The sequence below is a fragment of the Mycoplasma zalophi genome, from assembly GCF_018914005.1.
Classification (GTDB): Bacteria; Bacillota_I; Bacilli_A; order Mycoplasmatales; family Metamycoplasmataceae; genus Metamycoplasma; species Metamycoplasma zalophi_A.
The window spans coordinates 1-57,671 of record NZ_JAHMHI010000002.1; the positions used below are offsets into that span (position 1 = coordinate 1).

46 protein-coding genes and 10 tRNA genes are annotated in these 57,671 nt (G+C 26.1%); 45 read left to right on the top strand and 11 right to left on the bottom strand.

Going from position 1 to position 57,671, the window contains the following annotated elements; all coding sequences use genetic code 4:
- Both KQ877_RS02800 and KQ877_RS02805 read right to left on the bottom strand, forming a co-directional pair.
- Positions 1-618, bottom strand: a 618-nt coding sequence (locus tag KQ877_RS02800) for a hypothetical protein (protein WP_281492654.1), incomplete at its 3' end; no start/stop codon positions are given.
- A gap of 58 nt (positions 619-676) precedes the next feature.
- Positions 677-1,888 carry a phosphoglycerate kinase gene (locus KQ877_RS02805; RefSeq protein WP_216535999.1) on the bottom strand — a complete coding sequence of 404 codons (1,212 nt, stop codon included), beginning with the start codon at positions 1,886-1,888 and terminating at the stop codon, positions 677-679.
- A 117-nt stretch (positions 1,889-2,005) separates the two neighbouring features.
- Between KQ877_RS02805 and KQ877_RS02810 the strand changes: the two genes are divergently transcribed.
- The 10 genes from KQ877_RS02810 to KQ877_RS02855 all read left to right on the top strand — a co-directional run bounded on the left by KQ877_RS02810 (position 2,006) and on the right by KQ877_RS02855 (position 23,718).
- Complete coding sequence (locus KQ877_RS02810) at positions 2,006-2,401, top strand: hypothetical protein (RefSeq protein WP_216489242.1); 396 nt, start codon at positions 2,006-2,008, stop codon at positions 2,399-2,401.
- A 6-nt stretch (positions 2,402-2,407) separates the two neighbouring features.
- Positions 2,408-2,986: a diadenylate cyclase gene (locus tag KQ877_RS02815; protein WP_216489240.1), complete on the top strand. Its 579-nt coding sequence runs from the start codon at positions 2,408-2,410 to the stop codon at positions 2,984-2,986.
- 16 nt (positions 2,987-3,002) lie between these two features.
- Positions 3,003-4,433, top strand: coding sequence for a magnesium transporter (gene mgtE, locus KQ877_RS02820; RefSeq protein ID WP_216489238.1), 1,431 nt, complete (start codon positions 3,003-3,005; stop codon positions 4,431-4,433).
- Between the two features lie 357 nt (positions 4,434-4,790).
- A complete protein-coding gene (locus tag KQ877_RS02825) occupies positions 4,791-7,895 on the top strand; it encodes a hypothetical protein (RefSeq protein ID WP_216536000.1) in 3,105 nt (1,034 codons plus the stop codon).
- A gap of 18 nt (positions 7,896-7,913) precedes the next feature.
- Positions 7,914-15,860 (top strand): PDxFFG protein, encoded by a 7,947-nt coding sequence (locus tag KQ877_RS02830; protein ID WP_216536001.1) that lies wholly within the window; start codon positions 7,914-7,916, stop codon positions 15,858-15,860.
- 10 nt (positions 15,861-15,870) lie between these two features.
- Positions 15,871-18,810 (top strand): ABC transporter substrate-binding protein, encoded by a 2,940-nt coding sequence (locus tag KQ877_RS02835; RefSeq protein WP_216536002.1) that lies wholly within the window; start codon positions 15,871-15,873, stop codon positions 18,808-18,810.
- 7 nt (positions 18,811-18,817) lie between these two features.
- A complete protein-coding gene (locus KQ877_RS02840) occupies positions 18,818-19,897 on the top strand; it encodes an ABC transporter permease (RefSeq protein ID WP_216489233.1) in 1,080 nt (359 codons plus the stop codon).
- A complete protein-coding gene (locus tag KQ877_RS02845; RefSeq protein WP_216536003.1) occupies positions 19,897-20,877 on the top strand; it encodes an ABC transporter permease in 981 nt (326 codons plus the stop codon). Before KQ877_RS02840 ends, KQ877_RS02845 begins: the two co-directional genes overlap by 1 nt.
- An 80-nt stretch (positions 20,878-20,957) precedes the next feature.
- Positions 20,958-22,403, top strand: a complete 1,446-nt coding sequence (locus tag KQ877_RS02850; RefSeq protein ID WP_246529894.1) for an ABC transporter ATP-binding protein — start codon at positions 20,958-20,960, stop codon at positions 22,401-22,403.
- A complete protein-coding gene (locus tag KQ877_RS02855; RefSeq protein WP_216489229.1) occupies positions 22,390-23,718 on the top strand; it encodes an ABC transporter ATP-binding protein in 1,329 nt (442 codons plus the stop codon). Before KQ877_RS02850 ends, KQ877_RS02855 begins: the two co-directional genes overlap by 14 nt.
- A 40-nt stretch (positions 23,719-23,758) precedes the next feature.
- Here KQ877_RS02855 and KQ877_RS02860 read toward each other — a convergent pair whose 3' ends face one another.
- Positions 23,759-24,628, bottom strand: a complete 870-nt coding sequence (locus tag KQ877_RS02860; RefSeq protein ID WP_216536004.1) for a Cof-type HAD-IIB family hydrolase — start codon at positions 24,626-24,628, stop codon at positions 23,759-23,761.
- The gene (locus KQ877_RS02865; RefSeq protein WP_216536005.1) at positions 24,628-25,821 is read right to left on the bottom strand and encodes a phosphopentomutase; all 1,194 of its coding nucleotides are present in this window, start codon (positions 25,819-25,821) and stop codon (positions 24,628-24,630) included. Before KQ877_RS02865 ends, KQ877_RS02860 begins: the two co-directional genes overlap by 1 nt.
- A 116-nt stretch (positions 25,822-25,937) precedes the next feature.
- Between KQ877_RS02865 and pyk the strand changes: the two genes are divergently transcribed.
- Positions 25,938-27,326, top strand: a complete 1,389-nt coding sequence (gene pyk / locus KQ877_RS02870) for a pyruvate kinase (protein WP_216489224.1) — start codon at positions 25,938-25,940, stop codon at positions 27,324-27,326.
- On the opposite strand, the gene KQ877_RS02875 is transcribed toward pyk, so the two are convergent.
- The gene (locus KQ877_RS02875) at positions 27,321-27,683 is read right to left on the bottom strand and encodes a YigZ family protein (RefSeq protein ID WP_216489223.1); all 363 of its coding nucleotides are present in this window, start codon (positions 27,681-27,683) and stop codon (positions 27,321-27,323) included. The genes pyk and KQ877_RS02875 overlap by 6 nt on opposite strands.
- Before the next feature lie 53 nt (positions 27,684-27,736).
- Here KQ877_RS02875 and KQ877_RS02880 point away from each other — a divergent pair, with 53 nt between their 5' ends.
- The 13 genes from KQ877_RS02880 to KQ877_RS02940 all read left to right on the top strand — a co-directional run bounded on the left by KQ877_RS02880 (position 27,737) and on the right by KQ877_RS02940 (position 38,439).
- Positions 27,737-28,642: an RluA family pseudouridine synthase gene (locus KQ877_RS02880; protein WP_216536006.1), complete on the top strand. Its 906-nt coding sequence runs from the start codon at positions 27,737-27,739 to the stop codon at positions 28,640-28,642.
- Between the two features lie 57 nt (positions 28,643-28,699).
- The gene (locus KQ877_RS02885) at positions 28,700-29,635 is read left to right on the top strand and encodes a hypothetical protein (protein WP_216536007.1); all 936 of its coding nucleotides are present in this window, start codon (positions 28,700-28,702) and stop codon (positions 29,633-29,635) included.
- Positions 29,628-30,740: a hypothetical protein gene (locus KQ877_RS02890; RefSeq protein WP_216536008.1), complete on the top strand. Its 1,113-nt coding sequence runs from the start codon at positions 29,628-29,630 to the stop codon at positions 30,738-30,740. Before KQ877_RS02885 ends, KQ877_RS02890 begins: the two co-directional genes overlap by 8 nt.
- Positions 30,741-30,921: 181 nt before the next feature.
- Positions 30,922-31,338, top strand: coding sequence for a 30S ribosomal protein S12 (gene rpsL, locus KQ877_RS02895; protein ID WP_216536009.1), 417 nt, complete (start codon positions 30,922-30,924; stop codon positions 31,336-31,338).
- Positions 31,339-31,383: 45 nt separating this feature from the next.
- Positions 31,384-31,854: a 30S ribosomal protein S7 gene (gene rpsG, locus KQ877_RS02900; protein WP_216489216.1), complete on the top strand. Its 471-nt coding sequence runs from the start codon at positions 31,384-31,386 to the stop codon at positions 31,852-31,854.
- A 79-nt stretch (positions 31,855-31,933) separates the two neighbouring features.
- Positions 31,934-34,027, top strand: coding sequence for an elongation factor G (fusA, locus tag KQ877_RS02905; RefSeq protein WP_216489214.1), 2,094 nt, complete (start codon positions 31,934-31,936; stop codon positions 34,025-34,027).
- Positions 34,028-34,288: 261 nt separating this feature from the next.
- Positions 34,289-35,317: a helix-turn-helix domain-containing protein gene (locus KQ877_RS02910; RefSeq protein WP_216489212.1), complete on the top strand. Its 1,029-nt coding sequence runs from the start codon at positions 34,289-34,291 to the stop codon at positions 35,315-35,317.
- Entirely contained in the window at positions 35,317-36,150 is an 834-nt protein-coding gene (locus tag KQ877_RS02915; protein WP_216489210.1) for an MAGa7180 family putative nuclease, read from the top strand. Before KQ877_RS02910 ends, KQ877_RS02915 begins: the two co-directional genes overlap by 1 nt.
- A complete protein-coding gene (locus KQ877_RS04270; RefSeq protein WP_216536010.1) occupies positions 36,140-37,999 on the top strand; it encodes a DUF2779 domain-containing protein in 1,860 nt (619 codons plus the stop codon). Before KQ877_RS02915 ends, KQ877_RS04270 begins: the two co-directional genes overlap by 11 nt.
- 24 nt (positions 38,000-38,023) lie before the next feature.
- A tRNA-Thr gene (locus tag KQ877_RS02925) sits at positions 38,024-38,099 on the top strand.
- A gap of 108 nt (positions 38,100-38,207) precedes the next feature.
- Positions 38,208-38,282 (top strand) — tRNA-Asn (locus KQ877_RS02930).
- A 1-nt stretch (position 38,283) separates the two neighbouring features.
- Positions 38,284-38,359 (top strand) — tRNA-Glu (locus KQ877_RS02935).
- A gap of 4 nt (positions 38,360-38,363) precedes the next feature.
- Positions 38,364-38,439 (top strand) — tRNA-Val (locus tag KQ877_RS02940).
- An 83-nt stretch (positions 38,440-38,522) separates the two neighbouring features.
- Here the strand turns inward: KQ877_RS02940 and KQ877_RS02945 are convergent.
- Together KQ877_RS02945 and KQ877_RS02950 are read right to left on the bottom strand one after the other, a co-directional pair.
- Positions 38,523-39,308, bottom strand: a complete 786-nt coding sequence (locus tag KQ877_RS02945) for a CDP-alcohol phosphatidyltransferase family protein (RefSeq protein WP_216536011.1) — start codon at positions 39,306-39,308, stop codon at positions 38,523-38,525.
- Between the two features lie 57 nt (positions 39,309-39,365).
- Positions 39,366-39,530, bottom strand: a complete 165-nt coding sequence (locus tag KQ877_RS02950) for a hypothetical protein (protein ID WP_216536012.1) — start codon at positions 39,528-39,530, stop codon at positions 39,366-39,368.
- A 74-nt stretch (positions 39,531-39,604) separates the two neighbouring features.
- On the opposite strand from KQ877_RS02950, the gene KQ877_RS02955 reads away from it, so the two are divergent.
- The 7 genes from KQ877_RS02955 to KQ877_RS02985 all read left to right on the top strand — a co-directional run bounded on the left by KQ877_RS02955 (position 39,605) and on the right by KQ877_RS02985 (position 47,061).
- Complete coding sequence (locus tag KQ877_RS02955) at positions 39,605-40,375, top strand: DUF2779 domain-containing protein (RefSeq protein ID WP_216489202.1); 771 nt, start codon at positions 39,605-39,607, stop codon at positions 40,373-40,375.
- A 29-nt stretch (positions 40,376-40,404) separates the two neighbouring features.
- Complete coding sequence (locus tag KQ877_RS02960) at positions 40,405-41,955, top strand: MATE family efflux transporter (protein ID WP_216489200.1); 1,551 nt, start codon at positions 40,405-40,407, stop codon at positions 41,953-41,955.
- 42 nt (positions 41,956-41,997) lie between these two features.
- Complete coding sequence (gene uvrA / locus KQ877_RS02965) at positions 41,998-44,826, top strand: excinuclease ABC subunit UvrA (RefSeq protein WP_216489197.1); 2,829 nt, start codon at positions 41,998-42,000, stop codon at positions 44,824-44,826.
- Positions 44,827-44,860: 34 nt separating this feature from the next.
- Entirely contained in the window at positions 44,861-45,838 is a 978-nt protein-coding gene (gene lgt, locus KQ877_RS02970; protein ID WP_216536013.1) for a prolipoprotein diacylglyceryl transferase, read from the top strand.
- A gap of 11 nt (positions 45,839-45,849) precedes the next feature.
- Positions 45,850-46,767, top strand: a complete 918-nt coding sequence (locus KQ877_RS02975; RefSeq protein ID WP_216489193.1) for an NAD(P)/FAD-dependent oxidoreductase — start codon at positions 45,850-45,852, stop codon at positions 46,765-46,767.
- 132 nt (positions 46,768-46,899) lie between these two features.
- Positions 46,900-46,983, top strand: a tRNA-Tyr gene (locus KQ877_RS02980).
- Positions 46,984-46,986: 3 nt separating this feature from the next.
- A tRNA-Gln gene (locus KQ877_RS02985) sits at positions 46,987-47,061 on the top strand.
- Between the two features lie 105 nt (positions 47,062-47,166).
- On the opposite strand, the gene KQ877_RS02990 is transcribed toward KQ877_RS02985, so the two are convergent.
- On the bottom strand, positions 47,167-47,505 hold the full coding sequence (locus KQ877_RS02990; protein WP_216489191.1) for a carboxymuconolactone decarboxylase family protein: 339 nt from the start codon (positions 47,503-47,505) through the stop codon (positions 47,167-47,169).
- Positions 47,506-47,639: 134 nt separating this feature from the next.
- Here KQ877_RS02990 and proS point away from each other — a divergent pair, with 134 nt between their 5' ends.
- The 5 genes from proS to KQ877_RS03015 all read left to right on the top strand — a co-directional run bounded on the left by proS (position 47,640) and on the right by KQ877_RS03015 (position 50,524).
- Positions 47,640-49,079 carry a proline--tRNA ligase gene (gene proS, locus KQ877_RS02995; RefSeq protein WP_216489189.1) on the top strand — a complete coding sequence of 480 codons (1,440 nt, stop codon included), beginning with the start codon at positions 47,640-47,642 and terminating at the stop codon, positions 49,077-49,079.
- An 88-nt stretch (positions 49,080-49,167) separates the two neighbouring features.
- Complete coding sequence (locus tag KQ877_RS03000) at positions 49,168-49,467, top strand: thioredoxin family protein (RefSeq protein WP_216536014.1); 300 nt, start codon at positions 49,168-49,170, stop codon at positions 49,465-49,467.
- Positions 49,468-49,470: 3 nt separating this feature from the next.
- Positions 49,471-50,265, top strand: coding sequence for a Cof-type HAD-IIB family hydrolase (locus KQ877_RS03005; protein ID WP_216536015.1), 795 nt, complete (start codon positions 49,471-49,473; stop codon positions 50,263-50,265).
- A 103-nt stretch (positions 50,266-50,368) separates the two neighbouring features.
- A tRNA-Cys gene (locus KQ877_RS03010) sits at positions 50,369-50,443 on the top strand.
- A 4-nt stretch (positions 50,444-50,447) separates the two neighbouring features.
- A tRNA-Arg gene (locus KQ877_RS03015) sits at positions 50,448-50,524 on the top strand.
- 74 nt (positions 50,525-50,598) lie between these two features.
- Here KQ877_RS03015 and KQ877_RS03020 read toward each other — a convergent pair.
- Genes KQ877_RS03020 through KQ877_RS03030 form a run of 3 tightly spaced genes read right to left on the bottom strand, consistent with a single transcriptional unit; the run spans position 50,599 to position 51,902 of the window.
- Positions 50,599-51,000 (bottom strand): DUF4231 domain-containing protein, encoded by a 402-nt coding sequence (locus tag KQ877_RS03020; protein WP_216489183.1) that lies wholly within the window; start codon positions 50,998-51,000, stop codon positions 50,599-50,601.
- Positions 50,990-51,418: a DUF4231 domain-containing protein gene (locus KQ877_RS03025; protein WP_216489181.1), complete on the bottom strand. Its 429-nt coding sequence runs from the start codon at positions 51,416-51,418 to the stop codon at positions 50,990-50,992. Before KQ877_RS03025 ends, KQ877_RS03020 begins: the two co-directional genes overlap by 11 nt.
- A complete protein-coding gene (locus tag KQ877_RS03030) occupies positions 51,405-51,902 on the bottom strand; it encodes a hypothetical protein (protein ID WP_216536016.1) in 498 nt (165 codons plus the stop codon). The genes KQ877_RS03025 and KQ877_RS03030 overlap by 14 nt, the downstream gene beginning before the upstream one ends.
- Positions 51,903-52,024: 122 nt before the next feature.
- Here KQ877_RS03030 and hrcA point away from each other — a divergent pair, with 122 nt between their 5' ends.
- From hrcA to rpsO, 9 genes are all read left to right on the top strand, one after another.
- Positions 52,025-53,020: a heat-inducible transcriptional repressor HrcA gene (gene hrcA / locus KQ877_RS03035; protein WP_216536017.1), complete on the top strand. Its 996-nt coding sequence runs from the start codon at positions 52,025-52,027 to the stop codon at positions 53,018-53,020.
- On the top strand, positions 53,020-53,844 hold the full coding sequence (locus KQ877_RS03040) for a nucleotide exchange factor GrpE (RefSeq protein ID WP_216536018.1): 825 nt from the start codon (positions 53,020-53,022) through the stop codon (positions 53,842-53,844). Before hrcA ends, KQ877_RS03040 begins: the two co-directional genes overlap by 1 nt.
- Before the next feature lie 84 nt (positions 53,845-53,928).
- A tRNA-Thr gene (locus KQ877_RS03045) sits at positions 53,929-54,004 on the top strand.
- A 3-nt stretch (positions 54,005-54,007) separates the two neighbouring features.
- Positions 54,008-54,092, top strand: a tRNA-Leu gene (locus KQ877_RS03050).
- Positions 54,093-54,252: 160 nt separating this feature from the next.
- Positions 54,253-54,720, top strand: coding sequence for a hypothetical protein (locus tag KQ877_RS03055; RefSeq protein WP_216489173.1), 468 nt, complete (start codon positions 54,253-54,255; stop codon positions 54,718-54,720).
- A gap of 72 nt (positions 54,721-54,792) precedes the next feature.
- Positions 54,793-55,650 (top strand): tRNA pseudouridine(55) synthase TruB, encoded by an 858-nt coding sequence (truB, locus tag KQ877_RS03060; protein ID WP_216489171.1) that lies wholly within the window; start codon positions 54,793-54,795, stop codon positions 55,648-55,650.
- A complete protein-coding gene (locus KQ877_RS03065) occupies positions 55,650-56,471 on the top strand; it encodes a YcsE-related riboflavin metabolism phosphatase (RefSeq protein ID WP_216489169.1) in 822 nt (273 codons plus the stop codon). Before truB ends, KQ877_RS03065 begins: the two co-directional genes overlap by 1 nt.
- Before the next feature lie 2 nt (positions 56,472-56,473).
- Positions 56,474-57,310 (top strand): FAD synthase, encoded by an 837-nt coding sequence (locus KQ877_RS03070; RefSeq protein WP_216536019.1) that lies wholly within the window; start codon positions 56,474-56,476, stop codon positions 57,308-57,310.
- A gap of 77 nt (positions 57,311-57,387) precedes the next feature.
- Positions 57,388-57,654 carry a 30S ribosomal protein S15 gene (gene rpsO / locus KQ877_RS03075; RefSeq protein WP_216489165.1) on the top strand — a complete coding sequence of 89 codons (267 nt, stop codon included), beginning with the start codon at positions 57,388-57,390 and terminating at the stop codon, positions 57,652-57,654.
- Positions 57,655-57,671: the final 17 nt, after the last annotated feature.

Sequence of the window (57,671 nt, forward strand, 5' to 3'; positions counted from 1 at the left end):
ATTTATAGTTTTCGACGAAAACACAGGGTACTTATATTTTTCAGATGGAAATTCTTTTAATTTATTAGTGTTTAAAACTTGTCCTCTTGTAATTTTAAATAGATTTTTCACCTTGTCTTGAAACCAAACGAAAGTGTTTTTTAGTAAAAATGCAGTTTTTTCGACATAAAAAAGTTGATTTTTTTGTCAAAATCACAAACGCTTTAACAAAGATACGTTTTCATTTATTACATTTAAAACAGTTGCAATTTTTATTTGTTCTTTTTCGTTATTTGTTAGGTAAATAATAGTTTCTTTTAATTGGCTAAAGTGTCTTTTATATCCTAATAAACCTACGTCTATTTTAGTTAAAGAATGATACAAAAAATCTCTGTCAACTTTTAATGTTTCAATAAGTTTTATGCCATCTGTTGCGATTAAAAAAGGAGAATTAGGTTTATATAGCGAAAAAGTATGATCACCAAACAGAATGAATTTTTTGTAATTTATTATAATATTTGATTCATTTGAATACCCTAAAATTGGATTATCGCCTTGTTGAATAACAGGGTATAAGTAACCAGTTATGTTTAGCGCTTTAAATTTATGTGTAGAGCGGGGAATTATAACATTTTCCACTTTGTCTTGAAACCAAACGAGAGCAAAAAGACACAAAAAAACAGCATTAATAGCCGTTTTATTGTTTGTTTTTAATAATTTCTAAACCTAGTAATGTTTTTCCTTGGATGTATTCTAAACTAGCTCCACCACCAGTACTAATAAATGAAAATTCTTTTTCAAGTCCTAAATTTTTGATTGCAGCTGCGCTATCACCACCACCAACTACTGAAAAAGCATTTTTATTTAATGAAATAATTTTTGCAATTTCTTCTGTTCCATGTGAGTAATTTGAAAATTCAGTCACTCCTAATGGTCCATTTCAGAAAATAGTTTCAGCTTCAAGTAAATATTTTTTAAATAATTCAACTGTTGCTGGACCTATATCCATACCCATGAAATCACTGGGTATGTTTGGATTTTCTTTTGTTGTATATGTTGGGGTAGAATTACTAAAATCTTTTGATATAGCATTATCAATTGGAAGAATGATTTTATCTTTATATTTTAAAAGTAAATTTTGAGCTAATTCAAGATAATCTTTTTCAAATAAACTTTGTCCAATTTTAAGTCCTTTTGATGCATTAAAAGTATATGCCATACCGCCACCTATTAATAGATAGTCAGCTTTTTGTAATAATGCTTCTAGAACTTGAATTTTATCTGAAATTTTAGCACCACCAACAATCGCTACATAAGGTTTTTTTGGATTATTTAATTTAGATAAATTGGTTAATTCATCATCAACTAAAAAACCAATTGCTGATTCTTTTATGTATGTTGAAATACCTACATTCGAAGCATGGGCACGATGAATTGCGCCATATGCATCATTTATAAATACATCACCTAAACCTGCTCAATATTGTGCTAATTCTTGATTATTTTTTGATTCTTTTTTGTCTTCTAAATCTTCAAATCTTGTATTTTCTAATAATAAAATTTCTTTGTTTTTTAAATTATAAACAGCGTCATTTACTTCTTTTCCTCTTGTTTTATTTACAAAGAAAACATTCAAATCAGTTAATAATTTTTTAAGTTCTAAATAAACTGGATATAAAGATTTAGATTGCAAATCCTCTTTTGTTTTTATTCTTGATAAATGAGATAATAAGATTAATTTTGCGTCTTGGTTTATTATGTATTTTATTGTTTTTAAGGCAGCAACAATTCTTGAATTATCAGCTACTTCATATTCATTTTTTTCATTTAGTTTTAATGGTGTATTAAAATCCACTCTTAAAATTACAATTTTATTTTTTAAATTAATATCTGTAATTTTTATTTTCATTATTTACCCTTCTTGCTTTTAATTTGTGTTTTTTTAATTTAATTATTTAAATTATTTTATTTTCATTATAATTTAAAATTATAATAATAAGTACATATAAACAAAAAAGGGGAAATAATGGGATTAAAAACAAGAGATTTACGTCAAAATAAAGATGCTATTGAAACAAGTATTACTCAACTTTTAAAAGATTTTGCTAAATTTAAAAAAGAACCAAGATTTATAAATTATGATGACAATCATCTTTTAAGTATTTATAAAAATATTGTTTGAATGTCAGAAGTTGATCGAAAAACAATGAATAAATTAGAAGAAATTCAAAGAAGACAGAGAAATCAATATTTACAAAACAAAGCAAAAGAATATGAATACAAAAAATGAAGCGATGACCCTAATAGTACAAAAGTTAAAGAAATTCAACCGATATCAAGGTTGATAATTGCGGCTTCAGCAATTTCAGTAGTAATTTTTATTGCTTTACTTATTTTAGTATTTACTAAGTGAGTTGGATAAGATAATATGGAAAATAAATTATTATTGATAATTTTAGGTTTTATTGTTTTATTGTTTGTAATTGTTTTTATTCATTATTCAGTTTTATTTTATAAAAACATAATAAGATCAAGAAAACAAAAATTAAAAGTTTCAAAAAGTACCAAAATAAGATTAATTCACCAATTAAAAGAAAGTTTAAAATACTTATCTAAAAATAAAACTGGTGCGCTAATAACCATTGAAATGACTGATAAATTAGATAATTTAAGAACTGATGGAGTTATTATTGACGCAAATATTTCAAGTTCTTTAATAATAAGTATTTTTAATAAAAATACCCCATTACATGATGGAGCTATTATTATCCGCGACAATAAAATAGTGTATGCTGCAACTTATTATAAAATAACTAAAAAATCTATAGATAATAAATATGGCGCAAGACATCGTGCAGCAATTGGTATAAGTGAAATTTCAGATTCTATTACTTTGGTAGTAAGTGAAGAAAATGGAGCAATAAGCCTTGTTAAAGGTGGTATGATAAGTCCTATTTTTACAGATAGATTACAAGAATCATTGGTAAATATATTTAAAGACTATTAAAAGAAAAGAGGCCACTATGAAAAATGAACTATCATTAACTCAACTTCGTAATGCCCTTCAATATAAAAATATTCATTTAATTCGAACATTTGTCGATGAAACACCTAATGCAACAATAGCTGATACGATTGAACAATTAAATGAATATGAACGAGTGTTTTTCTTTCGAATAATTAAACCCAAAGATAGTGGGGAAATTTTTTCATATTTAGAACATGATATTCAAGAATCAATTATTAAATCATTTACAGATAAAGAACTTGAATATATTTTAGATGATCTATATTTAGATGATATTGTTGATTTAATTGAAGAAATGCCTGCTAATATTTCTCAAAAAATTTTAAGTCATGTTAAAGATCAAGAAGACAGAAATAAGATTAATAAACTTTTAAAATACAACGATGATAGCGTCGGTTCAGTTATGAGTGTTGAGTTTATTAAATTAAACAAAGACATCACTTGTTCAAAAGCAATTGAGATTATTAGAAAAAAAAGAGAAGATGCTGAAGTAGTTCATTATTACATTGTAATTGATGATGATAACAAGTTAGCTGGTGTAACCACTTTAGAAGATATTGTTTTTGTTGATAGTAGAAGAGGTACATATATTTATGAAATAATGGAACCAATTCAAAGTTTAAATGTTTTAGAAACAAAAGAACATGCAACTTTAATTTTTGCTGACCATGATATGTCAGTTCTACCAGTTGTAAATGATAAAAATGAGGTTTTGGGAATTGTTACTTCTGATGATGTTATTGACGTTTTACATGAAGAAGCAACAGAAGATATTTATAAAATGGCCGGAATTGAATCAGAAGAAGGTATTTCATATAATAAACCTAATATAAAATCAATTGTTAAGTCAAGAATCTTTTGATTAATTATTTTGATGTTAGGAAGTACCTTAAGTCAATTAGTTATTCAAATATTTCAGGCTCAAGTTGAAGGGGCGGGTTCTTTTCTTTCAGCCGCTATTAGTAGCGCAATAGTTGTTTCAATGGTTCCAGTTATAAGTGGTACTGCAGGAAACGCGGGAGCGCAAGCAGCAACTACTGTAACACGTGCACTTGCACTTCATGAAATAAAAGGTTCAAAATGAAAAGTAATAAGTAGTGAATTAAGAGCAGGAGCAATAATTGGATTAATATTATTTATCACAAATTTCATTAGATTGATTTTATATTTTACAGCAACTGGTAATTTACTTATAAAAGCAGAACAAATTGGAATTATTCTAATGTGCTTGGTAAGTAGTTTATCAATGTTTTTAGCAGTTGTTTTTGCTAAATTTGTTGGTGCTGTAGTTCCTTTAGCTGCAAATAAATTAAAAAAGGATCCTGCAGTTATGTCAAGTCCTATTTTGGCAACATTAACAGATGCAACTTCTACTATTATCTTTTTTAGTCTTGCTATGTTGATTTTTCACATATTTTTTCACTAGTTTTTAATTGCAATTAAATTTAAAAAAAATTATTTTTTGTTGTATAATATTTTTATGAAAAAAGTACTACTTACAAATTCAATGATTATTATGGACAAGAACGGTATTGCATATTCTATGTGCGCATATCGTTAGTTTCATTATAAGTCTTGTTGTAAGTTTATATATAACGGATTTATAAAGTAATAAAAGTCTGTTATGGTAAAAAAGTATATAGTTATTTAATTAAATATCATAAAAGATTTTTATTATTTATTAATAATTGCTATATACCACCTCTTTTATGATGAATAAATAAAAGTTCTGTATGGTTTATAGCATACAGGGCTTTTTTCTATAGAGAAAATGGAGAGATAAATGAGAAAAAAAATATTAATATCTTCTTTAGTTCTTGCAACTATACCAGCTATAGCGGCAGTTTCATGTGCACCGCAAAACACAGAAACTAATGAAGAAAAAACAATTAAAGAATTAAAGGCTAAACTAGCAAAAATAAAAAAAGAGAACCAAACAGAAAAAGAACAAATTCAAGCACAATTAGATGCTTTAAGACAAAGATTAGAAACAACAAATCAACAAAAAGATGAATCAGATCAAACTAAAACAAGATTAGAGCAAGAAATTGAAGAGCTACAAGAAAAAATTAATGAATTAGAAGCTAAGAGAGTTAAAAGAAATGATAAATCAGCTAAAAAATTCTTTGAACAAATAAGCGACTTTTTAGCAATTGATTTACCAAATGCAATTAAGCAACAAAACCCAAACTCTTACAATAGTAATAGAGATTTATTAGATGGTGTAACACAAAGTATCGAAAAATCAAAAGAAGAATTAAAGGATACACCAGAAGATTTTAGTAATTTATGAACATGAGAAAATGCAATTTTATTCTCTTTAAATAGAGCTGATATTATTACTAAATTTATAGATGATCCTCAAAATCCTGTTACAGTTAATATTCCAAAATTAACAGAAATGGATGATTTATTTGATTGAAGAATTAATGATATAGATAGAATAATGAGTCAAATAAGAACAAGTGACGCAACAGATAAAGAAGTATTACTTGCAGAATTCGAAGGATATAAAAAAGAATACCAAGATGCAAAAACAAATTCTTCACTACTTACACACCAAATAAGTAACTGACAAAAACTTGAAAAACAAGGTGAAGGAATAGCAAGTAAATTTATTGATTTTAGTTCAACAAACTATAGATCATTACTTCCTAAATTCAATATGCCAGATTTTAAAATTTCATTATTCCCTGTATATAGAAAAATTGTTGATGAAGAATTTAAAAAACAAACAAAAGATAAATTAGCTAAATTATTAGCAAATTACAAAACTTTTTTCAGTAAATCTGCAACTGATTTTATTACATCTGTAAGCTATCACAAACTACATGAAAAAGTAAAAGCTGAGTTACTAAAAATTTCTGCTGCTTTAGTGGATGATAATTTATCATACTTTAATGAATTTGAACTTTGAGAAGATGTTGATAGATTTGTTTATGAAGCAAATAATACTTTACTTGAAGGATTCTTTGTGGATAATAAAGAATTAAAACAACAAATGGATGAAGAGGTTTCAAGAGAGTTTGATGTTAATACTATGAATTCTTTTGCAAAAATGTTTAAAAATAAATATGAATCAAAAACTAATGAATATCATAATGATTATAACGAAAGTGATAACACATATTTATATAAAGATTTTTATACAACATATAGTACAACAATGCGAAACATAAAAAATATGCAACATGATACATATATTGAATCTTTTGATCGTTATCAAGAATATTTAACAGTTAAAAAACAAATACAATTATCTGAATCATTAATTAATTTATTTAAAGATCTCGGTGAAAACTTAGATAGTCAAGAGTTAATTGATTTATTAAAATGAAACAACTCAGAAAAAATGGATAAATTGATTGATCAAACTAATAAAAACAAAGACAATGATAAAAAATTATATAACGAGCAAAAAGTTGAAATAGATAAATTAATTGTAGATTACGATGAAACAACTGACCCTCATGAATTTATAAACACATTAGCCGCAACTTCTGGAGAAGTTTTAAATAATTTTACTCAAAACTTTAATGAAGAAGGTGATGAATTAGGTAAATGAGCATATATGTATACTACAACTTCACAAATTTTAGAATTATTAAGAGAACACAATCAAAAAATTAATGATGCTAAAAACAATAGTGAATTATCAGAAGAAGAGCTTAAAGTAAAAATAAAAGAAATTAATGCTAACGCTTTAGAAGTTAAAGCTAAAATGTTTAAAGTTGAATCTAATTCAAGCGACCCATTTGCATACCTTGTATTCAATAATGCATACTTTGATTTCCATTACACAAAAGATGATGAAACATATGTAAACGAATCTAAACCATTAACAGATCTTGAAGATTTATTTAAATATTTTAAAGATTATCAAAAAGGTTCTAAAGATAATCAAGAAATAAAAAATGATATGGATGCACAATTAACTTTAATTAATGGCAGCTTAAAAACACTTGAAGAAATATTTGAATATGGAAATCAATGATCATCAATTGGTGATTATTATACAGATAGTGGAAATGCACTTCGTGAATTAAGAGAAAATTTAAGCGAAATATTAACTGAATATAAAGAAAAAGTTGAAGAATTAAAACAAGAATTGGAATCATCAGACAATGCTGATACAATAGAAAATAAAATTTCAGAATTATCAACAAAAGCTGAAGAGATATTAAGCAAATTTGGTAATAAAAATTTAGGGTTACCAACATTAACAAATGAATATCATTTAACACAACAAGATCGTGATACTCAAATTGAAACTTATGAAAATAGAAAAAGAAAAATAGCCAAAACAGCTAAATTAGTTCCAGGGCAAGAATTATTTGTTCTTTTACGTTACTGAAAAGACAATAAAAAAGCAGATTTTGAAAAAATTCTATTACAAAAAGATGATTATCAAGATAAAGAACTTGCTAAGTTTTTAAATGATGAAAAAGATTCAGTTTCAAATAATTCAAGATTTAATTCTATAATATCAGTTGATTCATCAACGGGTTCTTGAAGTGTTTCAAATGCAGAAACTGATGAAAAAGAACAAGAAGAAATAAACAAAATCTATGAACAATTCAAAGAATTAGAAACTGCATATGCTGAAACTTTAATCGCATGATTAAATAGAACAAATGACTCTAATGTTGATGAATTAAAAACTAATTTAAAACAGAAAAGATCAGATTACTATACATTCTTAAATGGTCTAAAAGATAAGCATGTAATTTTAGAAAATAAATATATAAGATTTTCAGCAGACTTATACAACACAGATAAATCTGAACCAACTGAATATTTTGTAGCAGCTACTTTACTATCATTCTATGCAAAAATAGAATCTACTACAGAAATAATGCAAAATATATATGATAAATATATTAAATAAAAATAATTAAGAGGCAAGATGAAAGACAACCAGAAAAACCCAAAAAATAAAAAATCTTTCAATTGAAGAACACTTGTTTGGCCTAAGTATGTTACTTCTTTAGCAGTGATCGCGCTGGCTTCAGCAATAACAATTGGAATTATTAAATATAATTCAACAAAGCCACATTTAGCCCAAGGATACGATAATAATTTACTAAAAAATAAATTTGTTAATCCAAATGGAAATATTAATTTAGCAGATGGACCTAGATTAACATTTGTAAATAGTGAAAAAAATCATGAAATTGCTACATTTGATCCTTCTAAAGGAGAAGATGGAGAAGTATTTTACAATAATAATTGAATAGGTTACAATGACTTTTTAAAACAATTTTATGAAAAAAATCACTCAATGCCATTTTTAAATATTAAGTATGGAATGTTTGATTTTTACAATGAATATATTGAAGCAGTTAGTGCTAAAGATTTCTATGATTTTACTCAATGATTCATGAAAAATGTTTCATGAGGACCTGAAATTATTACATTAAAAGAATTTTCTATTGTTAAAGGGGTTGAACTTAATGGAAATAATATAACATTAGGTTCTCACTCTAATCAAGATAAAGAATATACAACTATAAAATTCTTCCCTGATGCTTTCTTTGGTTCAATTCCATTACACAGTACTTTAAGCGGGGAAGGTAATGCAGCTGATTCATTACTATATAGAGTAAATAAAAAGTTATTAACATTTCCTGAATTACAAAAATTTTTAGAAAATATTAATGAATACAATTCATTTACTAATATTTCTCAACAAACATCTAATGCACAATCATTTAGAACATTAGCTGATAAAAGAGATTTAATTGGAAAAGAAGTTTTTGTTGTTAAAGGTAATTATCGTGAAAAAATTGAAAGTGAAGCATTTAGTACTTTAGAAAAAGATAGATTAAATGTTTCTTCAGATTATATTTCTCTAGTTGTTGCCAATACTCTAGAAGAAGCACAAACTAAATTTGCAGAATATGTTAAATCATATTCAAAAAATGATCCGTTTGAAACACTAAAAAATAGTGCTTCTTTTTCTTTTGAAAAGAAGACTATTGTCAATGCAATTATAGAAAATGATGAAAAAACTTTATTAGATAAAATAAATGACAAATACTTAAAATTAATTTTTAATGATGGTAAAACTTTTATTTTATTTAACAGTATTGATGAAGCACAATACAACGTTGAAATAGTTAATGGACAAATTACTAATGGTACAAGACCACAAAACACAGAAAGTATCCAACAAGCATTGGAACGTAATACACGTGCTTTTGAAAACCTTTCAAGTGATATATCTTCAATTTATGCAAAGAATTTAACAAATAATATATATCTTCAACAAGATAAATTAGCTAAATTTATTGAATTTGTAAATCTTTTAAAAGAAAAAGACACAAAAGAAGTTCAAATTAATGAAACAAATAAATTAATTCAAAAAGGTGATGATAATCACAGAGAAGAATTAAATTTATATAAACAAGCTAAAGAAAGATCTCTTGAAGAAATTAATAAAGTAAATCAATCATTAAAAGAAAAGCAAAATAAAAAATCAGAATTAGAAGCAGAAATTGCTGCTGAAAATAATGAACAAACTAAAGAAAATAAAAATTACGAATTATTTAAATTAAATAAAGAAATTGAAGAATTAAACGCAAGAAAACAAGAATATGAGCAAGTTGTAACTACTTCAACCAGAAGAATTGAAACTCTAGAAAGTGAAATTCCTACAGACGAACAATTAAGAGAATATCACGCAAGAATTGCCGGGCTAAATCAAGAAATTCGCGCTTTAAATATCGAACAAAAAAGAGAAGAAATTTTATTAATTTTAAAAAGAGCATTTTTTGACTCCGAACAACTTGATACTTTAATTGATTTATATAAATTAAATGAAGAAATAGAAAATTCAGAATTTAAAGAACCAAAAACCGAATTTGATTCTATTGACCAAAAAGCAGATTACATTAGAAATCTTTATAAATTTATTTTAGAAAATCGTGCTAAATATAATTTATATAGCAAAATTCTAAGTGGTGACGTGTATGCAAAAATCGAAAATGTAAATGATGAATATCTTTTATATTCTTCAGATTTAGGTTATTTACCCGCTCAGTTAATTGCATTAGATGAATTAGTTAAAATTACAAAAAATTGAAGAATAAACTGACGTGAATACTCAAATTTAAACGGATTCATTCGTTCACATAATGAAACAGTTTCAAATGGTTTTTATGTTTATTTACCAAATATAAACTCAATAAGAGAAGAATATCAGGGTAGTGAAACAGAAGTAAAACAACTTATTGATAAAGAAAATGCAAGATTAGATGAAATTTTAAAATCATTTGAAAATAATGAACAACTAAACCAACAAAAATCATCGATTTCATCACATTTAGAACAAGCAAATTACTCTTCATTAGTTAATGAATTTAAACAAGATATTCAAACACTTGATACACTAGCAACAAAATACAACAAAGATACTCAAGCATTTGTAAGAATAATGACTTTAAAATCATTTGTTGAATATGAAGATGATACAACCAAAGATAAAAAATACTACAACGATATAAAAGATATAATTGAAAAAGACAGCGCTTTATCAAGTCACTGAAATGATTTTGATAGTGCAATAAATAATATTGATACATTAAGAAAAATCACTCAAAACGAAAAAGAATCATATAAATTAAAAATTACATCTTTACTTCCAAAAATGTTTAATTTATATTCAGAAATTGTAAAAATAACTGCTACTCAAAAAACTGATATAGATGAATATACAAAAAATCAACTAAAACTATATAATCAACAAATTCAAGAAGTTCTTTCAAGTTTAGAAAATATTAATCTTTCAGATAATAACAATATTTTAGTTTATGTAAATACATTAACAGAAGTTTCAACAAAGGCTATTAGTTTATTTGAAAATAGAGTAGATCAAACAAGCAAAAACTTAGAAACAATTTTAAATAACTTTAAAAATTCATTAGAGTATTTAACTGAGTTAGAAACTAAATACAATATAGAAAATGTTGATAATTTAATTAGATATTATTTTGCAATAGTTTCAAACCCAGTATTTAAAGAATACGATAACAAAGGTAATCAAAATAATGAATCTAGAAAATTTATAGCCGCTTTATTTAACGATGTTATTGCTTACCAAAAAGAAAATTTTGATAATTATAATTTAAATATTCAAAATCAAAATACAAAAATAGCGCAATTAAAACAAGAAATTGCACAAACAACAGATAATAATTTAAAAGCTAACAAGCAAAAAGAATTAGTAAATGCACAAAATTTACTACATTTTTATACAGATTTATTAAAAGATACGCATTTTGAAAATAACGGTTATTACAAAAACTTAGATGCTATTAATGAGTTAAAAGCAGCATGAACTAACAAAGATTTTGCAAATGATGAAAATTTCCAATATCAATTTGAAGATACAGCTTTATATATAAGAAATAAAACTTGAGTAGATAGTATGAATGAAAATCTTCAAAGATATCAGCAAGAAAAAGATAGATTTTCTAAATCACTTCAAAACTACTCTTCAGAAGTTCATAATCTAGCAACTGATTTATTTGAGTATGTAGATATGTTTAATTCATTTAATAATATTTATTCAAATGCTTTAAAACAAACAATTTTCAATGTAAAACAAATTAAAGAATTAAATATAAAAGAAACAGTTTGACACCATAGTTTACTTACAAATGAAGGAATAGAAATTTCTTCTAAAAATCCTTTATATGTAGCAAAATCAAAAATCGAATTATTAGATAAATTAACAAAAGCAAAAATTGTTACACCAGAAACAGATGTAAATGAATTTGCAAGAAACTATATTCACAACGTACAACTTACAAATATAAATAAAGATAATTCAACTTTATCATTTGTTTTAAGAGAAAAACAACTAGTAAATAATCAAGAATTTTCAAGTTATATGAATTTAAAATACTTGAAATTTAAAGTAAATGCAAATGTTTCTGATGGTGTAGGTGAAAATACATTAGAACAAATTAAACAATTATTTGACGTTGCAGGATATAAAGCAGTTGTACAACCATATTCAATTAAAGAAGAAGGAAGTAAAACTATAATTGATGACAATGGTCAACAACATACAGTCCCTACTTATAGTATTTTTGTTGAAGCATACGATGGATTTACAAAAACACTTTTAAACAAAGTTCCATGAGCGGGAGAATGACTTGAAGGTGAACATTTAAAAACTTCAATCAATGATAAAGGTGAATTTGAATATTCTATTGAGAATGGAAGATATTTAGGATTAGATCCTGACTCACGTATTGGATTATGATCATTATTAGCGATGAATAATCCTAAATATAAAGGTATTGCAGTCGACTTCTTAAAATTTGTTGCTGCCCATGAATATGGACACCACATGACATTGAATTCAGCTCAAGATTTAGGAGATAAAGGTCAAAAACCTCTGTATGGATCTGCTTTAGTACCAGGTCAAACACCAAATATAAATAATTACTACTCAAGAAATGTTTTGGACTTATATTTAAAAGCAAGAACACACTTAGGATTAAACTCATCACCTCTATTAAACGAACCTAATGTTGTTTCAGAAAACAATGAGGGTGAATATTTACTATATAATGAACCTAAGAAGATTAATAATGAAATTGTAATTAATAAAGATACAGTTGAATCAGGTTCTGATGTTTGAGGACATGAAATTGGAAAAGAAGATTTAAAAGCTTCTATGGAAAACTACAAACGCCGTTTCTTGCAAACATATGAAGGTTTAGTTAAAGCAACTGAAGAAAGACGAAAAGCAAACGGTTTAAATAATACTGAAGACAAAAAATGATTAGAAGTATTTGATTTATGATTAATGAATACTTTAGACCAAAACTCAGGAACATTAAACCCAACTAAATATTCAGACGATAAATTCCCAGTAAAATATATGACTAAAGATGCAAACGGTAAATGAACATTTAAAAAAGCATCACTTGACATGTTACAAGGAATTTTAAAAGATGGACAAGGAAATTTAATTAATTTTGAAGAAGTAAATGGACAAATAGTACCAAAAATAGTTGAAGGTATTAAAAATTCAGCTAATGAATATATTCAAATTGATAAAATTTTAGTTTTCAATGCAGATGGAAGTCCAATTATAAATGTTCCACTAGGTATTAATTTAGAAAATAATGATAGAACTAATAATCCATATTATGAAATTAATGAAAACAATGAAAACATTACTAAAAAATATGTAAATGAAAAAATTCAAGAAGCTCAAAATACAATTCAATCATTAATTGTTAAAGACTTCATGATCAATGGTTGAGATTTTACAACAACTGATACATCAATTGAACCAAAAACATCTATTTCATACCCATCATATGCTGAAATATTTACTGAAGCAGATAAAGATTACAACAAAGCAATTTTATTGCCTTATTTAGATCATCTAAAATCAAGAGATAGACAAACAGGTAAAATAGCTAAAGGTTTTGTAGATGCAAAATATTATGCACCAAATGGAACTATATTAATTGATGCAAATAGCGAAGATGCCATTGAACAAGAAGAATTTTATGTTAATGCTTTTGCAGATAAAGGTAAAGAAAATACTAAATTTACTGATATTTTAATTTCATTATACTTAGCAGAAGGTAATTCTTATGCTTCAATTTCAGCAGGTGCAAGACAAGTTCTTTGATTTAGTGAAAATGAACAATATTTACCTAACGTTAATTTAGAAAATGTTACAACACCAGGATTTTTAGCAGAAAGTTTTAGTCCACAAACCTTAAAACAACTTCACCAAATCCCAATTTTAAAATGATTTGGACCTTATATTAAGGAAATGGTTGGTATAGATGGTAAAAACAATGCTTATTTAGTTGTTAATTCAAATGATAATGTTGTTTCCGAAAACCCACATCCTCAATTAAAAGGTTTTCCAGCATTCTGAGAAATGTCAGGATTAAAAATTAATAAAAATGCACTTTTAAATGATGCTTCGAATTCATTATTTAATAGTTACTTTTTAGAAAAATCAAACAAAAAATTATATGATTTTGACTTAAAATTCACTACATACGAAGAATTTATTAAGTTTTCAAGTGTTGATACAACAAAAGCTCAATTAAATAAAGAAACAAAAACAGTTAATTGAGATATAGATTATGTTGAATCTAAATTTAATATAGATAGATTCAAAAAAGGTTTAGAAACAGCATTACTTTCAGAAAACACTTTGACATCATCTGAAAAAAATAAATTAAATCAATTATTACGTGAAAATAACAAGCAAGCATTTGCAAACGAAATCATGAGAAGATTTACAAATTCTAAATTAGCAGTATTTGTAAAAGATATTCCACTAAGTACAATTAAACAAAAAATTGATGAAGATGCAAATAACGAACTTAGATATGCATGAATTTTTGATAAAGATTTAGGATATGGATTGTTTAAATCTGAAGATATAGTAGTCGGAACACAAGATAATACAAACACTTCAATTGAAAAACAGTGAGATATGTCAGCTAAAAGACTTTTAGATACATATAATGCATTTGCAAATGAAAATAATGTTTCATTTGATAAGTTTTCATTATTTGATGATTTAATTCTTGATAATAAAACACAAATGTATTCAACTCAAATGATTTACAATTTTAGACAAAGAAAATTCTCAATGGCTGATATATTATTATCATTTACAAAGGGAATAACTAAAAAATTAAAACCAACTGAAGATGTTGTAAATTACTTTAAAACTAAAACAGAACGTAAATTTAATGAATTCTTTTCAGATTATACTTATTCATTTGCTGAGGTTATTAACCGTGATAACTTACAAATAACATATTCACCTTCAAATACTGAATTTAGAAACTTACCAAGTTTTATCACTAATGTAAATGAAGCTAATACAGGGCTTGAATATGTTGTTGATGGAACACCAACTGCTAAATGAAACGAAGCGTTAATTAAATTTACTGGTGATGAACAACATTCAATTCAAAATACAATTATTGAATATGAAAAAATTGCAGATAAAGAAACTAAATATAGAGCATCTAAATTAAATGTTGATTATGTGCCAAATGATTTAATAAATAGTGATAATTTCTCTTCAGATCAAAACAAAGCATCAAATTACTTCGGTAAATTTAAATCAATAAACAATGGTTGATTTAAAGACCGTTGATATAGAGATGTTTTAAACTTCAGATTGTACGATGATGAAGGACAACCAATTGTAGATGATACAATCAGAATTAAAGATTTAGAAGGCAATGTTGTTACAAATAGACCAAAAGCCTACTGAGAATACTACATTCAGTCACAAGGTGTTGGAAAAAGAAATGTTTCAAATATATGAAGACATACAGATAAAGATGCTATTGCGATGTTTGGATATTTAAATATTGAAGATGCTAAAAAAGTTAATTATTTAGTATTTGAAGATGTAGAAACAGGACAAAGAAAAACACTAAAAATTAACAAAGAAAACAGTAGCAATATGTTCTATTACAAGACACAACACATTCACAATGAAGAAAATTCAGAATCACGTCACTGACTAAAAGATGAAGCATATGATTATGAAGATTCAAATGGTCACCATAAAGGAAATGGTTTTGTTGCATGAGTTAGTGATTATGCAATTATGTCAAATTATGCAAATAAATTACTAGATCCAAATCATGAATATAAAATTTATTTTTCAGATGATAAAGCAGGTCTAAAAACACTAAACATTGATTTAGGACAAACTCAAAGCATTTCAGAAAATGGAAAAACATTTTCTCAAGCACCAACTGCTATCTATCTAAAAAATATAAATGGAACAGAAGTTCCGGTTTTCCGTGTGGGTGTTCAATTTAACGGAACAAAATAGAAGGAGAAATATGAAAGCAAAAAAAATATTATTATTGTCATTACCGCTTGCAACAATTGCACTACCTTTAAGTCTTGTTGCTTGTGGCCAAAATTCATTAACTCCTGAACAAGCCGCTTTAGAAAAAATAAGATCTACACGTAAAAATTATGATTTAGGTTTAGCTACTGACCCAATTAACTCATTAAATTACATTAAATATCCTTCAGTTAACAAAATTCTTCCATCATTAGTAGAACCTCCTGTTAAAAATGGTCCTAATGAAACAATTAAAAGATTAGCAAACATACCAAAAATGTATTTAGGAATTTATCAAACTTCTGAAAATGGAACTTTAGATGAATATTTAGAAGAAAATCCTAACCCAGAAAACTCAGGTACTTTTTACTCATTAGATAACTTTGGTTCTGCACCAGGAACAATAGCTACTGATCAAACTGAATATTATTCAGTAAATGCAATTACAACTCCAACAAATAAATTTTTATCATTAAATGTGTTTTTAAATGATGGTCAAAGTAAATGAAGTAATGGTGATGTTGTTACTGCTGATGATTACATTGATGCAATGCATTATATTTTAGACCTAGAAACAGGTTCACAAAAAGTAACTAATATTCTGCAAAGAAAATTCCAATCTTCATCAGAAATGATTGAAGCACAACAAAGATACATTCAAAAACACAATGTAGCTTATAAAAACCCTTTTGCTTATCCACCAATTATTAAGCAAAATGGTAAATGAGTTTATGATGTATTTAATCCATTTTATGAACCTTGAGCAAGTCAAGTTGAAGGCGATGAAGAAGATGTTAAATTAATTAAAGATACAGCTTTAAATTTAGGATTTTATTCAGGTAGAATGTACTGAAATTGATCAAATCGTGATATTTTAGCTGCAATACCTTATTCACCTGATTTTGATTTTGAAGCAGATGAAACTGTTTTAATGTTACCTAATCCAGAGTATTCATTAGATTTACATTCAGAAGCAGAACTTGAAAATATTCCACAAAGAATTCCAACAAAAGTAAAAAAATATTTATATTTTGATAGAAAACAAAAACCTTCACAGGAATTTAGAAAACTTTTAAATCAATCATTTGAATTAAAACATAAATTAGGTGATATATCATACAACGAAGATAATATTGAACAATACACACAAGAAGTAAACAAACTTTATAAAAATTTAGTACCAAATGGACAAACAACTTTAAATAATGATTTTATAAAAAGATTAGATCCAAAAGCATACTTCCAAAGTCGTGTTTTAGCATTAGATGAATATACATTAAGAGTTGCATATGATGAATATCAACCAACAACAGTAAATAATGCTTATCAAGATATAAGTTCAACAATTATTCCTATTAATAGATTATTTGTTGAATCAATTGGAGGAATTAGAGAATTTGGTTTAAAAAATGAAAACTTTTTAACAAATGGGCCTTTTAATATACAAGATTTAGTTTTAGGGCCACAAGGATATATTGAGTTATCTAAAAATAATCAATATTATTCAGCATCTAAAACTATAAGTAATAAAATAAAAATTTATTTTTCAAATGATGTTAATATTAACTCTGCAATGTTTGAAGAAGGTTATATCTCTACAACCAAAATACCACCAGTATTACAATGACAATACTGATCAGATCCTGCAAAACGTAAATACATGAATAAATCAACAGGATTTGGAACAATAGCACTTGCATTTAACTTAGATAAAGAAACTAATGGTGAATCATATGTAAATGACATTGATTTAAGGAATGCAATTTATTATGCAATTAATCGTAATGAAATGTTACATATTGTTGGTTGAAGTACATCATTTCCAGTTATAACCTGAACTGCATTTGGTCAAGCTTCTTCTAGTTTTGGAGATGCGGTTGAATCTGGATTTGACCATGACTTTATGTATACAAAATATGGTTCATATCCTGAAAATGAAGCAGATGAAAATAATTACTTAAATAAATTTATTTATAAACAAGCCAAAGCTAAAGCAAAAGAAAATAATTGAGGAATTCCTATTCCGGTTCAAAACTATACGCATATAGATCATATTTCAAAAACAATGCGTTTTGAAACAGTCGATAGAACTGATAAAGGTTATCATTTAGATGTTGCAAGAAGCTTTTTGGATGCATTTAAGAAAAAACATCCAGATTTAAAAGAAGTTACACTAAAATACATTTCAAACTCAACAGATGAACAAAAAAATGCTGGATTAGCAATTAAAGACTTTATGTCCAAAGCATTTGGCGACTTTATCAAAATTGAGGTAAAAAACTTACCTGAAAACGTTTATGAAGATTGAAGGACTACTGGTAAATATGACTTAATTTATCGTAACTTTGATACATTTGGAAGCGATATTTATTCATACATAAGAGTATTTTTAAAACCAGATGAAATAAAAACTGAACAACAAAAAACAACTGGATTTAGAAATAATCCATCAGGTAGTTGAACATATCATGATTACTTTACAAAATTAGGATATTCAAGAGATGAAAATAATAATTTAGTAATAAAAAATGAAGAAGATAAAAAACATATTGAAGAATTAAAACAAAGACTAAGAATTTTAGGTACAAAACCAAATCATCCTGATGTTTGAGATAAAATTGTTGATTTATCTGTTATGTATAACAATGAAGATATAAATGATTACACTCAACGCCATATGAAATTCTTAACTAGTCAATTTACAGAACAAGAAAAGCAAGATGGATGAACTGAAGTTATTGGTTTTTCTGTAATTGCCGGATTTGAAAAAATAGTAAGAGAAGCTGCACCTGTTATTCCATTAATGGAAGTAGATACTTATTGAGAAGTTTCACGTATTAATGGAGCAAGTAGTTTATATACTTATTCATTACAATATGCTTATGATGTATTAAATCCACCAAAAGCATCATTACCAACATTAATTAAATAGGAGAAATATGAAAAAAAATATTACGCAACTTCTCAAAGAGAAAAAAATTACTTTTAAAAGTTCTAAAATTATTGAAAAACCTTCATATGTTGATTTTGTTGGAAAAATTAAGCCAAAAAATTCACCAATTAAAGATATTTTCAGTTTTCAATCAAGACTTTTACGTTCATTAAAAAGATTTTTCATTATGGCTTTTGAATTTTTTACAATTTCATGAATCGTTGTTACAATTACATTCTTTTTAATTAATTCTATTCCAGGTTCTACAACACTAACAACAGGATTAGATGAAACTTCTAAAAAGGCAATAGAAGCAGCTTATGGATTAGATAAACCACTATTTGATAGATATTTAATTTATCTTCAAAACTTATTAAGGGGAGATTTTGGAATTTCGTATTCAGTCTTTCCTGGTCAAAGTATTAATGATTTTGTTTGAATTAGATTTTACAAATCATTTTTAATCGGGATATTTTCTGTTATGTTAACTCTAGTAATTGGAATTCCTGTTGGAGTTTATGTGGGTATGAATCCTGATAAATTACCCGACCATATTGCGACTGTAATTGTATCTATATTTTCATCAATTCCATCACTAGTTTTTGCTCTTTGATTATTGTTAATTGGTAGAACACTAAATATACCTTATCTATATGTGGAAACCGATATTGCAACTTATGTATTACCAGGTTTAGCATTATCTCTAGGTTCAATTATTGTTTATATTAAATATATAAGAACAGAATTAAATCGTGAATTAAATTCACAACACGCTAAATTTTGTTATCTAAAAGGATTATCAAAATCAAGATTTGTTTGAACACATGCTTTAAAACCTTCACTATTTCCAATTGCAACATTTTTCCCTGTAGTTATTTTCGGTAGCTTTATAGGTAGCTTGTTTGTTGAACAAATATTCTTTATTACCGGTAGTGGTGGATTGTTATTAAATGCTATAACCTCAAAAGACTATAATATTATCTTATTTATGGTTACAATATTTTCATTAATTACAATTCTGTCATATACTTGTCGTGATGCATTATATAAATTAATTGATCCTCGTGTTAGAAGGAGTTCAAGATAATGTTTAAAATATTTAAAAAACAAACACATGTATCACCAAATAATGAACACGGTAAAGAATTAGCACCTAATAAATTTATTCAGCCAATAAATTATAAAAAATGAGAAATAATCGGTAATTTACTTGAATATCATGAGTCAAATAATATAAAGAAACAACAAAACAAATGAATTGAATTATTTTATAGATACTCAAGAAGTTTTGCTGGTGTATTTGGAATGGTTTTATTTTTAACGATTGTTATTTGTGCAATATTTATTCCATTTTTTACCAAAAATCCCGACACATTACATATTGAAAATAAATACCAAAACTTTTTTGAAGGTAATTCAATATTTGGAACAGATTATTTAGGGCGTGACTTATTTGCAAGATTATGATGGGGTTTAAGATACTCATTAGCGCTTGCTCTAGTAACAACAATTATTCAAGTTTTTGTTGGTTTATTAATTGGAATTATGATGGGTCATTTTAGAATATTTGATACTATTATGACTTACATTATTAAAATAATTTCAAACGTTCCATCAATTATTATTCTTATTGTTATAACAATTGTTTGACAAGCAACATTCTGAGTTATTGTTTTTGCTCTAACATTTACTTCATGAACACATATAGCAAACCAAATGCGTTCACAAGTTTTAAGAGCAAAATCATTTGAATGAGTTTCTGCTTCAAGTGTTTTAGGGACTCCTACATATAAAATTCTTTTAAATTATTTACCAGTTGTAATTCCTTTATTAGTTACTGAAATAGTTTTCCATATTCCTGGAGTAATTTTAAGTGAAACATCACTTGCATTCATTGGTTTAAGTATAGATATTCCAACATTAGGTAATTTAATTTCAGAAGGAGCAAAAGTATTTACCGCTTATCCTAGATATGTATTACTTCCTTCTATGATGCTAGTTTTATTAACAACAACAATTCAATTAATTTCTACAAGTATTCAAGATTCATTATTAAGACAAAGATAGGATAAAATATGCCAAACAATATTGAAAAAGATTGAAAATCCCTTTCATATCAACAAAAAATTGAATATTATGAAGAAATTTTGAAAACATCTCTTAAAACAGAAACTTCATTAGATAAAGATGTATATACACCGCTTTATCCAGAAGTTATTAAAAAACTAGCAAAACCACACCCTAAAAATTTACTTGAAGTAAGAAAAGATAAAAATAAATCATTTGTGAGAAACACAGTTGATTTATGAAAAAATGTCGCAAAAAAAACACAAAAATTATTTACATTCAAAAAACAATCTAATTTATTTGATTTCCAAGAATATCTAGATAATGCAAAAGTTGAAAATATTTTAGGTAATAAGTTAAAAGTTGCAGCAGAAATTGAAGATATTTATTTAACTTTTAAAAATCCTGCAAATCCTAAAGAAAAAAACTTAGTTTTACGTGGACCAAGTTTAAAGATTTATGAAGGTAAAATTCATGCAATTATTGGTGAATCAGGTTCAGGGAAATCAGTTATTACTTCACTTTTATATGGTTTAACAGGAACAAATGCAATTATTGAATCTGGTAGTGTTAAATTATATGGTTTAGAAGTTCATAACTTCAATTTATATAATTGAGAGAAATCAAAATTAAGGGGTCGGATTGTTAGTGCTGTATTCCAAAACCCAATGTCTATTTTAGATCCTACTATGAAAGTGGGAAAACAAATTACAGAAGGTATGTTAATAAATAAAATTGTAAAAACCAAAAAAGAAGCTGTTACAGAAGCGATTAAATATTTAGAAATGGCTAAAATTTCTAATCCAGAAAAAGTTATGAACTTATATCCTCATGAACTTTCAGGTGGAATGATTCAACGGATTGCAATTGCTGCTATTGTTAGTTTAAAACCTAAAATTCTCGTTATGGATGAACCTACAACTGCTCTTGATCCTACTGTTCAAGCTCTTGTTTTAGATATAGTAAGAGAATTACAAGAAAAATTCCACATTGCAATTGCTTTTATTACCCATGACTTAGGAATTGTTGCATCAATTGCTGAATTTATTAACATTATGTATGCTGGACAAATTATTGAATCCGGTACTTGTGAAGAAGTTCTAATGCACCCACAACACCCATATACATGAGGTTTAATTTCATCAATGCCAGATTATAATAATGATGAAAGATTGAATGTTATTAAAGGTGCAGTTCCTTCTTCATTAAATGAAATTAAAGGTGATGCTTTTGCGATAAGAAGTGATTATGCTTTAGGTAAAGATTTAGAAGAAGAATCTGATTATTACTTTGTTTCACCAACACATATTGTCAAATCAAGTCTTTTAGACAAAAAAGCTCCACATTATATTCCACCAAAGATTATTCAAAATCTTTGAAAAAGATATTTCAACCGTTTACACTTATTACATAAAAACATTTTTGTTGATCAAAAAACTTATCAAGAAGATTTAGCTAAAATTGAAGAACATAATAAAGAAGTATTAAACTTAAAAACAAAAGAGGCTCAAGATGGACAAAACTAAAAATATTTATAAAGAACAAAAAAGTTTTGGTAAAACTCTTTATCGTGAAATAAGAGAAGGCACAGAAGAAATGCTAAATTCTGTTGATAAGCCTACAATAGTTGAAATAAGAAATATGGATGTAACTTATGGCAGTGGAGCTAAAGCATTTAAAGCTCTAAAAGATTTTAATTTAAATATATATAAAGGTGAAGTTTTAGGTCTAGTTGGTGAATCTGGTTCTGGAAAAACGACTGCAGGACGTGCTATTATTGGTTTAACCCCGCATAGTTTTGGTGAAATTAAAATTTTAGGAAAACCAATTCCTAAAAATTTAAATAAAGTGTTTAAATGATCTAAAAAAGGAAAAGAAATCATTGATTTTATGGTTAATAAAGTTCAAATGATTTTCCAAGATCCAACAAACAGTTTAAACCCATTTAAAAACGTTGAATACATTATTTCTGAAGGACTAACTAATACAAAAAATTCAAAAAGTATTTATTTATATAATTTTGACCAACAATCAAAAAAACAAATTTATGCACTATTATCTAAAGAAAAAAACCCTGAATTTTTTGGTAAATTTGAACAAGATTTAGAAAAATCATTATCACAAGAACCTGATTTAGTGTTTAAAACATTTTATGAAGAATTTTATAACAAAGTTATTGCATTAAAAAATGATCAATTAACACAATTATTCAATGAATTAAAACAACAAAGAATTGATTCAAATAATATTTCAGAAAAACAAGCAAAACAACATTTAGTTTTAGATATTTTAAAATCTGTTGGTTTAGATGATTCAGTTTTAAATAGATATCCTCTTGAATTTTCAGGGGGACAACAACAACGTATTGGTATTTGTCGCGCTATAATTTTACAGCCACAGTTACTAATTGCCGATGAGCCTATTTCAGCGTTAGACGTTTCTATTCAAGCACAGGTTATTAATATTTTTAAAGAATTAAAAGAAAAATATAATTTAACAATTTTATTTATTGCACATGACTTAAGAATGGTTGAATATATTTCAGATCGTATTGCTGTTATGAATAAAGGAACATTGCTTGAAGTTGGTTCAACTACTGAAATTATTAAAAATCCACACCATCCATATACTCAAAGTTTATTAGATGCAGTACCTTCTATTGAGGCTGAAAGAGGTTCATTAGTTGGTAAGGCTTACGATCCATCAATTCATGAATATGATGAACAAAATCAACCTAAATGACAAAAGATTTCTAATAATCACTTTGTTTTAGCAAGTGATAAAGAATTTCCTGTTTTTAAAGAAAGTGCAAAAAATTACAAAAGTAAAATAATTAAATAATAAAAAAATCAAGATTGTATTGGTCTTGATTTTTATTTTATTAATGTAATAAGAATTTTTTAATAACTTTATTAAAGCGGTATAAATAATCGATAATCGCCTCTCCTAAACCGTTTTGTTCAACGCTTGAAGTGTGGTAGTTAGCTGCATCTTTTACTACTTGTGGACTATTTGCCATTGCATATGAGAAACCACAAATCTTTAACATATCGATATCATTTCTACTATCACCTGCACAAAATACATCTTCTAAACTCAACTCATCTTTATAAAATGTTTCGACTATATATTTAATAGCACTACCTTTAGAAACATTTTTTGCCATAATTTCAACATTAGAAGCCGTTTCAATAAAATATACATTTAGATCTTTTAAAAAGTCTGTGATTTTTTTAAAGTTTTGAACTTGACTTGAAAACTCTATTTTTACAATATCTGTAATTTCTTGACCTGTGTATTTTTTAACGATATTTCTTCCTTCTTTAGTATCAAAATGATAATTTAAAGTCGCTTCTAATGCACTTTCACTAGCATAGTTTGAATAAAAATATTGTTCTGAATTTCAAAATACAACTTCAAATTGATTTTCATTTGCAAAATCAATAATTTTTTGAGCATCTTCGTTGCTAATTGTTTTTTGATAAATAAACTCATTTGTTTCCATATCAAAAATATTTGCACCAGTTGAACCAATTAAATATTTAGCTTTCAATTGAGTTCCAACATTTTTTACTCTTTCAAAAACAGGATTTCCTGTACATAAACTAAACAAAGCAGGTCTTGGGTTTTCTTCGCTTTTGGTAATTGCAAATTCAATATCATTAATTGTTTCTTGTGATGCTTTAAAACTTGAACCATACAATGTACCATCCATGTCAGTGAAAATTAATGGTAATTTTAAATTATTCATTAAATTAACTCCTCAAAAACATCTTCACCTGTTTCAAGTAAATTGCATTCAAAGTTTCTTGCAACAATATTTCCTGCTGTTCCTAAACCGTTTAAAGGTCTTGTGAAAATTTTTGGTTGTTTAAATGATTTTGAAAAAATTGTAAGTGGTAATGCTTCGCGAGTATGATCGCTTCCTGGTCACGTTGGATCATTTCCGTGATCTGAAGTAATTAATAGTAAATCATCTTCTTTCATTGCATTAATTAATTTTGTTAATTTAATATCAAATCTTGAAATATTTTCTGAATATCCTTCAGGATTTCTTCTATGTCCATAGTGACTGTCAAATTGTACTAAATTAACAAAAATGAATTGATTTTCAGCATTTTGTGTAGCAATTTCAATAGCAACATCCATATTTTCATCATCACTTGCAGGACCATAGATAGTATCTATTCCCTCACCTGTAAAAATATCTTTTATTTTTCCAACACCAATTGTTTCTATTCCTTTTTCTTGAAGTTCATTTAATAATGTTTTTTTAGGTGGTTTATTTGCATAATCATGACGGTTAAATGTTCTTGTAAAATCTCCATTTTCACCAATATATGGTCTAGCTATAATACGGGCAACATTTCATTCAGGTCTACTTGAACAAATTTCTCGAGCTTTTTTTGAATATTCATATAGTTTATCTAAACCTAAATATTTTTCATGTCCACAAATTTGTAAAGTACTATCAGGTGAAGTGTAAATAATAATTTCTCCTGTTTCAAGTGATCTTTGTCCCAGTTCTTTTAAAATAACAGTCCCACTAGCTGCTCTATTTCCAATAATTTTTCTTCCATCTCAAGCTTTTGATAATTCATCTACAAGTTCTTGTGGAAATCCATTTTCAATAAATTGAGGACTTGGCACTTTTGTTAAAATTCCCATCATTTCTCAGTGACCTGTTAATGTGTCTTTACCATTTGACATTTCATGTATTCTTGCCATGTAAGCTAATGGATTTTTATTTCTTTTGTTGTGACCTGCTGTTTTAGCAATTTCTGTAATACCTAATTTTTTTCATGTTGGAATTTGAAGCTCTAAAACTTCAGAAGCGTGTAAAAAACTATTTGCTCCTTTATCGTGAAATTCTTCTTGTCTAGGTTCTTCACCAATACCCAAACCATCAGTTACCAACATAAAAATACGTTTAAATTTTTTCATACTATTCCTTAATATATTTAATTTGTAAGTTATATATTAATTTTATATTAAATATCAAAAATATAGACCTAATAAGATAAAATTAAAGATAATTATAAAGACAAGAAAGGGAAAAAATGAAACAAAAAACTAAAATAATTGCAACAGCAGGTCCTGCAAGTGATAATTATGAAACAATGAAACAACTAATAGCATCAGGAGTAACGGCAATAAGAGCTAATTTCAGTCATGGAACTGGACAAGATCACATCAAAAAATACGATTTAGCAAGACAAGTTGCAAAAGAATTAAACACAAATGTATCTTTAATTTTAGATACAAAGGGTCCTGAGATAAGAATTGGAAAAATAGAAAATGATGGTCAAATCATTTCAAAAAATCAAGAATTTAATTTAGTCTGTGGTGAAGAAGTTTTTAAAAATATGATAGGTGATTCTCACCAAGTTGCAGTTAATTACGATATGCATCTTAATTTAAAAAATGGTGATGTTGTTTTATTAGATGATGGTAAATTAAAAACAACCGTAATCGAAATAAAAAATAATATTATTACAGTAAAAACTCAAAATCAACATTTCTTAAAAACAAATAAAAGAATAAATATTCCTGGTGTTGAGTTTAGTTTACCTTTTTTAAGTGAAAAAGATAAAAATGATTTATTATTTGGAATTGAATATGGAGTTGATATAGTTGCTGCTAGTTTTGTAAATAGCAAAAAAAATTTACAAGATTTACGTGCTTTTTTAGATGAAAACGGCGGACAAAATATTCAAATTTGTTCAAAAATTGAATCACAAATGGGTATTGATAATATTGATGAAATTATTGAAAACTCAGATTCAATTATGATTGCAAGAGGTGATTTAGGTCTTGAAGTTGATTATTATAAAGTGCCTCAATATGAGCAAATGATCATAAAAAAATGTAATATTGCAAAAAAAGAAGTTATTGTTGCAACACAAATGTTAGATTCAATGGAAAAAAATCCATTACCTACAAGAGCAGAGGTAACAGATGTTTATTGAGCTACATTATTAGGAGCTGATGCAACTATGTTAAGTGGTGAAACAGCAAGTGGTAATTTTCCAATAGAAACTGTTAAAACAATGAAACAAATTAACAATCAAGCTAATGAAGATTTTTTTGCAAACGAAAAACAATATCTAGAATATATTTGAGAAATTTTAATTAATTCAAGTGATGATTCTAAATGAGCATATGATATAGCAAAAGAAGTATATTACAAAAAAGCAGATTACGTTTTTTGTTTAGTTTCAGATTATAAAAAAATAAAAACCCTTTCAAAATATAAATTACATGCAAATATTATTGCTATTTTTAATGAATCTAATATGCATACTAAAATAGGTATTTTAAATAACGTTTTTTCTATAAAAGATACAGAAGAAGATTTTGTAGAAATGTATAAAACAAACACAATTACTCAAAAACTTCATAATTTGTTCAATTTAGACACAAAAAAATACGAAATTATAAAATTATAAATTATTATCTAATATTTTTAATGAGCCAGAAGCTGTTTCAATATAAGCTCCTGGCAATTTATTTTTTCCTAACAAAATTCCACCAAAATATCTAATGACAAAAACCGCCACATTTTCTTTTTTTTGTAATTTTAAAAGCTTTAAAAGTGGCGTTCCTGCTGAACCTTTTGGTTCACCGTCATCAACACCCTTTTCTTCTCATTTACCATTTTCAAAAATTATATAAGCATAACAAATGTGTCTAGCTTTGGGGTGCAATTTTCATAATTTTTCATTTATTTTTATTATTTCACTTTTTGAATCTACTTTATAAGCAAATGCTATAAATTTAGATTTTTTAATTACTAATTCAAACATATATTTATTATATATTTTCTAAATAAATTACAATAAAAGTTATAATTTTAAATATGATTAAATTAATAGTAGAATACAGCGATAGAATCGATAAATACATTACAAATAATTCAGAAATTACCAGAAATGATGCACAAGAATTAATTAGACAAGGTGCTGTTAGTGTTGATGGAATAAAAATTAATAAAAATAAATTTGTAGTTTCTCAAAATCAAGAAATTCTAATCGAAAAATTAATTGATAAAACGATTACAGTAGATGCACAAAATATCAGTTTAAATATAGTTTATGAAGATGATAAGCTTATTGTAGTTAACAAACATTCAGGAATGGTAACTCATCCTGCACCAGGAAATTATAACAATACACTGGTTAACGCCTTAATGTATCATTTTAAAAACAATTTAAGTAATGAAAATGGATTATTAAGATTAGGAATTGTACACCGTTTAGATAAAGATACAAGTGGTTTATTATTAGTTGCAAAAGATAATAAGACTCACCAATTTTTAGCAAGTCAATTAAAAGATCATAAAATTGATCGAAAATATTTAGCAATAGTTGATGGTGTGATGGAAAATGAAATTACAAATATAGATTTACCAATTGGACGTGATCCTAAAAATCGTCAAAAAATGGCAGTTACAAAAATAAATTCAAAGCCAGCACAAACTAAAATAAGAGTTTTAGAACAAGTTTATATTAATAATAGTGATAAAACTTTAGTAGAATGTGAATTAAAAACAGGTAGAACTCATCAAATTAGAGTACATTTAGCATATATTAAACATCCAGTCTATGGTGACCCAGTATACGGGAAAAAACAAGATTCATTTAATCAGAGGCTTCATGCTTACAAAATTACATTTAAGCACCCAAATGGTGAAGTGATGACTTTTGAAACTGAAATGCCTTGAAAAATGGAAAAAGATATAAAATTACATGGTTTAGACTCATAAGATTTGCAAATAAATTATGAGTTTATTATATAATTTTAAATATTAAAGGAGAACAAGATGAATCCATTTTTGTTTGGTAATCAAAAAACAAGAGAAGAATTAATGCAAGAGGATAAATCAAAATATAGACCTTGATTTATCTGATTTACTATTGCTTTGATAATCACTTTTTTATTAGCAGTTGCAGGTTTGGCAATAGTTTTTGCTTTCCGCGCAAATTACTATGCAGAATTTCAAAATATTATATTAAATGAACACAAAGATTACAACGCTTCAGAACTTAATGCTGATACTCAAAGACAAATGGCTTATTTATTTGTAGGTGCAACTTTACCATTTATTTTATTTGGTGTTATGCTTTCTATATTTATTACAAACTTTTCAAGAAGTATACAAAAAAAAGATTATTCGGTATTTAATCCTGGATTCTTTACCTTCTGTGTTGTGTTAATTATTTTTTACATTATCACTAATTGAAATTTACCGTATAGAATTTCAACAATGAAAAGCAATGACTATTTTTCTATCATTTCAATTTTTAATATAGTGTTTTATGTATTAAGTTATCTATTTATTGGTTCAAAATGTAGCAAAATTACAAAAATGTTTAGAATGGCTAAATTATATGAACAATCTAAAACATTCGAAGAACAATTTGCAAAAAATCCAAATTCACAATTTAATGATTTATTTACTGGATTTGCAAATCAAAATAATGCTTACAACTCACAATATGCAGAGATACAACCAAAAGATAAAACAACTCAACCATTAGAAATGAATGAAGAAGAAACTAATATTTTTAAAGAAAACCCTGAAATTATTACTTCAATTTACTATCAAAAATTAAAAGATATTGATAGAGAAAAATTAAATTTAATTGCAAATAAATTAAATATTTTTGGTACCGAAGATTTAACAGATATACAATTAAAAGTTAAAATAGCTCAAATTTATCTTTCAAAAGAAAATAAAGGTGAAACCAATGATTAATTTTGAAAATGCACAAACAAAATCAGCTTCAACAATAGCTAACAGCAACAATAATGTAATTATTTTATTATTTACATTTATTCTTGTTATAAGCTTATATATCGCAATAAAATTTTCAGTTAATTTTCAAAAAAGTTTAGATTATACAAAAAAAGCAACTGGTGATAAATTAAAAAAACCATTTATTTATGGACTAAAATTTTCAACACCTTCATTGATAAATTTATTTATTTTTGAAATTCTATTAATAGTTGTAATGATTTGAACTGCTATTAATTTTTATAATGAAGTAACTTCTTTTTATTATAAAAATATTCAAGAAGCAAGAGCAAACGGTCAAGAAGTTCAATCATTTAATTACGCTAGTTCAAAATCTATTTTCAATTATTTTACAATGTTATTACCATTTCTTTATGCTCCATTAATTTTCTTATATAACTTTGTGACTTACAAAAAAGCATTTAATGATCCAAAATATAAAAATAAAAATTTTGTTTATGAACTTAAAAAAACACTTCAAGAAGAATTTGATGATATTAAAGTTGTAAAAGAAATAAGAGTTGACATTGAAAAAATGAAGTCTAAAAACCCACTTGGAGCAAAGGTTTTGGCTAAAAAAGTTTATCAATTAAATAATCTTGAAAAATTAGATTTTCAAAAAGCTTATAAATTCGCTTTAGAAATGGAATTTATAAAAAATTATTATGAATTTTATGTAAAGAATTTTACGTTTTTTGGAGCATATTTTAATCAAAAAAAAATAAGAAATTTTAAAATAGATTATGAAAATGATTATTCATCAACAATTGAAAAACAAATTCAATGAATGAACGATGCAGAAAAAAGCATTAAAAATAATAACCAATTAAATGAAACATCTTCGCAACTGTATCATTATAAGAATATAAATATGAAATTAATGAGAAATCAAAGAAAAAATTCATCATTAACAACTAATACAAATGATATAAATTACTTAGGGGTAGATCCATCAATTCAATTATCTTATTCTTTAGATAATGAAATACAACCAGAACTTGATATCGCAGATATTTTAAAAGTTATCGCAGACAATGCTTGAAAAAAACTAATTTTAAAGATGTAAAAAACAAAATGCCAATTGGGCATTTTTTATTTATAAATTTTCTAAATTTTTAAAAATAAAAATTTCAAATAAAAAAATTGATTTTTTTGACTATCACCGGATAAGTTGTTGTATAATAATAAAGAATTTATTTTTTAAATTCCACAGTATAAATTATCAATAAAATAAAAGAAAGGAAAAAATGCCTACAATTAGCCAACTTATTAATAGTGGTCGTAAAGATAAAGTTGTAAAACCAAAAGCACCTGCTTTATTATTATCTTACAATTCATTATTAAAAAAAGAGAAAAAAATCCCAGCACCATTTAAACGTGGTGTTTGTACACGGGTAGGAACAATGACACCTAAAAAACCTAACTCAGCTACTCGTAAATATGCTCGGGTAAGACTTTCAAATGGTATGGAAGTTACAGCATATATCCCAGGAGAAGGACACAACTTACAAGAACACTCAGTAGTTTTAATAAGAGGTGGAAAAGTTAAAGACTTACCAGGGGTACGTTATACAATTGTTAGAGGTACACAAGATACAGCCGGAGTTAATAACCGTAAACAAGGGCGTTCAAGATATGGTGCTAAAAGACCAAAAGCTAACTAATTAAATTAATTACTATTTATAAATAAATTTTAAAAAGGAGAAATTATGTCAAGAAAAAGACAAGCCCCAGTGCGTGATGTTTTAGCAGATCCAATTTTCAACTCTAAAATTGTTACTAAATTAATTAATACAATTATGTTAGACGGAAAAAAATCTATAGCAGAAAATATCTTGTACTCAGCATTTGATATCATTAAAGAAAAAACTCAAAAAGATCCAATGGAAGTATTTAATACAGCTATTGAAAATATTACTCCACAATTAGAAATTAGATCTCGTCGTATTGGTGGAAGTAACTACCAAGTTCCTGTTGAAGTTTCAGCTAGAAGAAAACAAACTTTAGCTTTACGTTGATTAATTCAATATTCACGTTTAAGAAGCGAAAAAACAATGGATTTACGTTTAGCAAATGAAATTATTGACGCATCAAATAAAATTGGTGGATCAATTAAAAAACGTGAAGACACTCACAAAATGGCCGAATCTAATAAAGCGTTCGCTCATTTTAGATGATAATTTTAATTATTTAATAAAATTATTAAGTATATCGTATTATTATCATAATTAAAATAAGCAAAGGAAAAAATAGATTTATATGTCAAGAGAATATCCATTAGAAAATTATCGTAATATTGGAATTATGGCTCACATCGATGCCGGAAAAACAACAACTACAGAACGTATTTTATATCACACAGGAAAAATACATAAAATTGGTGAAACACATGAAGGTGCTAGCCAAATGGACTGAATGGTTCAAGAACAAGAAAGAGGTATCACAATAACCTCTGCTGCAACAACAGCATTTTGAAAAGGTAAAAGAATTAATATCATCGATACACCAGGTCACGTTGACTTTACAGTTGAAGTTGAACGTTCACTTCGTGTGCTTGATGGTGCAGTTGCAGTTTTAGATGCTCAAAGTGGTGTTGAACCTCAAACAGAAACAGTTTGAAGACAAGCAACAACATACAAAGTACCTAGAATTGTTTTCGTTAACAAAATGGATAAAGCTGGAGCAAGTTTTAAAAACTCAGTTGAGTCTGTTAGATCACGTTTAGGTGGAAAATGTCATGCTATTCAACTAAATATTGGTGAAGAATCACAATTTAACGGAATAGTTGACTTGGTTGAATTAAGAGCTTATGAGTTCGATGGACAACCAGAAGAAAAAATGAAAGACATTGAAATCCCAGAATACCTAAAAGACGAAGTTATGTTACTACGTCATGAACTTATCGAAGCTGTTGCTGACTATGATGAAGAAATTATGATGTCAGTATTAGAAGGTGAAGAAATTTCAGCTGAAAGATTAAAAAAAGCAATCCGTACAGCTACTTTAACAAGTGAATTCTTCCCAGCAGTTTGTGGTACAGCATTTAAAAACAAAGGTGTTAAATTGATGATTGATGCCGCTGTTGATTATTTACCAAGTCCATTAGATGTTCCTGCTATTAAAGGTCATTTAGGTGAAGAAGAAGTAAATGTTAAAGCAGCTGACGAAGAACCATTTGCAGCTTTAGCATTCAAAGTTATGAATGACCCATATGTTGGAAATTTAACTTTCTTTAGAGTTTATGCAGGAGTTTTAGAAAAAGGAAGCTACGTTAAAAACTCAACAAAAGATCAAAAAGAAAGAATTAGCCGTATTTTACAAATGCACGCTAACTCACGTCAAGATATTGATGAAGTTAGAACAGGTGATATAGCTGCTGCTGTTGGTTTAAAATCAACAACAACAGGAGATACTTTAATAGCTGAAAAATCTCCAGAAATTATTTTAGAAAAAATGGAATTCCCTGAACCAGTTATTTCACAAGCTTTAGAACCTGCTACAAAAGCAGCTACTGAAAAACTTTCATTAGCATTACAAAGATTATCAGCAGAAGATCCTACATTTAGAACATTCACTGATGAAGAAACAGGACAAACAATTATCGCAGGTATGGGTGAATTACACTTAGATATTATTGTTGACCGTCTAAAAAGAGAATTCGGTGTTGAAGTAAATGTTGGAGCACCTCAAGTTAGCTACCGTGAAACAATTACAAAATCAGCTGACGTTGAAGGAATTCACAAGAAACAATCAGGTGGAAAAGGTCAATATGGACATGTTTGAATTAAATATGAACCTAATCCAGATGGTGGTTTTGAATTCGTTGATAAAATTGTTGGTGGAAAAATTCCAAAAGAATACATTAAATCAATCCAAAAAGGATTACAAGAAAAAATGGATATTGGTATTTTAGCTGGTTATCCAATGATCGATATTAAAGCTACATTATTTGATGGATCATACCATGATGTCGATTCATCTGAATTAGCTTATAAAATTGCAGCTTCAAAATCACTTACAAAAGGTAAAGAATTACTTGGTACTGTGTTATTAGAACCAATTATGGACGTTGCAGTTACTGTTCCTGAAGATTACTTCGGAGATATTATGGGTGATATTTCACGTCGTAGAGGACAAATTAGAGGAGATGAAACACGTTCAGATGGTGTTCACATCATCAAATCATACATTCCTTTAAGTGAAATGTTTGGATATGCAACAGATTTACGTTCTATGACAGCAGGACGTGGAAATTACCAAATGTGATTTGATCACTATGAAAAAATGCCAAAAAACTTATCTGATGAAATCATTAAAAAACGTGGTGGAAAAGTAAAAATAGAAGAAGATTAATAATATATCTTTTTTCAGAAATGAAACATCAAAAAAAGATGTTTCATTTTTTATTTTTAAGTTTAAAAAAATTACTTTAAATAGTAGATACAAAAAATTAATAATAAGCAAACCATAATATTTTTCATCTTTTTTTAAATTAACTTATTTTTTTGCAGTTTTTTACAAAAAAATATACATTATTTTTTCCTTAAAAAAGGAATAAAAAAACAAAAAAATTAATTTTAATTATATAATTTAATTGTAAAAAAAGAGGTAAAAATGTTAAAAGTTCAAACTGATTTTTTAAAATTCAATGATGAATTAAAATTACTTTTAAAATCACATAAAATGTCTCAAAAAGAATTAGCTATGCGCCTAGGATTGAGTTTAAAACATATGAATACAATTTTAAAAGGTGATATAAATGAATTAACAGTGAATGTTTTAGAAGGACTTGAATATGTATTTAATCTAAAATCAGGTACATTATCTGAAAAATATTACATCTACAAAAATAAACAAATAATAAGCGGATTAAAAGATAAAGTTAAAAATTATTTAAATGAATACGGAATTAACTTTTTAATTCAAAATCCACAACTAAGTAGTCCTTTTAATATATATATTCAAGAAAATATGTATGATTATGAAAAATTAATGTCGTTAAAGAAATTTTATGGTGTTTCTAATTTAGAGGATTATAAATTATATTTAGATGAACATGTTTTAGCAGAATTTAAAAAATTTCATGATAAGCCTAATACTTATGTTTGAATCAGGTTTTGTGAATTAGGCGTAGATCCTTATGAACCTGTTGGTACTTTTAGATCAAATGAATATACACCAGCTATTAAAAAAGCACTAAATATAATGAGTTCTAACAAACCATTTAATGAAAAAATTTCATTGTTAAAAACTTTTTTAAGAAAAAAAGGTATTGTTTTAGTTACAAAAAAATTCATAGAAGATTCTATGATAAGAGGAATAACTATTAAAAAAGGTGCAAAAAGATTCATATTTTTAAGTGATATGTATCAAAGAGAATGCTTTATTTTCTTTACATTATTACATGAAATAGTGCACTGTTATTTCCCCAAAAAAACAGAAGAAGAAATTGATAATTTTGTTATTGAAGAATACGAAAGATGGGAAAAACAAACAATAACTCAATATAAAGCAATTTATGATGCAATTAGTTGTTATAACTCAGCTAAATGACAAACACAAAAAAACCCTAATGCAGATGTTAGTTACATTTGAGAAAGTTTACAACTAAAATATCCGAAAGTAACATTTGAAGAGGAATAATGGCAAATAAAATTACAAGAAATTATTACAATAATAGAGATTATTATTTAGATGAAAAAAATAAAATAGTTAAATTAGCACCTGAGTTCCACAAGAAGCTATTATCATCTAAACCCGGTAGTTTTACGGGTTTTAAAAAAGTAGGTGGGTCAAGTATTGCTAATGTTTTAAATTTAGATGCACTACACAATGATTTTGTTGCTTTTTGTAATATTTCTAAAATAGGATTACCAATTTTAGATAAAAAATATGTAAATGCCGGAATTGTTTTAGAACCAAAAATTATTAAAATGTTAGAACAAAAAACAAATAAAATAGTTGAAACTTTTCCTGCTGCTAAATATAATTATGATTATTTTAAAGATAATTTAATTTTAGGTGGATTGCCCGATGGTTACATTAAATCTAGTAACACAATTATTGAAATAAAAACTACTGGACTTAAAAATTATGATTACTGACATGCAAATGGTATTCCGTTAAATTACATTAAACAATCACAATTATATGCATATTTAAAAGGTGCAACTTCTTATGCTATTTGCGCTTCTTTTTTAGAAGAAGACGATTATCAAAATTTAGATAAAGTTGATGTTTATAAAAGAAAAAGTATGGTTAAACTATATCAACTAAACACAGAACAAGCAGAAGATGACATTGAAAAAGTGTATGCATGATATAAAAAATATACAGAATCTGGAATTAGTCCAACTTATGATTTAGCAGTTAATGCTGATTTAATTGAGTGATTAAGATGCGAAAACAAAGAGCAATGAGAAGAATTATATAATAAGTGATTAGAACAAGGGAAAATAAATTTATATGAAAATTAATCCTGAAAGAGTCGCTAAATTTAAAAATTATTTTTCAGCAAATACATCATCTGACTTTTGAATTAAACATTCAAAAGATGATTATTTAAATTTAAAAAAAATTCAACAAAAAGATAACCTTGAAGAAGAATCATCTGATGATGAAGATGAATTTGATTATTTTTCACAAGTGTTTGATTCTCTTTTAGAAAATAACGAATTACCTAAAACTGAAGAAAATAACTACTTTAGTGTAGCTACCAATATAATGTTTAAAAAAATCAACCAAAAAATGATTGACATTATTGAAGAAAATTATAATCCGAGCGAAATTTTTGTAGTACCAATTACAAAATCTCTTGAAGAAAAAATTTCTTTAACAGAATCTGCTTTATCAGATCCAAAAATTAAATTAATTAGAAATCCATTTTTTATACATTACATCGATTCAGATAATGAAAATATATTATTAGCAAATCCAGCAGCTTATAACAAAGAAAAAAATATTTTATACTCTCAAAATGCTGTAACTTCTATAAAAAAATTAAAATATGTTTTAAAAGCTTATTGAGAAGCTGAAATTTTAAAACGAAATGATTTAAAAGTTGATGAATATATTTTTTTAATATTAGATAGAGATATTAATAAAAAAAACGAAGTACATATAAAAAAACAACAAGAAATTGCATATGCAAAAACTAAAAAAAATGGTGTAAATGAAGAACGTACTTTTAATATAAATGATTTACTAAACGATGGTTTTATAGATATAACAAAATCAAATAAACAAAAAACCTTAGAACCTTTATCTCTTGACCAGTTTTCCAATTTATGGTTATCTTTACTAGTAAATAGTGATTCTTTAGATACATATAATGAATCAGATAATATAAGTGATTGAGGTAAAAATGAGCATGCAAATTTAATATTTTTTACAGAAAATCCTAAGTTTGCAAACATAAATGGTACTTTTTTAATCAAAATAAAAAAATTTTTCTTTGAAAATAAATTCGATGAAATAAAAAAAGAAGAAGAATCTAAAATTGAATTGCAATATATTTTTAATAAAATTAATTCAATGAATAAAGAACGTACACAAGATATTATAGAAAATATTCAAAAAGAAGGTTCAGAAGTAATTTGATATGATTTTGAGGGTTTCAGTTTACCTTTTTCACCATTAGATAATGTAAGACCTTATACTCAAGTTGTAAATCAAGTAAGTATTATAAAAACTATTACAGTAAAAAAAGATGATTCACTTGAATTACAAATAATTGATTATGAAACAAAAGACATTATGTATGATCCAAAAACTATAAATGTAAATGATTTTATTGATTTAATTAATCAAGTTTATGGAAATAAAACGCATGATGCATATGTAGTTTTTAATAAAGGTTATGAAATTACAAGAATGAAAGAAATGATTGAATATATTTCAAAAAATGAATTAGTTACTCCAGATAAACTTAATGAAACAAAATACAAATTACAAAAAATTCAAGAAAATACTGTAGACATTATGCTTGCTTTTAAAAAAGATGCTATTTTTCTTCATGCTTTAAGAGGATATTATTCTATTAAAAAAGTTGAAAAATACATAACTAAATCTCATTTACAATTAAAACATTTAATCACTCCTTATAGTGAGTTAGAAGTAAAAAATGGAAAAATGGCAATGGATAATGCCATTTTAAGATATACCGAAGTAATTGGTGATAAGGAATGAGAATTAAAATCTAAAAAATTAAAAGAGTACTGTCACAATGATGTTTTAGCAATGATTATGGTTTTTGATTTTATAAATAAATTACTAAAAGATGGTGTGGATAATTTAGATGATAAAGATATTGATATTTTTAATTAATATTATATAATTATTAAATAACAAGCCAATTTAGCTCAGTTGGTAGAGCAACTGATTCGTAATCAGTTGGTCGTAGGTTCGATCCCTATAATTGGCACCAAATGTTATTTAGACATATCGCTGGCAAATAAAAAAATAAAAAATAATTTTTTTTAACAAAACTTAAAAAAATGTTATATAATAATATAGCAATTTAAATAAATAAGTTGCCGACATAGCTCAGCGGTAGAGCAGTTGGCTGTTAACCAATTGGTCACAGGTTCAATCCCTGTTGTCGGCGCCATGGCCCTATGGTGAAGCGGTTAACACACATGGTTTTCATCCATGCATTCGCGGGTTCGAGTCCCGCTAGGGTCACCATTTCGGACGATTAGCTCAGCTGGGAGAGCATTGCCCTTACAAGGCAAGGGTCGTGGGTTCGAGCCCCTCATCGTCCACCATTTGTTTTAACGCCAATGATAAAATGCCAAACGGCATTTTTTTTATTTTTCTTTTAAAATATAATAAAAAAAGACTATTAAATTTAGTCTTTTTCACTTTTTTTATCCTTTGGTTCTGGTAATTTTTGAACCTCGATTTCATTATCAGAATTTGTATTTTCACTATTTAATTGAGTATCTAGTTCTTTATGATCATCTATCACCAGTGGAGTGTAATTTCTGAATTCATAAATTCCATTACCATTTTCATGGGCTTTTAATTCTCTTAAAATGTATTTTCAAATTGGTTTATAATATTTTATTAATGAATAAATAGCAACTAAATCTATTATTGTAAATATAACAGAAACAGTTATTTTTCATACTTCTAAATGCTCAATATGATAACCTTTAAATCCTAAAATTGCATTAACTGCTAATACTATATTAATTGATGCTATTTCAATTGTTGTTTTAAATTTAATGATTTTTGGAACTCTAAAATAAATATTTTTTTCAAAAAGAATTAATTTACCTGTTAAAGCTGTTAAATCACGAATGAATAAAACAATAACAACACTTGTAAATATTAAGTTAAATTTAATAAAAAATAAAATAATAGGATAAATTAAAAACTTATCAGATAACTGTTCAAAAATAATTTGAATTGAGCTTGAACTATGTTTATTTTTTATTCTCCCGTCAAAAAAATCACTAACACTTGCAATTAAAAATATCACAAAACAAATTCCAAATGTATATGGATATGCTGTTTCGAGTTCAAATATTTTCATTACACTTAGTAGTATAAATACAAATATACCAGCTAATACCCTCATTACAGATAAATATAATGATGAGTATCAATTTATCTTTTTAAATTTCTTCATAATGCTATTATAAAAAATAAAAATAAAAACACATAAAAATTTTGTGTTTTTTATTTATTATGAATTGAATGTTATTGCACTAGTGGCAACAACAACAATTGCAACAAAAACAATAACGGAAATAGAAATTAAGGTTTTTTTACCCGCTGCTGTTTTTAAGTATTTTATTATTTTTTTTAAATTTTTTTTGTTATCTATCTTACTGGATTTACTTTTTTTCATGATTAATCATTCCTATTATATAACTTTTTAGAGTATATTTTGAGTAATTTAAAAAAATATTTATAATTATTATTATGACAATTAGTGAAGCAAACAAAAAACAAAAAACAAAAGTTTTTATTGATTTTGAAGCAATAACTAATCCATTTGCAAGGATTATTAAAATTGAAAATTCAACACCATATTGTTACACATTAGGGTTTCAAGATGAACATGGAATTTTTAAATCTCGTACTTATGTTATGAATTTTAAAAGTAATAAAAATTTTTATGAAACTTTAAGATTACAAATCAAAAAAGACATAAAAAAAATTAATCCTAAGATCAAAATTCAAGATGTTGAATTTGTAGGACATAATCCGGTTTTAGAAAATAAATGTTTAAAAAAATTGTTTCCAAAAAATAAAGTTAGCCCTTTAATAAGTCAACAAACAATTAGCTTATCTACCTTAACAAGAAGGGAATTTAAAAAACAATATTTTTCCGAAATTAAAGAAATTATTAGACAAAAAAGCAAACATAACGTTTTTAAAAACAGAATTTTATCAAATAATGGTGCCATTGCTAGTTATGTTGGTTTTTTGTTATTTTGTAAAGATAATAATTTCGAAACAACAAAACATTATTACATTGAAATTAATAAACAACTTTTAATAAAAGAATTAAAAGAATATTCTCATGATGATGTATGAAAAATGGAATATGTCAACAAGCATTTAGATGAAGTTGATATGTGGCTTAAAGATATAAACCACAGAAGAGAATTACTTAAACAATTAAACGCTTTAGACTTAGATGAAAACATGACAATAAAAGAATTAAAAGATAGGATTTGGGATATTTAAAATAACTAATTTATGGTAGAATTTTTATTATGAAAGCACTAATGAGTACAAAAAGTTTTATAGTTAAACATTTACCACGAAGCAAAAAAGACTGAAAGACCTATTTGAAAATAACGGTTCCGGTAATTTTCACTGAAATTATTTTTTCGCTAACCGCTTTTTTAGATAATTTTATGGTAACTCATATTCCTAATGGTGTTAATGCTCTGAGTTATGCAAATTTTTGAACTGGTATTTTAACAATGATTTTTATTACAATAAATACTATTGCAAGTATGTTCGTTGGACAGTTTTATGGTTCAAAACAATATAGTAATTTAAATCAAATTATGGCACTTAGGGTTTGAACTTATTTATCAATTGCTTTAGTTTTTGCTATTCCTGCTTTAATAATTCCTAACCAATTTATTCAACTTGTTGGGCCGGGAGATAGTGTTGCTTTAGAGTCAAGTTCCAATTATTTAAAATTAATGACAATTGCATGATTTGGATTGGCAATTGCATGAAATACAAATGGATTATTAAGCGAAACGGGTAAAAGCTTTTATTCAATGTTAACCGCTATTACAAATATAACAATTAATTTCACTATTAATTCAATTTTATTATTTGGTTTTAAAATGGGTGCAGAGGCGGCTGCTTATGGAACTATTGCTAGTGTTTTTACTAGTATTTTTCTTGACTCATATTGAATGATAAGAAAAAATAAACAAATTTGATTAAATCCCTTAAATTTATTTTTTATTACAAAAAAAATAGCAAAATTGTATATTTCTAAAATTTTTGCATTTATAATAGCTCTTAGTGCTATGATTGTAATTCCTTTAAGGATGATTATTTGAAATAGAGCTTTTCCACCGGGAACGGTTAATGAACAATATATGCGACTTTCAGCTGCAAGTATACTTACTTTAACAGAATCAATTGCCAGTGTATTTGGTGCAACAATAGCAGCATGTGGAGCTAATGTGGCGGTTTTTGTTGCAACCAAATTAGGTGAAAACAAATTTGAAGAAGCAGAACGCCACGCATTAAGTCTTAAAGGATTTCATCTTGTTATTGGTTCATTTTTAAGTATGCTTTTGATAATTTGTGGGGCAATAATTTATGAAACAAATTCCCTAACAACAGGTGTAAAAAAAGAAGTTGTGAGTCGTTTGAACACTTTTAATTTTGAAGAATTAAGACAAATGACAAATATAGTTGCAAATACAAAACAACAATTAATACTACAAGCAGCTTATAATGCTTCATTAATTCAAGCAAAATATTTATTTTTAACAATTCTAGCAATTGCCTTAACAAGTCCATTGCAAAACTGATTCTATACAACAAGCGCAATAATAAGTAGTGGAGGAAGAAGCACATTAAGTAGTATTACAAACTTCACTTGTCAGTGAACCCATTTTATATTTTTAATTATTTTAGGACTATTAATTGTTCCTAAATATCATATTTCATTGCCATTAACTTATTTTTTATTCTATACATGAGATGTCATGAGGCTATCAATTTTTGAATTTGTACAACATAAATTTAACTGAAAAGTAAACATTACAAACGACAAAGCTCAAATTTAAAAAAACTTTTTAATTAGGGCTTTTTTTATTATAATTTTAAATATGAAAAATGACAAAATAATAATTAAAGGTGCAAAAGAAAATAATCTAAAAAATGTGAGTTTAGAGTTACCAAGACAAAAGTTAATAGTTTTTACAGGATTAAGTGGATCTGGAAAAAGTTCACTGGCTTTTAATACAATTTATGAAGAGGGTAAAAGACGTTATGTAGATAGTTTGAGTTCATATGCAAGACAATTTTTAGGCAATACAAAAAGACCTAATGTCGAAAGCATAGAAGGTTTAAGTCCCTCAATAAGTATTGAACAAAAAACAACACATAATAATCCCCGTTCAATTGTTGGTACTGTTACTGAAATTTATGATTATTTAAGATTACTTTATGCAAGAATTGGAAAAGTTTTTTGTCCAACTCATAATATAGAAATTAAAGCCCAAAAACATAAAGATATAATTGATGCTATTTTCAGATACAAGGAAAACGCAAAATTATATATATTAAGCCCCATTGTTTTTGGCGAAAAAGGTTCGCATCAAGCAAAATTAGCACAGCTAAAAAGAGAGGGATTTGTAAGGGTTAAAATTAATGATGATATTTACTCACTTGATGATGAAATTAATTTAGATAAAAACAAAAGATGAAATATTGATATTGTAATTGATAGATTAACTTTAAAAGAAACAGAAAGACAAAGAATATCACAAGCTGTTGAAATAGCTTTAGAACATTCAAATGGATTTGTAAGAGTTTATGAATTAGATCAAGATAGCCAATTATTTTCAATTCACTATTCATGTGAATACGGTGATTTTGATATGCCTAAAATTGAACCTAAATTATTTTCATTTAATAGTCCTTATGGAATGTGTGAAGAATGCAAGGGAATCGGGATAAAATTACACGCTGATTATGAAAAAATTGTTCCTAATCCTAAAATGACAATAAAAGCAGGAGGGATTAAATACTTTGAAAATATTGTCAATACTCAAAATTTAGAATGACAAGAATTTAAAGTGCTTTTAGATCGTTATGGAATACCAATTGATGTTCCTATTGAACAACTAACTTCAAAACAATTAAAAATTATTTTACGTGGATCAGAAGAAGAATTTGAATATGTTTTAATTTCTTCATCAGGAAATAAATATCAAAGAAAAGGTTACATCGAAGGAATTGCAACTTTTTTAGAAAGAAAATATTTAGAAACTTCAAGTGAAGAAATAAGAGCATGATATAAAAAATTCATGAGTGAAATTACTTGTAATGTATGTAATGGTTCAAGATTAAATGAACATGCTCTTGCAGTTAGAATAAATCAAAAAAATATTTTTGACATTTGTTCATTAGATATAGCGGATATTTTGGAATTTATTAAAAATCTAGAATTAAGTCCAACAGAAGTGGAGATTTCTAACTTAATTTTAAATGAAACTATTCACAGATTAGAATTTTTAATTAATGTTGGCCTTGATTATTTAACTTTAAATAGAAAATCAGAAACATTAAGTGGTGGAGAAGCTCAAAGAATAAGATTAGCAACTCAAATTGGTGCTAATTTAACAGGGATTTTATATGTATTAGATGAACCAAGTATTGGGCTACATCAACATGATAATCAAAAACTTTTAAATTCTCTTAAAAAAATGGTTGAAATAGGAAATACTTTAATTGTTGTTGAACATGATGAAGAAACAATTTTAGAAGCTGACTATATCGTTGATATAGGACCTGTTGCTGGTGATAAGGGTGGTTATATAGTTGCCCAAGGAAATTTAGACGATATTATAAATTCACAACAATCTATTACTGGTAAATACTTAAGTGGGGAATGAAAAATAGAAGTTCCTACATCAAGACGTAGTGGTAATGGAAAAGTTTTAAGTATTAAAAATGCTTCAAAAAATAACTTAAAAAATATTGATGTAAAAATACCGCTAGGTAAATTTGTTTGTGTTACAGGTGTTTCTGGTTCAGGGAAAAGTACCTTAGTTAATGAAATTATTTTAAATGAATTAAATTTACATCTTTCAAAAGATTCAATTTCAAAATCAAATACAAAACTTACTGGTGATGTATTTATTGATAAAGTTGTTCAAATTACTCAATCACCAATAGGAAGAACACCAAGATCAAATCCTGCAACTTATACTAGCGTTTTTGATGACATTCGTGATATTTTTGCAAATGTTGAAGAATCAAGAATAAGGGGATACAAAAAAGGCCGTTTTAGTTTTAATGTCCCTGGTGGTAGATGTGATAAATGCCAAGGTGATGGAGTAATAAAAATTGAAATGCATTTTTTACCTGATGTTTATGTTACTTGTGATCACTGTGATGGAAAAAGATACAATCAAGAAACTCTAGAAATTAAATATCACCAAAAATCAATTAATGATGTTTTAAATATGCGTGTTCAAGAAGCGTATGATTTCTTTAGTTCTAGAACAAAAATTCAAGCAAAATTACAAACTTTGTTAGATGTTGGACTAGGTTACATTCAACTAGGTCAAGCTGCAACAACACTAAGTGGTGGAGAAGCTCAAAGAGTTAAATTAGCAACTTACTTACAAAAAAAACCTACCGGACAAACTTTATTTATTTTAGATGAACCAACAACTGGACTTCATACTCATGATGTTAAAAAATTATTGTCAGTTTTAAATCGTATTGTTGATAATGGAGATACTGTTTTAGTAATAGAACATAATTTAGATATTATTAAAAATGCTGATTATATTATTGATTTAGGACCTGGTGGTGGTAAAAATGGTGGTAAAATTATTGCAACAGGAACACCTGAGCAAGTGTCTAAGCAAGATAATTCATACACAGCTAAATACTTGAAACAAATACTTATTAAAAATAATTAATATAATATAATTAGTAATAAAAGAAAGGAAGAACATGGAAGCTTTTTTAGAAAAAACTATTCAAGCATTTAGTGGATATATTCCTGATGATCCTGATACAGTTTTAAAATTAGGTAATATAAGACTTTATTCATTATTAATGATGCTTGGTATGTTTTGTGCTATTTTAACAGTTTATTACTTTTGAAGAAGAGAAAAATATCCTTTTGAAATTTTTGCAACAGTAGTAATTATTACATTACCTTCAGCAATTGTTGGTGCGAGATTATTTTTCATTTTTGAAAGAATGGCTTGAGGAGATTGAATATACTTAAAATCAAACTGATATAAAGTTTGAACAGGTGGATTATCGATTCAAGGTGGAGTAGTTACTGCTACGATAGCAGATATTATCTTTTTATCATTTTTTAGGCATAAAATTGACATAAAAAAATGTTTTTCAATTATTTTACCTGCAGTATTTATAGGACAAGCAATTGGTAGATGAGGAAATTTTTCAAATCACGAACTATTTGGAAAAGCAATTTCAGCAGATGATTTATCAATTGTATGATTACCTGATATCATTAAAAAACAAATGTTTATAAACTATAATGGTATTTCATCATATAGAGTTCCTTTATTTATTTATGAATCAATTGCAAACTTAATTGGATATATAACACTTGTTTGAATTTTAAATAAATACAATTGATTAAGACCTGGAACAACAGGTGGACTTTATTGAATTTTCTATGGAATTATAAGAATTAGTATGGAAAATTTAAGACAAGATCACTATACATTTTATAATGTGTTTAGTTCTTTATACATTATTTTTGGAATTACTATGGTTTTATATTTTGAATTATCTATAAATAAGCGTTATACGGTTTATTTAGTAGAACCTTCAAAATCACCTAAATGAAACAAACTTCTACATTTTTACGTGTGAGAAGATTCAGAATTATACACTTTACGTAAATTAAAAGAAAAACAACGTAAAGAATTATTAAAATCAAAAGCAGCATAAAAGGAATCAAAATGGAAAATACAACTGATTATGACGTTTTAATTATAGGCTCAGGGCCTGCTGGACTTACAGCTGCAATTTATAGTCAAAGAGCAAAATTAAGTACGGCTTTTTTAGAAAAATCAGTACCAGGTGGTAAATTACCAAATCAATCAAAAATTGAAAATTGACCAGGTGATGAAACAATAAAAGGTTCTGATTTAGCGCTAAGAATGTTTATGCATGCTACAAATTTAGGTGCTAAATATTTATATGGCGATGTAAAAGAAATTATTTCTAAAGAAGATGAATACAAAGAAGTAATTATGGCTGATGGTTCAAAATTAACTTCAAAAGCAGTAATTATTGCAACCGGTATGATTTCAAATATTCCATCTTCAATAAAAAACATCGAAAAATATGATGGAAAAGGTTTAAGTTATTGTGCAATTTGTGATGGTCCTTTATATGCAAATAAACCCATGGCAATAATTGGTGGTGGAAATAGCGCAATAGAAGAAGCAGCTTATGTTTCTAATATAGCAAGCCATGTCTATATTTTTGTACGCGATAATCACACAATAGCAGAACAATCATTAGTTGATGATCTAAAAAAACGTAATAATATTACCCTTTTATTAAATAGCGAAATAAAAGAAATTAATGGCGAAAATGGTGTCGAAAAAATTTTAGCTGATGTTGATGGTCAAATAAAAGAAATTGAAGTGAGTGCAATTTTTCCTTACATTGGTTTTCGTCCAAGTACTGCATTTTTAAAAGAATTAGATATTTTAGATGAAAATGGTTTTGTAATCACTAATGAGGACATGGAAACAAAAATAAAAAACGTTTTTGCTATTGGTGATGTAAGGCAAAAAGCAATAAGACAAATTACCACAGCAACAAATGATGGAACAATCGCAGCAAAAATTTTATCAAATCGTTTATAATACCCTCGGGTATTTTTTTACGCAAATTTTATAAATGATTTATTTTCAAAAATAAATAAAAAAATTATTTTTTTTTATAAAAGTTTTTAAATTTGTATTATAATGTATATTGCACTTTAAGAAAGAGCAAATGGGAGGGTAGCGAAGCGGCCAAACGCGGGTGGCTGTAACCCACTTCCTCACGGTTCGGGGGTTCGAATCCCTCCCCTCCCACCATTTTGCCCTTTAGCCAAGCGGTAAGGCAGAGGTTTTTGGTACCTCCATGCGTTAGTTCGAATCTAACAAGGGCAGCCAATCAGAAATGACCTAAAAACAGAAGATTAACTTCTGTTTTTATTTTTTAATTAAATTTTAAAAATAAAAAAGCACTTTTTTTAATTCAATAAGTGCTTTTTAGTATTAATTAAACAATTCTTCAAGTAGTGGCATTATTTCTAACATTGTAGTAGCAATAGCTGGCCCACCATCAAAAATTGAACTAACCATAACTGCTTCAATAATTTCTTCTTTTGTTGCCCCCGCTTTTTTAGCTTTAGGTAAATGAGATTCTAAGCATCATATACATCTTTTTGAAGTTGCAATAGCACAGGCAATTAATTCTTTTTGCTTTGTAGATAATACATCATCTCTAAAAACAGTTCTAGAAAAATTTTCATAAGCTTCAATATAATCACCTTTTGCTTCTTTTAATTGTGTGTAATATTTTTGCTTCTTTTCTGGGTCATGAAATCCATGCATTTCTTTTACTCCTTATTTTTCTTTATATTTTTAAACTATTATAACATTATTTTATAACTATTAACTGTGCAATATTATATAATTTACATATATTTATTTAGTGAAAATTAATATTATTTTATGAAAGGAATAAAATGGCAAAAAAATTAGAAAAAATTACCCCATTAGAAGAAGATTTTTCAAAATGATATTTAGACGTAATTAAAAATGGAGATCTAATTAGTTATGGAAAAGCTAGAGGTACAATTATTTTTAAACCTTTATCATATGGTATTTGAGAAAATATTCAAAAAAACCTAGATATCGAATTTAAGAAACAAGGTGTAAAAAATGTTTATTTCCCGCTTTTAATTCCTGATTCATTAATTCAAAAAGAAAAAGATCACTTAGAAGGATTTAACCCTGAACTAGCAACAGTTACTGAAGTTGGAGGAAAACCTTTAACTGAAAAATATTATATCCGTCCTACAAGTGAAGTTTTATTTTCAACTTATTTTAAAGATAATGTTGAAAGTTATAATGATTTACCATTAATTTATAATCAATGAGCAAATGTTATTAGATGAGAAAAAACAACTAATCCATTTTTACGTACTACAGAATTTTTATGACAAGAAGGACATACAGTTCATGCCGATGCGTTAGAAGCTAGAAAATTAACAAAAACTATGCTAAGAATTTATGCTAATTTTCTTAAAAAATATTTATCATTGCCAGTTATTCAAGGTAAAAAAACACCTAGAGAAAAATTTTCAGGTGCATGTTCTACTTATACAATTGAAGCTATGATGAAAGATGGGCGTGCACTTCAAGCAGGAACAAGTCATTATTTATCACAAAATTTTACAAAAGTTTTTGATATCACTTTTAAAAACAAAGAAAACCAACGTGAATATGCTTATGGAACAAGTTGGGGAGTAACTACAAGACTTATTGGTGCCTTAATTATGGCTCATGGTGATGATAGAGGTATTATTATTCCTCCAAGAGTAGCACCTGTACAAATTGATGTGTTAGAAATTTTTGGACATAAAGATCCAAAAGTAAAAGAATTTGCTCAAGAAGTAAAAAAATACTTATCTAAATTTTTCCGTGTTGAACTTGATTCAAGTAATAAAAATCCAGGTTTTAAAGCTTCTAATAGTGAAATCCATGGTACACCATTAAGAATTGAAATAGGTTCAAAAGAAGCAGAAACAAAAGAAATTATTTTAATAAGAAGAGATACATTAGAAAAACAAACTATAAAATTTGATAAATCCATAAAAACAACAATTAAAAAATTATTTGATGATATTCATAAAAATTTATATAATCAAGCGCATAAAAGAATGATTGATAATATAGTTACAACAAATGATTATCAAGAATTTAAACAAAAAATTGCTGAAGGAAAATGAGTTATGATTCCTTTTTGTGGTGATGAAACCGCTGAGGAATTTATTCAACAAGAAACAGGCGCTACAGCACGTTGTATCCCATTTAAAGACCCAATTAAAATCAATAAAAAATCAAGTTGTGTTATAAATGGAACAGAAACAAAACGGAATGTAATTTTTGCAAAATCTTATTAATGATATAAAAAAACACAAAAAAATTACTTTTTTAAAATTTAATTATTATTTCTATATAATATAAATATAAAAATTAAAGGAGATAAAAATGATAAAACAAGTTAAAAAAGATGAAACTTTAGATCTATCTGCGCCAAAAAATATTGTACTATTTACCGCAACATGATGTGGTATGTGTTCAATGTTTAAACCTGTTGTAGAAGAATTTGTAGCTAAACATAATGAAGTTGTTGTTTATTCTGTTGATGTTGATGAAAACCGTCAATTAGCAAGAGATTATGGAATTACTTCAATTCCAAGTTACTACATTTTCGAAAACGGAAAAATGGTAGATTCAAAAGTTGGATTCATTCCTTTACCACAATTAGAAAAATTAGTTTTAGGTTAATATATGGAATTTAGACCGCAAGCTATATTTATTGATTTAGATGGAACTTTAGTTGATTTAAAAAACAATAACATTAGTACCATGAACATAAATACCATACAAAATATAAATAAAAAAATTCCTTGCTTTATTTCAACAGGACGAGGATTTAATAAAAATTTATTAGAAATGACTAATATGTTAGGTTTAAACTATGGTGTTGCTCAAAATGGTGCAATTATCTTTGATAAAGTTGGAAATATAATAAAAAAATACACAATCAATAAATCATCTTATTTAAACATTGTGGATTTATTATCAAAAGAAAAATTTTCTTTTTTTGTTAACTCACAAAAAATTATATATTCAGATACTTTAATGTCAAGGATTATTAAGTTTTTTAAAAAAGAGTATACAGTACAAAAAAATTCACAAGCCAAAAATATTGATGATGTTACTAAAATATTAGTTATTTCATCTAAAAAAAATAAATTAACAGAATTAAAAAATAAATTATTAAAAGAATTTATTGACGTTAATGTTGTTTCAATTGGAAATAATAGAGCTTTAGAAATTACTGATATTAATGCAACAAAAGGTAAAGCAAATAGCTTTATATGTTCATTAATAAATATAGATCCACTAAAAGCTATTCATATCGGAGATAGTATGAATGATGCAAGTTCTGTAAATCATTTAGGTGGATTAATTGCAATGAAAAATTCAAATCAAGAACTTAAAAATATAGCAACAGAAATAGGATTTAATTACAAAAAATCAGGTGTTGCTAAAACATTAAATAAATTAATAAAATTATAATGAAGCTTCATGCTTCATTTTTTTATTTAGTTTTTTATTTTTTTTGTAACAAAATTTAAATTTATATATATAATATTAATGCATAAATTAGAAGCTATGTGTTGCCACCATAGCCAAACGGCCAAGGCAAAGGTCTGCAACACCTCGATTACCGGTTCGAATCCGGTTGGTGGCTCCAATGTGCGCCCGTAGCTCAATTGGACAGAGTGTTTGGTTACGGCCCAAAAGGTTGCGGGTTCGACTCCTGCCGGGCGCGCCATTTCAAGAAATTGACCAAAGCAACAATTAAGTTGCTTTTTTTATTAAAAAAATAAAGTCAACATAGTGACTTTATTAATTTTCTTTATCGATATCATAAATTGCATTTGCCATTTGTGATATATTGAATTCTTCAGGGTTTTTTAAATAATTTTCTTTTAATTGCTGAATACTTCTTAATTTAGCTAAGTTTTTTTCTCTTGAATTCTTAAAGTCAAAGAAAAGTAAAACAGATTGTAAAAAAACAACGATTGTAGAAATGATAGCAATAATTAAAAATAATAGTTTTAAAGTTGGTTCACTATTTCAACGAATTGCAAATAAGTTTAAGAGTATTTGTAAACTTGAAATAACCATAATTGTTATTGCAATTAAAATATAAATTAATCTACTTATAATAAATTTTTTTCGATAAATTGCAATTTTTTCATTAGAATCTTTTATTTCTTCAAAATTTAAATTGTCTTTATTTTCCATTTTCTACTCCTTGTCATTTTAAATTACAGATTTCAGCAACTTTTTTAAAGAAAGTTAAATCTCTATTTTTGTGTTTATATTCTCCTATTTTTTCTTTTCACAATAATGATTCAAAATTAATTTTATTAATTCTTATTTTATATTTATTGATCTTTTTATTTAAAACAAAAAAACTAATTAAAGATGTTAAAAAAGTAATAGCAGCACTTATACCGGTTGTTATTAAAAGATATTTGTTTCAATCACCAAAGCCATCAAATCCGTTATATAGTTGAATTGATCCCAAAATACTAATAGTTAAAGAGATTAACATAATTACAACATTTAAAAAGTAATATCAAAATGAATATATTCATAATTTTTTTGCTAATTTATCTTTTATATCATTTACAAATTCAATTGGATTACTTGTTGTCATTTTTACCTACTAAAACATTTATAATAATATCTTTAATTTTTTGGTTGGGCTTATCATCTTTTAATTTAATAATTTCATCTTTTTGTTTTTTGTATTCATTTGATGTGTATTTTGTGTCATTTATATAGCACATATTTATATAAAATAATGATTCATAAATTTTTTTGTAACTATATGTTTTTGCTCTTGATTTATAAATTGCTTGAACAACTGCTAAAATAAACAAAGCAATTGTGGAAACAGAAACAAAAATAGTAAGTATGATGCTATTTGCCTCTTCCTTAGGAGCTGTTTTTAGTCATTGCACTCCTAATTTTATTGTGAAACTACTCAAAATTAAAACAGAAAGGTTAAGAAGTAAAATAGCAAAATTTATAACTGACTGTAAAATTGTTGCAAATTTTATCTTTTTTATAAATTTATTTGAATTTTGTTCAATATATTTAAGAATTCTTTGATTTGTTAAATTTTCTTTATTTTCCATAAATAATATTATACAGCAATAGTTAAAATAAATTTAGCAGTCGCAATTAAATTGTGCTAATAGATTGCTAATTTTGCTATAATATTATATATAAATCTAAAAAGCATAATAAAGAGGTAACAATGGAACAAATCAATTTTAAGGAACAAGACATTTTAAAAAAAATTGTTGAAATTTATATAGAAACAGGACAGCCCGTTGGTTCACAATTTTTAGGAGATAAATTCCAAATGGAATGTTCTAGTGCGACGATAAGAAATTTAATGCATAGTTTAGAAAAAAAAGGTTACTTGCAAAAAAATCATACAAGTAGTGGGAGGATTCCCTCTATTCAAGGTTTAGAATATTATGCAAAATATTTAGCATATAATCCTCAAAAATATCTAGAAGATAAATTACAAGATATTTTAGCAAAAAGAAGATTAAATATTGATACAACCATAGAACAAGCTGCAAATGTTATAAGTGAAGTTGCAGGTTTAACTTTAATAACAACATCAAATAACTCTTCAGAAGTTTTAAAAAGTATTCAATTAACTGTTTTAAATGGTTATTCAGCAATTATTGTTTTAATTACAAGTACAGGAAGAGTTGAATCAAAAATGTTTAATTTTGATGCTAAAAAAATTGATATAGAAGATGTAAGAATAGCAGTTAAATTATTTAAAGATAGGTTAATTGATACACCATTAATTGAACTTTCAGCGCGTGCTTATGCTCTTATTCCAATGTTTTCAAATCAAGTTAAAAATTATGAATTAATAATTCAAGAGTTTATTAAAAATATTTTCGTTTTTAAAGAAGAAAATGTCGCTAAAATATATAATAAAAATCAAATAATTTTAAGTCGTGATATTTCAAGAGAAAAAATTGTTGAAATATTAGACTTTGTAGAAAATCATTCCGTTTGAGAAGCTCTTGAAAATGAATTAGATGAAGATAGCAGTATAAGATTTGACATTAAGCAACCTAATATAAGTTTAATATCTAAAAAAATAGAATTTGAAAATGAAAAAAACATCAAAGAAATAACTATAGTAGGTTCATCTAGAATAGATTATTCAAAAGCATTTGATACATTAGATACAGTAGAAAAATTACTTAAAAAGGACTTATAATGATAAAAAATAATGAAATAATTGTAAAAGAATTTGATAATATTACTTTAAATTTAATAACTAAAAAAGAAAATGAAAAAGCATCTAACGAAACAAAAAAAATAGTTTTAGGTTTTCATGAAATTGATTTATTTGTAGAAAAATATTTATTAGAAACAAAAAACATAATATTAAATAAAAAATATGATTTAGAAAATCAAGAAACAAAAACAAAATACACAATTGAAATATTAAAAGTTTTTTCACCAACTAAAAGTAGAATAGAAGAAAGAAAATTAATTCAAACCTTAAAACAAAAAGTAAATGATCAAAATTTACAAATTGCACAATATATTACAAAAATATTTTCTTATGAACAAGATTTAAATAAAAAACAAGAAGAATTTAAAAAAATAGCGTCAGATTTACAAGCTAAAGCACAAGTTGAAATAAATAAATTTAGAGAACATAATTCTGAACAAACCAAAAAAGAAATTGAAGAAATTAAAAAATACGCATTACAGGACTTTTTTGAAGATTTTTTGATGTCTTTAAACAATTTAGAAATAGCTATTAATGTTGGTTTAAAATCTCAAAATGCTGAAGTGTCAGCTTATACTAAAGGGTTTTTAATGTTGTTAACTAAAATGCAAAATACATTAGAAGATTATGGAATTTCTAAAATTGATCCTCAAATTGGAGATATGTTTGATGCTAACGTTCACCAAGTATTTGATTTTGATGATCAAGGTGTCGAAACTGAAACAATTTTAAAAGTAAAATCTGCTGGATATAAATTACATGATCGTGTTTTAAAACCTGCTCTTGTTGTTATTCAAAAGTAAAAAATTAATTAAGGTAAAATAAACCTTAATTTTTTTAACAAATTATTTTTTTTAATGTATAATATATAAGCAAACTAAATAAATGCCGCCTTAGCTCAGTTGGTAGAGCAACTGACTTGTAATCAGTAGGTCGTAGGTTCGAGTCCTATAGGCGGCACCATTTGCGCGAGTGGTGAAATTGGCAGACACGCTAGTTTTAGGCACTAGTGCTTTACGGCGTGAGGGTTCAAGTCCCTCCTCGCGCACCAAATCTTGCAAAAGTCCAAAATTGCTCCTAAGCAATTTTTTTTATGTTTATTAAATTAAGGTTAAAAAAAGCAAAAAGTGAATTTTTAGCCTTTTTTTTATGCTTTTTTTAATTTTTTATTTTTTTTGTTTTAAAATTAAATAGTAAACATAGGAGGAATTATGTATGAATTCAGAGAAGAAGTAGATATAGTTGATGGGAAAAAACAAGGTCCAGCAATTTTTTATTTTAAATGTGGTACTACAGAATTTTATAATTATGTTGATGGACTAAAACAAGGACCTGCAACATTAAAAGTTCCTAATGGTGATGTAGCTAATTATACTTATAAAAACGGTAAAGCTGAAGGTGATGCTACAATGACGTATGCAAATGGAGATAAAGAAGTTTTTACATATGTAAATAATCTAAAACATGGTGAAGCAACATTTTATTACGCAAATGGCGATAAAGAAATAACTAATTATACAAATGATTATTTAGAAGGCCCAGCAACATTTTTTTATGCAAATGGTGACGTCGCACACTATAAATACTTTAGAAATAAAAAAGAAGGTGAATATATTCTTAAAAAAGTAAATGGTGAAGAAATAAAATCTGTTTACCGTTCAGGATATAAAGTGAAATAATTAAACTGCTTATCTTAGCAGTTTTTTTATTATTTGTAATAATAGTTTACAATTTAAATGCTAGGAGAAAATATGTTTTATGCATTAAATAAAAAAAAGTCAATAAGTTCCTTTAAAATGATAAGAGAATTCCAAAAAACTCATAACATAAAAAAAATAGGTCACGCAGGTACTTTAGATCCTCTTGCAGAAGGATTGTTAATAGTTGCAACTGAAAATGATACAAAATTACTTGATTATTTAATAACTCAAGATAAAGAATACATTTGTACTATGCAACTTTGAGCATCAAGTGCTTCTTTTGATTCAGAAGAAGAAGTAACTTATTTACCAAAAACATCAATAACTCATAAAGAACTTAAACAAGCATTTGAAAAAATTAAAAAACAAACTAAACAAACTCCACCAAATTTTAGTGCTAAAAAAATAAATGGGGTTAGAGCTTATAAATTAGCAAGAAATAATGAAGATTTTAGTTTAAAAACCAATGATATTAAGATATATACTTTAGATTTAGTTGAATATAATTTACAAACAGGAATAATAAAATTTCAAACAAAAGTTTCAAAAGGAACTTATATTAGGTCAATTGTTCATGATTTAGGACTTGAATTAAAAACAGATGCAATTATGACTGAATTATTTAGAACAAAAATTGGTAATATTGAAATAACTAAAAATCAGGATTTTTATCAAATTATTGATTTTTATAAATTATTTGGTTTATTTTCTTATAAAATTAATAATACACAATTAAATATATTAAATAAAACACAAACTATTTCTCCAAATGAAAAAGAAAATGGCAAAAGACTAATTACATACAATAATACAATTGTTGCCATTGCAGATTTTTTTGATAATAAAGTAAATATTATCAAAATTTTTTGACCCCAAGTTTTAAAAGAAATAGAGAAAAGAGATCAATAATGAATAAAAAATATAAATTAATTGCTTTTGATATTGATGGAACTATTTTACCATTTAAAGATGGTGAAAAAAACTTACCTTTATCAGATACAATTAAAAAAATGTTTAAAAAATTAAAAGAAAAGGGATTTATTATTGCTTTTTCTACAGCTAGAGATATTTTTACTATCGGAAATAAATTAGATACTCCTTATGTTGATTATTTTATCGGTGGTAACGGGTCATTTATTTTAGATGTACAAAAAAAAGAATACATTTTTGAAAAGCAAATAAGTGTTGAAGATTTTAAAGTTTTTTATGAAAATACAAAAGATTTAGGAATAGCTTTTTCAATAGTGGGAAAAAATAAAGGTTATTACAATGAACACTTCAATATCAATCATTGATTTTATGAACCATTTAAAAATGATTTTTTTGATATTTCAGAGTATTTTAAAGCAGAAGATAAATCTAACTTTTTAATAACAGTAATTTCAAAAGAAATTCCTTTAACAAAAAAATATTATGAAAATTTATTTGAATGACATAATTTAGATGTTACAGTTCAAGCAAATTGAGAAGGTGGTATTTTTATTGCTGCAAAAGGAGTTAATAAAGCAAAGGGACTAGAAATTCTAACTCAAAAATTAAATATGACATTAGATCAAGTTGTTGCATTCGGTGATTCTGGTAATGATCGTGAAATGCTTGAAGAAGTAGGATTGGGTGTTGCGATGGCAAATGCTGAAGAAACTTTAAAAGAAATTGCAGATGATGTTGCATATCATGTTGATGATTTTGGAACTTATAAATATTTATTAGAAAAAGGATTTATAGATTAAATATGGATGTTTATAATTGACCTATTGAGTATAAAGAAAATGATAATAGACCTGAAATCATTATGGTTTTAGGTGCATTTGAGTCACTACATTTAGGTCATTATGAATTATTTAAATTAGCAAAGCAATTACAAAAGCAAAATGAAAACTATCAAATAGCTTGTTTATTATTTAAAAATAAATTACACAATATAGAAAAAATTTTTCAATTAAAATCAAGAATTTATACTTTAGACCATTTGGAAGTACAAAAAACAATAGTTATAAATTTTGATGAAAATTTTAAAAATATTGATCCACTTACTTTTATTAATAAATTAAAAGAATTAAATGTAAAAATAATAATTTCAGGATCAGATTTTAGATTTGGATTTAACCGTCAAGGTAATAATGAACTTTTAAAAAAACACTTTATTGTTCACATAATTAAAGAAAAGAAAATTAATAACACAAAAATCTCAAGTACAATTATTAGACAATTAATAAAAGAAGGAAAATTAGAAGTTGCTAATAATTTATTAATTGAAGATTATGCGTTTATTACATCTATTAAAAATTACAAGTTTGATTTTCCTAAAAATTTAGTAAAATTACCTGCCGGAATTTATTTTTGTAATTTAGTTTATAAAGATATTGAATATCATGGGTTTATTTTTATAAATTATGAATCAAAAGAAAATCAAGTTGTCTTTTTAGATTTAGAAGAAGATAATTTATTTTTTGATGAATTATTTATTGAAGTTATTAAAAATTTTAGAAACATACATCACATAGCAGAAAATAAGATTTTTAAGTCTGATTTCAAAGAAGCAATTAATTTTTTTAAAAATAAGGTATAATAGTTTTGCATATTGCAAATTAATATTTTTTGCTCGGTTTAAAAAAATTTTTTATGCTGGGTTTAAAAGGAGAACAAATGATAACAAAAGAAAAAAAACTTGAATTAATTAAAAAATTTGGAAAAAATGAAAAAGATTCAGGATCAATTGAAGTACAAATTGCGATTTTAACTGAAGATATTGAATCATTAAAAAACCATTTCCAAACAAATAAAAAAGATTTACACTCAATGCGTGGATTCATGGCAAAAGTTAACCACCGTAAATCATTATTAGCATACTTAAAATCAAATGATCAAAATGCTTATTTAAAACTAATTCAAGAACTAAAAATTAGAAAATAATTTTTTAATATTAAACT